This is a genomic window from Arthrobacter sp. YAF34 (genome assembly GCF_052113245.1).
Lineage (GTDB): Bacteria > Actinomycetota > Actinomycetes > Actinomycetales > Micrococcaceae > Arthrobacter.
Map to the genome: position 1 here is coordinate 168,196 of NZ_JBFRCV010000004.1, position 56,118 is coordinate 224,313.

The 56,118-nt window shown below is 68.4% G+C and carries 54 protein-coding genes and 1 tRNA gene (2 of these 55 cut by a window edge); 20 read left to right on the forward strand and 35 right to left on the reverse strand.

Annotation, left to right across the window (positions count from 1 at the left end; genetic code table 11):
* The 3 genes from AB4Y72_RS06760 to AB4Y72_RS06770 form a co-directional block, all read left to right on the forward strand.
* Positions 1–700, forward strand: the 3' portion of a protein-coding gene (locus AB4Y72_RS06760; protein ID WP_441425378.1) for an aldo/keto reductase. Its footprint begins 272 nt before the window's first position; the window shows 700 of its 972 coding nt (coding positions 273–972); the start codon falls outside the window, past its left edge; it ends in the stop codon at positions 698–700.
* Between the two features lie 292 nt (positions 701–992).
* Complete coding sequence (locus AB4Y72_RS06765) at positions 993–1,256, forward strand: GlsB/YeaQ/YmgE family stress response membrane protein (protein ID WP_441425379.1); 264 nt, start codon at positions 993–995, stop codon at positions 1,254–1,256.
* 185 nt (positions 1,257–1,441) lie between these two features.
* Positions 1,442–1,906, forward strand: coding sequence for a hypothetical protein (locus AB4Y72_RS06770; RefSeq protein WP_441425380.1), 465 nt, complete (start codon positions 1,442–1,444; stop codon positions 1,904–1,906).
* 37 nt (positions 1,907–1,943) lie between these two features.
* On the opposite strand, the gene AB4Y72_RS06775 is transcribed toward AB4Y72_RS06770, so the two are convergent.
* Positions 1,944–2,777 (reverse strand): putative protein N(5)-glutamine methyltransferase, encoded by an 834-nt coding sequence (locus AB4Y72_RS06775; protein ID WP_441425381.1) that lies wholly within the window; start codon positions 2,775–2,777, stop codon positions 1,944–1,946.
* 252 nt (positions 2,778–3,029) lie between these two features.
* Between AB4Y72_RS06775 and AB4Y72_RS06780 the strand changes: the two genes are divergently transcribed.
* Positions 3,030–4,160 (forward strand): lactonase family protein, encoded by a 1,131-nt coding sequence (locus AB4Y72_RS06780; protein WP_441425382.1) that lies wholly within the window; start codon positions 3,030–3,032, stop codon positions 4,158–4,160.
* Here the strand turns inward: AB4Y72_RS06780 and AB4Y72_RS06785 are convergent.
* The 4 genes from AB4Y72_RS06785 to AB4Y72_RS06800 form a co-directional block, all read right to left on the reverse strand.
* Positions 4,144–5,103, reverse strand: coding sequence for a serine/threonine-protein kinase (locus tag AB4Y72_RS06785; RefSeq protein WP_441425383.1), 960 nt, complete (start codon positions 5,101–5,103; stop codon positions 4,144–4,146). The two genes, AB4Y72_RS06780 and AB4Y72_RS06785, sit on opposite strands and share 17 nt — an antisense overlap.
* The gene (locus tag AB4Y72_RS06790) at positions 5,100–5,366 is read right to left on the reverse strand and encodes a hypothetical protein (protein WP_441425384.1); all 267 of its coding nucleotides are present in this window, start codon (positions 5,364–5,366) and stop codon (positions 5,100–5,102) included. The genes AB4Y72_RS06785 and AB4Y72_RS06790 overlap by 4 nt, the downstream gene beginning before the upstream one ends.
* 105 nt (positions 5,367–5,471) lie before the next feature.
* Positions 5,472–5,969 carry a MarR family winged helix-turn-helix transcriptional regulator gene (locus AB4Y72_RS06795; RefSeq protein WP_441425385.1) on the reverse strand — a complete coding sequence of 166 codons (498 nt, stop codon included), beginning with the start codon at positions 5,967–5,969 and terminating at the stop codon, positions 5,472–5,474.
* A 156-nt stretch (positions 5,970–6,125) separates the two neighbouring features.
* Positions 6,126–6,198 (reverse strand) — tRNA-Lys (locus AB4Y72_RS06800).
* 193 nt (positions 6,199–6,391) lie between these two features.
* Here AB4Y72_RS06800 and AB4Y72_RS06805 point away from each other — a divergent pair.
* The 3 genes from AB4Y72_RS06805 (at position 6,392) to AB4Y72_RS06815 (ending at position 9,041) form a co-directional block, all read left to right on the forward strand.
* Entirely contained in the window at positions 6,392–7,045 is a 654-nt protein-coding gene (locus tag AB4Y72_RS06805) for a hypothetical protein (protein ID WP_441425386.1), read from the forward strand.
* A gap of 360 nt (positions 7,046–7,405) precedes the next feature.
* Complete coding sequence (locus AB4Y72_RS06810; RefSeq protein WP_441425387.1) at positions 7,406–8,023, forward strand: DUF47 domain-containing protein; 618 nt, start codon at positions 7,406–7,408, stop codon at positions 8,021–8,023.
* A 7-nt stretch (positions 8,024–8,030) separates the two neighbouring features.
* The gene (locus AB4Y72_RS06815) at positions 8,031–9,041 is read left to right on the forward strand and encodes an anion permease (protein WP_441425513.1); all 1,011 of its coding nucleotides are present in this window, start codon (positions 8,031–8,033) and stop codon (positions 9,039–9,041) included.
* Between the two features lie 77 nt (positions 9,042–9,118).
* Here the strand turns inward: AB4Y72_RS06815 and pstB are convergent, their stop codons facing one another.
* From pstB to pstS, 4 genes are all read right to left on the reverse strand, one after another.
* Positions 9,119–9,898, reverse strand: coding sequence for a phosphate ABC transporter ATP-binding protein PstB (gene pstB, locus AB4Y72_RS06820; protein ID WP_441425388.1), 780 nt, complete (start codon positions 9,896–9,898; stop codon positions 9,119–9,121).
* Between the two features lie 47 nt (positions 9,899–9,945).
* Positions 9,946–11,055, reverse strand: a complete 1,110-nt coding sequence (gene pstA, locus AB4Y72_RS06825; RefSeq protein WP_441425389.1) for a phosphate ABC transporter permease PstA — start codon at positions 11,053–11,055, stop codon at positions 9,946–9,948.
* Complete coding sequence (gene pstC, locus AB4Y72_RS06830) at positions 11,056–11,988, reverse strand: phosphate ABC transporter permease subunit PstC (RefSeq protein ID WP_441425390.1); 933 nt, start codon at positions 11,986–11,988, stop codon at positions 11,056–11,058.
* 195 nt (positions 11,989–12,183) lie between these two features.
* A complete protein-coding gene (gene pstS / locus AB4Y72_RS06835) occupies positions 12,184–13,302 on the reverse strand; it encodes a phosphate ABC transporter substrate-binding protein PstS (protein ID WP_441425391.1) in 1,119 nt (372 codons plus the stop codon).
* A gap of 327 nt (positions 13,303–13,629) precedes the next feature.
* Here pstS and AB4Y72_RS06840 point away from each other — a divergent pair, with 327 nt between their 5' ends.
* The 6 genes from AB4Y72_RS06840 to AB4Y72_RS06865 all read left to right on the forward strand — a co-directional run bounded on the left by AB4Y72_RS06840 (position 13,630) and on the right by AB4Y72_RS06865 (position 21,073).
* Entirely contained in the window at positions 13,630–14,757 is a 1,128-nt protein-coding gene (locus AB4Y72_RS06840; protein ID WP_441425392.1) for an FUSC family protein, read from the forward strand.
* A 113-nt stretch (positions 14,758–14,870) separates the two neighbouring features.
* A complete protein-coding gene (radA, locus tag AB4Y72_RS06845) occupies positions 14,871–16,244 on the forward strand; it encodes a DNA repair protein RadA (RefSeq protein WP_441425393.1) in 1,374 nt (457 codons plus the stop codon).
* A gap of 148 nt (positions 16,245–16,392) precedes the next feature.
* Positions 16,393–16,707 carry an SHOCT domain-containing protein gene (locus tag AB4Y72_RS06850; RefSeq protein ID WP_441425394.1) on the forward strand — a complete coding sequence of 105 codons (315 nt, stop codon included), beginning with the start codon at positions 16,393–16,395 and terminating at the stop codon, positions 16,705–16,707.
* Positions 16,707–18,188: a multicopper oxidase family protein gene (locus AB4Y72_RS06855; RefSeq protein ID WP_441425395.1), complete on the forward strand. Its 1,482-nt coding sequence runs from the start codon at positions 16,707–16,709 to the stop codon at positions 18,186–18,188. The genes AB4Y72_RS06850 and AB4Y72_RS06855 overlap by 1 nt, the downstream gene beginning before the upstream one ends.
* A gap of 89 nt (positions 18,189–18,277) precedes the next feature.
* A complete protein-coding gene (locus AB4Y72_RS06860; RefSeq protein ID WP_441425514.1) occupies positions 18,278–20,416 on the forward strand; it encodes a copper-translocating P-type ATPase in 2,139 nt (712 codons plus the stop codon).
* Between the two features lie 21 nt (positions 20,417–20,437).
* Positions 20,438–21,073: a class I SAM-dependent methyltransferase gene (locus tag AB4Y72_RS06865; protein ID WP_441425396.1), complete on the forward strand. Its 636-nt coding sequence runs from the start codon at positions 20,438–20,440 to the stop codon at positions 21,071–21,073.
* 232 nt (positions 21,074–21,305) lie between these two features.
* On the opposite strand, the gene AB4Y72_RS06870 is transcribed toward AB4Y72_RS06865, so the two are convergent.
* The gene (locus AB4Y72_RS06870) at positions 21,306–22,538 is read right to left on the reverse strand and encodes a fatty acid desaturase family protein (protein ID WP_441425397.1); all 1,233 of its coding nucleotides are present in this window, start codon (positions 22,536–22,538) and stop codon (positions 21,306–21,308) included.
* A gap of 13 nt (positions 22,539–22,551) precedes the next feature.
* Positions 22,552–23,634, reverse strand: a complete 1,083-nt coding sequence (locus tag AB4Y72_RS06875) for a ferredoxin reductase (RefSeq protein WP_441425398.1) — start codon at positions 23,632–23,634, stop codon at positions 22,552–22,554.
* Between the two features lie 97 nt (positions 23,635–23,731).
* Between AB4Y72_RS06875 and AB4Y72_RS06880 the strand changes: the two genes are divergently transcribed.
* Positions 23,732–24,940 (forward strand): helix-turn-helix domain-containing protein, encoded by a 1,209-nt coding sequence (locus AB4Y72_RS06880; RefSeq protein ID WP_441425399.1) that lies wholly within the window; start codon positions 23,732–23,734, stop codon positions 24,938–24,940.
* A 76-nt stretch (positions 24,941–25,016) separates the two neighbouring features.
* Here the strand turns inward: AB4Y72_RS06880 and AB4Y72_RS06885 are convergent, their stop codons facing one another.
* Together AB4Y72_RS06885 and AB4Y72_RS06890 are read right to left on the reverse strand one after the other, a co-directional pair.
* Positions 25,017–26,375, reverse strand: coding sequence for a protein kinase domain-containing protein (locus tag AB4Y72_RS06885; protein WP_441425515.1), 1,359 nt, complete (start codon positions 26,373–26,375; stop codon positions 25,017–25,019).
* Positions 26,376–26,550: 175 nt separating this feature from the next.
* Complete coding sequence (locus tag AB4Y72_RS06890; RefSeq protein ID WP_441425400.1) at positions 26,551–28,164, reverse strand: peptide chain release factor 3; 1,614 nt, start codon at positions 28,162–28,164, stop codon at positions 26,551–26,553.
* 378 nt (positions 28,165–28,542) lie between these two features.
* On the opposite strand from AB4Y72_RS06890, the gene disA reads away from it, so the two are divergent.
* Positions 28,543–29,619 (forward strand): DNA integrity scanning diadenylate cyclase DisA, encoded by a 1,077-nt coding sequence (gene disA / locus AB4Y72_RS06895; RefSeq protein ID WP_441425401.1) that lies wholly within the window; start codon positions 28,543–28,545, stop codon positions 29,617–29,619.
* 143 nt (positions 29,620–29,762) lie between these two features.
* Here disA and AB4Y72_RS06900 read toward each other — a convergent pair whose 3' ends face one another.
* Complete coding sequence (locus tag AB4Y72_RS06900; protein WP_441425402.1) at positions 29,763–30,344, reverse strand: hypothetical protein; 582 nt, start codon at positions 30,342–30,344, stop codon at positions 29,763–29,765.
* A gap of 415 nt (positions 30,345–30,759) precedes the next feature.
* Between AB4Y72_RS06900 and AB4Y72_RS06905 the strand changes: the two genes are divergently transcribed.
* Complete coding sequence (locus AB4Y72_RS06905) at positions 30,760–31,596, forward strand: A/G-specific adenine glycosylase (protein WP_441425516.1); 837 nt, start codon at positions 30,760–30,762, stop codon at positions 31,594–31,596.
* A gap of 50 nt (positions 31,597–31,646) precedes the next feature.
* Here AB4Y72_RS06905 and dhaM read toward each other — a convergent pair whose 3' ends face one another.
* The 6 genes from dhaM to AB4Y72_RS06935 form a co-directional block, all read right to left on the reverse strand.
* Positions 31,647–32,318, reverse strand: a complete 672-nt coding sequence (gene dhaM / locus AB4Y72_RS06910) for a dihydroxyacetone kinase phosphoryl donor subunit DhaM (RefSeq protein ID WP_441425403.1) — start codon at positions 32,316–32,318, stop codon at positions 31,647–31,649.
* Positions 32,315–32,941 carry a dihydroxyacetone kinase subunit DhaL gene (gene dhaL / locus AB4Y72_RS06915; RefSeq protein ID WP_441425404.1) on the reverse strand — a complete coding sequence of 209 codons (627 nt, stop codon included), beginning with the start codon at positions 32,939–32,941 and terminating at the stop codon, positions 32,315–32,317. Before dhaL ends, dhaM begins: the two co-directional genes overlap by 4 nt.
* Before the next feature lie 2 nt (positions 32,942–32,943).
* Positions 32,944–33,945, reverse strand: coding sequence for a dihydroxyacetone kinase subunit DhaK (dhaK, locus tag AB4Y72_RS06920; protein WP_441425405.1), 1,002 nt, complete (start codon positions 33,943–33,945; stop codon positions 32,944–32,946).
* Between the two features lie 167 nt (positions 33,946–34,112).
* Entirely contained in the window at positions 34,113–34,403 is a 291-nt protein-coding gene (locus AB4Y72_RS06925) for a hypothetical protein (protein ID WP_441425406.1), read from the reverse strand.
* Between the two features lie 171 nt (positions 34,404–34,574).
* On the reverse strand, positions 34,575–35,102 hold the full coding sequence (locus AB4Y72_RS06930; RefSeq protein WP_441425407.1) for an amino-acid N-acetyltransferase: 528 nt from the start codon (positions 35,100–35,102) through the stop codon (positions 34,575–34,577).
* 127 nt (positions 35,103–35,229) lie between these two features.
* On the reverse strand, positions 35,230–37,350 hold the full coding sequence (locus tag AB4Y72_RS06935; protein WP_441425408.1) for a prolyl oligopeptidase family serine peptidase: 2,121 nt from the start codon (positions 37,348–37,350) through the stop codon (positions 35,230–35,232).
* Positions 37,351–37,496: 146 nt separating this feature from the next.
* Between AB4Y72_RS06935 and AB4Y72_RS06940 the strand changes: the two genes are divergently transcribed.
* The gene (locus tag AB4Y72_RS06940; protein ID WP_441425409.1) at positions 37,497–37,943 is read left to right on the forward strand and encodes a Rieske (2Fe-2S) protein; all 447 of its coding nucleotides are present in this window, start codon (positions 37,497–37,499) and stop codon (positions 37,941–37,943) included.
* 79 nt (positions 37,944–38,022) lie between these two features.
* Here the strand turns inward: AB4Y72_RS06940 and AB4Y72_RS06945 are convergent, their stop codons facing one another.
* The 4 genes from AB4Y72_RS06945 to lysS form a co-directional block, all read right to left on the reverse strand.
* Complete coding sequence (locus AB4Y72_RS06945) at positions 38,023–40,515, reverse strand: ATP-dependent Clp protease ATP-binding subunit (protein WP_441425410.1); 2,493 nt, start codon at positions 40,513–40,515, stop codon at positions 38,023–38,025.
* A gap of 380 nt (positions 40,516–40,895) precedes the next feature.
* Positions 40,896–41,222 carry a histone-like nucleoid-structuring protein Lsr2 gene (locus AB4Y72_RS06950; protein WP_441425411.1) on the reverse strand — a complete coding sequence of 109 codons (327 nt, stop codon included), beginning with the start codon at positions 41,220–41,222 and terminating at the stop codon, positions 40,896–40,898.
* Positions 41,223–41,378: 156 nt separating this feature from the next.
* A complete protein-coding gene (locus AB4Y72_RS06955) occupies positions 41,379–41,561 on the reverse strand; it encodes a hypothetical protein (protein WP_441425412.1) in 183 nt (60 codons plus the stop codon).
* 2 nt (positions 41,562–41,563) lie between these two features.
* Positions 41,564–43,096, reverse strand: coding sequence for a lysine--tRNA ligase (lysS, locus tag AB4Y72_RS06960; protein ID WP_441425413.1), 1,533 nt, complete (start codon positions 43,094–43,096; stop codon positions 41,564–41,566).
* Between the two features lie 100 nt (positions 43,097–43,196).
* Here lysS and AB4Y72_RS06965 point away from each other — a divergent pair, with 100 nt between their 5' ends.
* The 3 genes from AB4Y72_RS06965 (at position 43,197) to AB4Y72_RS06975 (ending at position 45,793) form a co-directional block, all read left to right on the forward strand.
* Positions 43,197–44,180, forward strand: coding sequence for an alpha/beta fold hydrolase (locus AB4Y72_RS06965; RefSeq protein WP_441425414.1), 984 nt, complete (start codon positions 43,197–43,199; stop codon positions 44,178–44,180).
* A gap of 57 nt (positions 44,181–44,237) precedes the next feature.
* The gene (locus AB4Y72_RS06970) at positions 44,238–44,864 is read left to right on the forward strand and encodes a thymidine kinase (RefSeq protein ID WP_441425415.1); all 627 of its coding nucleotides are present in this window, start codon (positions 44,238–44,240) and stop codon (positions 44,862–44,864) included.
* Between the two features lie 95 nt (positions 44,865–44,959).
* Positions 44,960–45,793, forward strand: a complete 834-nt coding sequence (locus AB4Y72_RS06975) for an alpha/beta fold hydrolase (protein WP_441425416.1) — start codon at positions 44,960–44,962, stop codon at positions 45,791–45,793.
* A gap of 22 nt (positions 45,794–45,815) precedes the next feature.
* Here the strand turns inward: AB4Y72_RS06975 and AB4Y72_RS06980 are convergent, their stop codons facing one another.
* The 11 genes from AB4Y72_RS06980 to ftsH form a co-directional block, all read right to left on the reverse strand.
* Positions 45,816–47,315 carry an MDR family MFS transporter gene (locus AB4Y72_RS06980; protein ID WP_441425417.1) on the reverse strand — a complete coding sequence of 500 codons (1,500 nt, stop codon included), beginning with the start codon at positions 47,313–47,315 and terminating at the stop codon, positions 45,816–45,818.
* Between the two features lie 116 nt (positions 47,316–47,431).
* Positions 47,432–48,334 (reverse strand): pantoate--beta-alanine ligase, encoded by a 903-nt coding sequence (panC, locus tag AB4Y72_RS06985; protein ID WP_441425418.1) that lies wholly within the window; start codon positions 48,332–48,334, stop codon positions 47,432–47,434.
* A 1-nt stretch (position 48,335) separates the two neighbouring features.
* Positions 48,336–49,256, reverse strand: coding sequence for a Rossmann-like and DUF2520 domain-containing protein (locus tag AB4Y72_RS06990; RefSeq protein ID WP_441425419.1), 921 nt, complete (start codon positions 49,254–49,256; stop codon positions 48,336–48,338).
* Positions 49,249–50,961 carry a PH domain-containing protein gene (locus tag AB4Y72_RS06995; RefSeq protein ID WP_441425420.1) on the reverse strand — a complete coding sequence of 571 codons (1,713 nt, stop codon included), beginning with the start codon at positions 50,959–50,961 and terminating at the stop codon, positions 49,249–49,251. Before AB4Y72_RS06995 ends, AB4Y72_RS06990 begins: the two co-directional genes overlap by 8 nt.
* An 18-nt stretch (positions 50,962–50,979) precedes the next feature.
* Entirely contained in the window at positions 50,980–51,492 is a 513-nt protein-coding gene (locus tag AB4Y72_RS07000) for a PH domain-containing protein (protein ID WP_441425421.1), read from the reverse strand.
* Positions 51,473–51,997: a DUF3180 domain-containing protein gene (locus AB4Y72_RS07005; RefSeq protein ID WP_441425422.1), complete on the reverse strand. Its 525-nt coding sequence runs from the start codon at positions 51,995–51,997 to the stop codon at positions 51,473–51,475. Before AB4Y72_RS07005 ends, AB4Y72_RS07000 begins: the two co-directional genes overlap by 20 nt.
* Positions 51,994–52,560 (reverse strand): 2-amino-4-hydroxy-6-hydroxymethyldihydropteridine diphosphokinase, encoded by a 567-nt coding sequence (gene folK, locus AB4Y72_RS07010; RefSeq protein ID WP_441425423.1) that lies wholly within the window; start codon positions 52,558–52,560, stop codon positions 51,994–51,996. Before folK ends, AB4Y72_RS07005 begins: the two co-directional genes overlap by 4 nt.
* Entirely contained in the window at positions 52,557–52,916 is a 360-nt protein-coding gene (gene folB / locus AB4Y72_RS07015) for a dihydroneopterin aldolase (protein ID WP_441425424.1), read from the reverse strand. Before folB ends, folK begins: the two co-directional genes overlap by 4 nt.
* Positions 52,917–52,929: 13 nt before the next feature.
* Positions 52,930–53,871, reverse strand: a complete 942-nt coding sequence (gene folP / locus AB4Y72_RS07020) for a dihydropteroate synthase (RefSeq protein ID WP_441425425.1) — start codon at positions 53,869–53,871, stop codon at positions 52,930–52,932.
* Positions 53,872–53,882: 11 nt separating this feature from the next.
* Positions 53,883–54,527 (reverse strand): GTP cyclohydrolase I FolE, encoded by a 645-nt coding sequence (gene folE / locus AB4Y72_RS07025; RefSeq protein WP_441425426.1) that lies wholly within the window; start codon positions 54,525–54,527, stop codon positions 53,883–53,885.
* Positions 54,528–54,536: 9 nt separating this feature from the next.
* On the reverse strand, positions 54,537–56,118 hold the 3' portion of the coding sequence (gene ftsH / locus AB4Y72_RS07030) for an ATP-dependent zinc metalloprotease FtsH (protein WP_441425427.1). The gene runs 485 nt beyond the window's last position; the window shows 1,582 of its 2,067 coding nt (coding positions 486–2,067); the start codon falls outside the window, past its right edge — the gene reads right to left on this strand; its stop codon occupies positions 54,537–54,539.

Below are 56,118 nucleotides of genomic sequence, written 5' to 3' on the forward strand. Positions count from 1 at the left end.
GGACCGGCCGAATGAGTCCAAGCTTTCCGCGCTGCATATCCGCCGGGCGCTCGATGCCAGCTTGAAACGCCTGCAGACGGACTATGTCGACCTCTACCAGTTCCATCACGTGGACCGGAACACGCCCTGGGAAGAAATCTGGCAGGCCATCGAGGTCGCCGTCGGGCAAGGCAAAATCCTCTATACCGGCAGCAGCAACTTCGCCGGCTGGCACATAGCCCGCGCCCAGGAAACGGCAAACCGCCGCCACTACAACGGGCTGATCAGCGAGCAATCCATCTACAACCTGCTGACCCGGGATCTGGAACGGGAAGTGATCCCCGCTGCCCAGCAGTATGGCCTGGGGATCCTGCCGTGGTCACCGCTGCACGGCGGCGTGCTGGGCGGCGTGCTGAAGCAGGAGCACGACGGCGTCCGCCGCACCACCGGCCGCGCCCTCGAGGCGCTCAAGGCGCACCAGAAGCAGATCCGCAGATATGAGGACTTCGCCGAGGAACTGGGGCACGAACCTGCCGACGTGGCGCTGGCGTGGCTGCTCCATCAGCCGGCCGTGTCCGCCGCGATCATCGGCCCGCGGACCCTTAAGCAGCTCCAAGGCGCCATCAGGGCCCACAAACTGAAACTCGACGCGGCCGCCCTCAAGCGTCTCGACGAGATTTTCCCCGGCCACCGCGCGGCCCCCGAAGACTACGCGTGGTAGGCGACCGCCGGCGTCGGGCATCCAAATGACCCGTTGCCGCCCGATTACTACAGTTGCCCCGTGGATAATTCAGCAGCGAACGATTGGCCAACCACCACTTGAACACTGCCCGCACACGGCGTGAACTCCCGCAGACCGGCCCGCCACACGCGGCTGTTTTGACACCCGGCCGGCGACACCCCGAGAGAGTCGGGTGGCCCTTTGATACTAAGCATGATTAGTATTAGGGCAGAAGGATGTAGCGCACCCGGCGATCCGGGTGCCTCCTCAATGAAGAAGAAGGAACGACAAAATGGGTTTTTTCGCATTTCTGATTCTGGGCCTCATCGCCGGCGCAATCGCTAAGGCAATCCTCCCGGGCCGTCAGGGCGGTGGCATCATCATCACTCTGATTCTGGGCGTCGTCGGCGCTCTGCTGGGCGGATTCATCGGCAGTGCACTGTTCGGTGTGGGCATCAACGAGTTCTTCTCGCTGTCGACCTGGCTCCTGGCCATCGGCGGTGCGATCATCGTCCTGCTCGTTTACGGCATGATCAGCAAGCGCTCAGCCCGCTAAAGCGGAATCTGACCGAAAGCCGGTCCCGGGATTTCCCGGGGCCGGTTTTTTCGCATATTTTTTCCCGGCCGCAGCGGCATCAGCGCACATTTCAGCCACGCGGCCACTTTCAGGAACGTCCACTCGTCACGTAAGTCTTTTCACGTAAGACTTTTCACGTACAACTCACGGAACAGGAGCACAGCATGAAAGGCAAACTTCTTTTCGGCGCAGGGCTGGCCGCGGGCTACGTCCTGGGCTCACGGTCCGGCCGCGCGGCCTACGAAAATTTCAGGTCCCGGACCGCCGATCTCTGGCGCAGCAAGCCGGTGCAGGACAAGCTCTCGGCGGCCGCCGATGCGGTGAAGGACAAGGCCCCCGAGGTCTCCGAGCAGCTGGGTGAAGCCGCCCGCCGGGCGGGAACAATCATGAGCTCCGCAGTTCACCGCGATAGCGGCATTGAGCACCGCGATAGCGGGTCGGCGCACCGCGATAGCGGCCCGGAGCCCAAGGCCGCGAATACCCCCGGCGGCGCCCCGAAGACGACGGTGGCCCCCGACGTCCGCTCCGACCCGGCGCTCACCGACCAGGACGGGCAGGACTGGTCGGACGAAGGCGGCGCCACCCCCGCCGGTCCCGCCACCAACGTCGAGGCGGACAAGCTGCCCTAGCCGCCGGGAGCGGCGCCGGGACTGTTGCCTGCCACCTTCATTCGGTGGACGCCCGGCGCACTCCGGCCACCACCGTAGCTCCCAGCTCCTCCGAACGCAGCACGCGGGCCGCCAGGCCATGCCGGCGTAAGATCCGGGCCGTCCCGGCGGCCTGCCGGCGGCTCGTCTCGATCAGCACGTGCCCGCCGGGGGCCAGCCAGTGCAGCGCCCCGGCGGCGACCCGGCGCTGCACTTCCAGCCCGTCCACACCGCCGTCGAGGCAGGCCCGCGGTTCATGCAGCCGCGCCTCCTGCGGCATGGTTTCGATGTCCGCTGACGGAACGTACGGGGCATTGACGGCCAGCACCCGCACCCGGCCGCGGAGTCCCGGCGGGAGCGGAGCGTAGAGGTCACCTTCGTGCACCTGTCCGCCCAGCGGCAGGACGTTGGTCCGCGCACACGCCACGGCGGCCGGGTCTATGTCCGCGCAATGCAGTTCGGCTGGGCCGGCGAGCGCGGCAAGCGCAGCCCCAACAGCACCGGACCCGCAGCACAGATCGACCACGACCGGCGACGGAAGGGCGGCAACAGGCGATTCCCGGCGCCACCCATCCAGGAGGGCTGCGGCCTGCCGGACGAGAAACTCTGTCCGGCGCCGCGGCACGAAGACGCCCGTGTCCACGGCGATCCGGAGCCCGCAGAATTCCGCCCAGCCCAGAACGTGTTCAAGCGGTAGGCCGGCGGCCCTGCGGCTGGTCATCGATTCAAGGGCCTCCGGCGTCTGGGCGGCGGAGATCAGCAGGCGGGCCTCGTCCTCGGCAAACACGCAGCCGGCTGCGCGGAGCCGGGCCGTGAGCGCCTCGTGCGGGGAATCGTGACGGATTGATGGCATAGGAGCGCCTTTCGGTCTGGGGTCAGACGCCCTCAGCGGGAGCTGGCGGCGTCAGTCAGGCCGGCAGCGCTGGGAGGGCACCTTGTCTGGACTTGCGTGAACGGGACCCACCTCCTTCTGCTGCGTGTGCTCGGAGTCCCCATGCTACCCAACGCGGACCGGTGCGCGGGGCTCAATCCTGCGGTAATTGTGCGGCCGGATTGCGGCGGCGGTTGACCGCTTCTCGGAGCGCCCGGCTGGCAGGATGGCACCATGGATTCCTTCTCTGCACACGAGCTCATCTGGACCGGCAGTTATACGGCGGACTCCGGCGGCAGCGGCATCGGGATCGGCGCGGTCGCCCCGGCGGCGGACGGTACCCTGCGCTGGCTGGGTGTCGCGGCCGAGGCCGATTCTCCATCCTTCGTGGCGGTCCATCCCTCGCTGGCCGCCGTCTATGCCGTTGCCGAGCAGGCACGGACGGTCAGGGCGTACCGTCGGGCCGGTGCGTTTGGCTTGGAGCCCGCCGGCCCGGCATGGCCGGCCGGCGACGCCGCCTGCCATGTCGCGGTCGATCCTTCCGGCCGCTTCCTGGTGGTGTGCTGCTGGGGCGATGGCCAGGTGCTGTTCTACGAACTCGACGCCGAGGGCCAGATCACGAGCCGGACCGCCGCCGCGGCGTCCCGCGATCCCTACGGCGACGCCCCCGGCGCTCAGGCTTCCGGCGGCGGGACTCCGGACCGCGAGGACCCAGACCGCGACCGCGCCAAGCGGCCCAGCCGGGCCCATGCCGCGCTCATGCTTTCGGACGAACGCGTGATGACCACAGACCTCGGGCACGACCTCCTGCGGATCTGGAACGTCCGGTCCGGGCCGGTGCCAGGGCTGGACCTGGACCACGAGGTGGTCATGCCCCGGGGCAGCGGACCGCGGCATCTGGTCCAGCACCCGGGCGGCAATGTCTTTGTGGTGACCGAGTATTCCGTTGAGGTGGCGGTGGCCATGGAATCGCCGGGCTCCGCGGACTTCCGGCTCGGCCACGTCGGGCCGGCCACCGCCGGCGGAGCTTTGCCGGGCGATGCGGCGGCCGAGATCGCGCTGGCGGGAGACGGCAGGCACGCCTACATCGGCGTCCGCGGCTCGAATCGGATCGGCGTGTTGCAGGTGGTGGACGGCGGTACGGCCCTGCGAGCGGTGGCCGATGTCCCCAGCGGAGGCAACTGGCCCCGGCACCACCTGGTCGGCAACGGATGGCTGCACGTGGCCCACGAACGATCCGGCGACGTCGTGACGTTCCCGTTGGACCCTGAGTCCGGGCTGCCCGGCGCCCCCGCGGGCAGGCTGGACGTGGCGTCCCCTACCGCGCTGGTGCCCGCGCGGGCCGGGCTCACGCGGCGGGGCTGAGCGTCTGGCGCCCGGGCGCCCGGGGTGCGCCCTTCCCGCTGCCGGCAAAGAGCCCGGCGGCGAAATCCCGCAGCGGCAGCGCGGGACGCTGGATCATCGCGGCGGCCCCGGCCGAGGCCTCTGCCGCAGAGGGCCGGTCAGCGGCCTCCATGGCAGTCATGGCCGTCAGCAGCGACACCCAGTGCGGGCCCAGCTCCTGCGGAATGACCGGCCCGCGCAAGGTGCGTGCCACGAGCGACTCCACGTGTGTCCCCGGAAAAGCCTTGGTTCCGGTCAGGCACTCCAGGAGAACCAGGCCCAAGGCGTAGACGTCCGTCGCCGGATCGGCCGGTCCCCCGTTGGCCTGCTGCGGGCTCATGTAGTGCACGGTACCCGAGGACATTCCCGGCTCGAGGGCCGTCCCCACGGGGACCGCGACGCCGAAATCCGCGATCCGCACCGGGGATCTGCGCAGCGCGCTAAGCAGGATGTTGGCGGGTTTGATGTCCTGGTGAACAAGTCCTCGCGCATGCACGTGGCCCAGCCCGGACAGTGCCGCCGCGGCCCAGCCGGCGACGTCCTGGGGATCGCCCGGGCCCGCGTGGATCCGCTCGGCCAGATTGCCGCCAAAGGCAAATTCCTCCACGAGGAAGGGGCGGCCCGCCCACGGGTGTCCGTCTGGAACCCGCCCCTTCCCTACGAAGGAGACCACCGCCGGGTGATTCAGGGCGGACAGTATGCCGGCTTCATCATGGATCCTGCGCGAATGCCTGCCGTCTGGCCCCTCGGCCACCTTGACGGCCACGGGCCGCTTCTCCGCGAGGTCAGTGCCGTGGAAGACCGTGGCGGTGGCACCTCGGCCCAGGAGTTCGTGGATCAGGAAGGACCCCTGTTCGCCCGTGGGGCGTTCTGCCTCGAGAACAGTGCCCGCGAACACCGGCCGTTCAGCCGCCGGAGCGGTCACCGGCTTTGCCAGTAGGCCGCAACAGGACCTGCGGCACGCTGATCGACCCCGTCCAGCTGGAACCCGCAGCGGCACCGCCACAGGGCAGGGAGGGTCAAGGACTGGTCGGCGGGTCCGAACGAGTAGGAGGACATTGCGGCCGGCTCCGGGGAGCGCCACTCCATGGCCGTTCCGCAGTGCCGCGGGACCTGGCTGTCGGGCATTTGCCATGCGGGGAGGGGACTGCCGCCGGAGCCCCCGGGAAGGGTTGCGGATTCAGTCACGACGCCTACTCTCGTTTTGATAGCGGGAAACAAGTAGTAAGCATACATATAACTAGTCCGGCTAACTAGTTAACCTAGCCAGTTTGTGAGGTGAGCGGGCCGGGGCTAGTGCCGCTCCTCGCTAATGGCCGCGCTCATCCGGCGCAGGAAGGTGATGACCACCCGGGCCTCTTCAACGCTCATGGACTCGGCCACGGCCATCATCTGCCGGTGCATGTGGCCCAGGGTGGCGCGGACCTCGGCATCGGTGGCGGCCGTCGGCACGATCACGAGCGAACGCCGGTCTGTCGGGTGCGGCTCCCGCCGGACATGCCCGCTGGCCACCAGCCGGTCGATCAGCGAGGTGGTGGAAGCGGTGGTGATTCCCAGGACGCGGCTGAGATCCTTCGGGCCCACCCGCTCACCGGTTGACTTGGCCCGCAGCAGGTAGCGCAAAGCCAGCAGGTCGGTCTCGCCCATTCCCATCGAGTCGCGGGTGGACCGCCTGGTCGCCACTTCCGAGGTCCTGTAGTCCCGGAGGGCCTGCAGGATGGCCGCCGGAGGGTCCAGCCGGTCATCGGGGCTATACCAGTACCCGGAGTCCGGGGCGCCATGGGATTCCATCCGCCAAGCCTAGCGGAACTGGTAACTAGCCTGTCGAACTATCCCAGCAGCCAAGGCGCAAGTGCCCCGCGGGCCGCCCCGGCCCCGGCCGGGACACAAAAAACCCCCGGCGTCCTGTTGCCAGGATGCCGGGGGTTTCCACTCTTACGAGAAGAGTGGGCCCTGTGGGGATCGAACCCACGACCCACGGATTAAAAGTCCGATGCTCTACCAACTGAGCTAAAGGCCCCGACTAAAAGCATCCGAACCGGCGGATAAATCCGTGGCAGCGGCGCATTTCAGCCCAGTCCATTTCTGGACGTTAATACTGTACCCCAGACCCGGGCCGGGTTTTTCACACTGCCCGGACCGGCGTCGGCCGCCACCGGCAGCAGCGCCGGCCGATCCTCGATTCCCCCGCGGCACTGGAGTAGCGTGGTGGCATGAGCGAGCAAGCAGGATCAAGCGTCCCCGGACCGCGGCATCACAAGCCGAAACCCTTCGCGCCGATCGACTTTGAGCCGTTCGCCGGCGGGGCCGATCCCGCCCGCGTCTCGGAAGCGGCCCACCTGGCCGCCCAGGCGCTTGTGCGCCGCGGGCGCGACAGCGACGACCCCAAAGTCACCAGGCGTCTAGTAAAGCTCGCCGACGAGCAGGGTTTGGAAGCGATCGCCGAAATGTGGGCGGAAAGCCCCGCCCGGTCCCTTCCCGGCGCCCTGTGGCGGCTGTACGCGCTGCGGGCCGCCACCATCCAGGATCCCGAGCGGATTTCCGTCTATTTCAAGGCGGGCAAGGACACGGCTCAGGTTTCGCATGTGGTGGCCGGCGCCGCTGAGCCTCCGGGTGCAGACGAGATGAAATCCATGGCGGACGCCATCCTCTCCGGGGCGTTCGACGGCGACTTCGACGTCGCGCTCGAACGATCCGCCGCGTTCTGCCGGGTGGTGGCCCTGGGCCAGGCCACCCTTGCCGACGGCGCCGAGCACACCAACGAGAACCATGCCAGCAAGCTCACCCGCAACTCCCACCTTCTGGTGAAGACTGCCGAGGACCTTGAACATGCCGCCAATGCGTGGCGTCTGGGCGAACTGGACTAAGCCCGCGCCGTGCGTGCCCAAGGGCCGCGCCGGGTCCTCCGGCCACGCACGGCGGGGGCGGACTGTCAATGTTGACTTGAATGAACGTACGTAGAAAACTAAAAGCGGTGCCGAACCGCGAAACCCCCGGGCTTCAACATTTAGCCGCCTAGAGCGGCCTACCGCCGAGAGGCGTATCCGGTTCGGCACCATTTTCTTGCCCTTTTGCCCCGCCGCCCTGCCCGAACAGTCACGTGCCGCGCGCGTACGCTCCCGGCCGGGTGCGGACGGTAAAGTGATGCGCATGCGCTGGTTATCGTCAAGTCACACGGCCGGCCGACTCCACCCGCGAAACTCTCCCCGGAAGACCGGTGACACCACGTGAAGCTGCGCCTGTTCCCGCAGGAATCCGCCGGGCTGACCCTCCTCGCCCAAATGGCGCGCCAAATTGTGCTGGCAACCGGAACGCTCTCGGAGATTCTCGGCGCGCCAGCCAGTGAGCATGCCCGGCTCGTGGAGGACATGCACAACCACGAGGCCAAATCGGCGGAGCTGCACTTTGCGCTCCTGACCCACATGCGGACCAGCTTCGTGAACCCGCTGCCCCGCGAGGACATGTATGCGCTGTCCCGGTACCTCAACGAGGCCATCGAGAAGCTCGATGCCGCCGCCGAGCTCGTGTCCCTCTACCAGCTGGAGCGGCTCCCCAAACGCGCCGCGGACCAACTCGAAATCATCAGCCGGCAGGCCGAACTGACGGTCGAGGCCATGCGGCAGCTGAACAATTTGGACGATCTTGAGGACTACTGGATCGAAATCCTGCGCCTGGCCAAACGTGCCGAACGCACCCACCGGGTCTGGGTCGCTGACATGCTGCGAGAAATGAAGTCAGCACAGTACGCGCGCAACCGCGACATCGCGAACCAGCTCGTGGAAGTCACCAAGGACATGCGCCGGATCGCCACCCAGGTAGGCAGCATCATCGTCAAGGAATCCTAGCGTGGTGATGTTCTTCTTTGCCCTGGTGCTGGTCTGCGCCGGGGCGTTCGCGTTCCTCAACGGCTTCAGGGACGCGTCCTCGTCGGTGGCCTTGGCCGTGCGGACACGGGCGCTGACGCCCACGGTGGCCGTGCTGCTGGCCAGCCTGTTCAACTTCATCGGGGCCGGGCTGAGTGCGTTACTGGCCCTGGCTGTCAGCCAGGCGTGGTTGTCCCTGCCGCCCGGCACGAACGGCCTCACCATCCTGTTGGCCGGGCTGCTCAGCGCCATCCTGTGGGGCCTCTACATGTGGTGGCGCGGGATCCCGACTTCCTCCACGCATGCACTGGTCGGCGGCCTCGCCGGCGCCGGGGTCGCGAGCGTCGCCGTCGGCGGCCATCCCGTCACCGGCGTTGACGCCTCGCTCCTGTCCCAAGTGGTGCTGCCGCTGCTGGTCTCCCCGGTAATCGCGTTTGCCGGGGCGTACCTGCTGGTCTGGCCGGCCAGCTGGGCCGCCCGCTATACGCCGCCCAACGTCGTCAACACCCGCTCCCGCCGGTCGCAGGCCATAGCTGCCAGCGCCGTCGCCTTCGGCCACGGGCTGCAGGACGGCCAGCGGACCAGCGCGGTGGTGATCCTCGCACTGCTGGCGGCCGGGCTCTCCAATGGCGGCTCCGTGCCTGCGTGGGTGGCGCTGCTGACAGCCGTCATGTTGGCCGCGGGGACCCTGGCGGGCGGCTGGCGGATTTCCTACACCATCGGCTACCGGCTGACCCGGATCGACCCCCTGCGCGGATTTGTGGCGCAGATGTACAGCGCGGTGATACTGCTGGTGGGCGCGATCGGGCTGCACTGGCCCGTCTCCACGACCCACACGGTCACGTCGGCCACCCTGGGCGCCGGCGCCAGCCAGAGCTTCCCGGGCACCAACCGCCGGCTGGTGATCCGCATCCTGGCACTCTGGGTCCTGACCCCGTTCGTCACCGCCGCCGCAGCGTTCGTGCTGCAGCTGGCGCTCACGCCCGTGGCGGGCCTGTAGGACGCGTCGATTGCTGCGCAGGTGCCCTTTTGAGGACTCAAAACGGCACCTGCGGAGTAGCCGATGAGCAGGTTGGCCTATCCGAAGCGGCCGGAGACGTAGTCCTCGGTGGCCTTCTGGGTCGGGTTGCTGAAGATGGTCGGGGTGTCGCCGAACTCGATCAGCTTGCCCGGCTTGCCGGTGCCGGCAATGTTGAAGAAGGCGGTCTTGTCCGACACGCGGGCCGCCTGCTGCATGTTGTGGGTCACGATCACCACGGTGTACTGGTCCTTGAGCTCGTTGATGAGGTCCTCAATGGCCAGAGTCGAGATCGGGTCCAGGGCGGAGCAGGGCTCGTCCATGAGGATCACCTGGGGCTCCACGGCGATGGCGCGGGCAATGCACAGGCGCTGCTGCTGCCCGCCGGACAGGCCGGAGCCGGGCTTGCCCAGACGGTCCTTGACCTCGTTCCAGAGGTTCGCCCCGCGGAGGGAACGCTCCACCAGGACATCGGCCTCACCCTTGGAGATTTTCTGGCTGTTAAGCTTCACACCGGCCAGCACGTTGTCCCGGATGGACATGGTGGGGAACGGGTTGGGCCGCTGGAACACCATTCCGATCTGGGAACGGACGGTGACCGGGTCAACGCCGGGACCGTAGAGGTCGTCACCGTCCAGCAGCACCTCCCCTTCAACCCTGGCGCCGGGAATGACCTCGTGCATGCGGTTGAGGGTGCGCAGGAAAGTGGATTTGCCGCAGCCCGAGGGGCCGATGAAGGCCGTGACCGACTTGGCCTCGATGTTGATGCTGACGTCTTCGACGGCCAGGAATTTGCTGTAGTAGACGTTCAGGTCCTTGACGTCGATGCGCTTAGACATGGTGTTCCTTCACTTGCTGGAGGTATGAACGGCAGGGGCGGCGGGGCCTAGCGGCCGGCCTTGGGGGCGAACATGCGGGCAATCAGGCGGGCGCCGAGATTGAGCAGCATCACCAGGATGATCAGCACCAGGGCCGCGCCCCAGGCCCGTTCGGAGGACGGATCCGGGTTGGACGGCGAGGTCGGGTTCAGGATCTGGGTGTAGATAAAGGTAGGCAGCGAGGCCATCCAGCCGCTGAACACGTTGGTGTTGATGGTGGTAGCAAAGCCGGCGGTAACCAGGATCGGCGCGGTTTCGCCGATCACCCGGGCGATCGCGAGGGTGATGCCGGAGGCGATGCCGGAGATCGCCGTCGGGAGGACCACCTTGAGGATGGTCCGCCACTTGCGGACGCCGAGGGCATAGGCCGCCTCCCGGAGTTCGTTGGGAACAATCTTGAGCATTTCCTCGCTGGAGCGGACCACTACGGGGATCATCAGCACGGAGAGTGCGACGGCGGCGACGGCACCGGTCTTGGTGCCCGGGCCGACGATCGCGAAGAAGGCGGCCGCGGCGAACAGGCCGGCGACAATCGAGGGGATGCCGGTCATGACATCCACGAAGAAGGTGATGGCCCGGGCCAGCGCACGGTCCTCGCCGTATTCCACGAGGTAGATCGCGGTCAGCAGTCCCACCGGGACCGAAATGAGGGTCGCGAGCACCGTGATCAGCAGGGTGCCCATGATCGCGTGGTAGATGCCGCCCAGAAGCGGGGCGCCTTCCTCGACAGTTTTGTTGTCGAAGGCGCCGGTGACGCCGTTCATGGAGGTGGTGAGGAAGCCCGGGTCCAGGAGCCCCGGCAGTCCGTTAACCAGCACGGTCCAGATCACCGATACCAGCGGCAGCAGGGCAACCAGGAAAGATCCGACGACGAGGCAGGTTGCCAGCTTGTCCTTGGCCTTGCGGGAGCCTTCCACCACGAAGCTCCAGCCCACCAGGCCGGCGGCGAAGAGGATGGCGGAGACCAGTCCCCAGCCGAAGGCGTTGAAGCCGATCAGCGCCAGGATCGCGGCACCGAGGATCAAGGCAACAGCCAGGACGATGTAGGGCGCGGCCTTGGGCAGCTGGCCCTTGGTGAGTGCGGAACGCTTGCGGACCGGGGTCAGGGTGGAGGTCATTTAGTTGGCTCCCGAGAATTCTTTGTGCCGGCTGATGATCCCGCGCGCGATCACATTCACGCCGAGGGTAATGACGAACAGCACCAGGCCTGCGGCGATCAGCGTGCTGACCTTGAGCCCGCTGGCCTCGGGGAAGTTCAGGGCAATTTCTGCGGCGATGGTCTGGTTGCCGGTCTGGATCAGGCTGGCCGTGAGGGCGCCGGAGGAAAGGACCAAGGCGACCGCCATGGTCTCTCCCAGGGCGCGGCCGAGTCCCAGCATCACGGCGCTGATGATTCCGGGCCGGCCGAAGGGCAGCACGGTCATCCTGATCATCTCCCAGCGGGTGGCACCGAGCGCCAGCGCGGCCTCTTCATGCAGCTTGGGGGTCTGCAGGAAGATCTCGCGGGTCAGGGATGTGATGATCGGCAGGACCATGACGGCGAGCACGATCCCCGCGGTGAGGATGGTCTTGCCGGTAGCCGAGGCAGGGCCCTGGAAGATCGGCAGCCAGCCCATGTTTTTGGCCAGCCAGTCGTAGGCCGGTGAGATTTCCTTGGCGAGGAACACAACGCCCCACGCGCCGTAAATCACGGAGGGGATGGCCGCGAGCAGGTCCACGACGTAGCCGAGGCCGGAGGCGAGCTTGCGCGGGGCGAAGTGCGAAATGAACAGCGCAACGCCGATGGCGATCGGCGTTGCAATCACGAGTGCAATCGCCGCGGCGATAAGGGTGCCGATGACGAGCGGCCAGATGTAGGTGAAGAATCCTTCGCCCCCCTGGATCTGGTCGGCCGGAGCCACCAGGGCCGGGATCGCCTGGATGACCAGGAACAGTGCCACGCCGAAGAGCACGACGAGGATCAGACACCCTGCCGCCAAGGTGGCTGCGGAAAAGACTTTGTCACCGGCGTGGCCTGCGCCCCGGGACTTGGTCAGGGAGGTGGTGGTCACTTCACGGTCCTTCGGTTTGGGTGGAATCCGGGCGCCGGCTGCGAACGCCTCCGCGGCCGGGATCCGGCAAATCTTGATGTTTCGAACAAAATGCATTGGTTCCCTGCCCCGGTTGGCGATCTGTGATCGCTTTCCCGGGACAGGGAACCTTGGTCAGGCCGGTGTTTCCACTATGCCTGGAGGTGCAGCGTATCCCTAGGCCTTGCCCTTGACGGATTCGAGGGCCGTCTTCACCTTGTCCTGGAGGGTCTTGGACAGCGGGGCCGACTTGGCGGAGTCGGCTGCGGCCTTCTGGCCGGCGTCGGAAGATGCGTAGGTGACAAATGCCTTCACCAGATCAGCGGTGGCCTTCGTGTCGTAGGTGGTGCAGACGATGTGGTAGGACACCAGGACGATCGGGTAGGCGCCGGCGACCGTGGTCTTGCGGTCCAGCTTGATGGCGAGGTCGCTGGCGTTGCGGCCTTCAACCGGCTTGCCCTGGTCGACTGCCTTGGCCGCGGCCTCGGGGGAGATCTTCGTGAAGGAGTCGCCGACCTTGATCTGCGCGGTGCCGAGCTTGCCGCTCACAGCGGAATCGTCAGCGTAGGTCACGGCACCGGAGGTGTCGGTGACGGTCTTGACCACGCCGGAGGTACCCTTGGCGTTCTCGCCCTTCAGGCTCGCGGGCCAGACGCCAGAAGCCTTGTCGGTCCAAACCTCGGGCGCAACAGCGGACAGGTAGTCCGTGAAGTTGCTGGTGGTGCCGGAGTCATCCGAGCGGTTCACCGGGGTGACCTTGAGGTCCGGCAGCTGAACGCCCGGGTTCAGGGCCGCGATGGCGGGATCGTTCCAGTTGGCGATCTGGCCGCGGAAGATCTTGGCAATGGTGGCAGCGTCGAGCTTCAGGTCCGTGATGCCCGGCAGATTGAACGCCACGGCGATCGGGGAGATGTAGACCGGGAGGTCGATGGCACCGTCGGGACCGCACTTGTCCTTGGAGCTGGCGATCTCCTCATCCTTCAGGTAGGCATCGGAGCCGGCGAACTGGGCCGAGCCGTCGAGGATCGCCTTGCGTCCGGCGCCGGAACCATCCGGGGAGTACTGCACAGTTGCACCCGGGTTCGCTGAAGCGAAGTTGGTCTTCCAGACATCCATGGCCGCGCCCTGCGCGGTGGAACCAACGCCGGTGAGGGTGCCGGTGACTGCGGGACCAGAGGCGGACGACGCGGCGGAGGGCGCGTTGGTTGCGTTGTCCGAACCGCAAGCGGTCAGCGCGAGTGCGCCGACGGCGATAACAGCGATAGCCGCGTTGCGGCCGAAGCGGAGTGCCTTCACTTAGATGTACCCCTTCCAGGGCTTTTGCATGCCGGGCCGGAGAAGACCCGCAGGGATGCGTACGGTTTGTACCTTTACCGAACGTAGGCGGCCCAGGTAAAGAGAAATGCGGTCCAAGGTGAACACCAGATTAACGACGCCGGACTATTGGCCTACAACAGCCCGGCGGTCATTGCGTTCTGCGCGTGACGGTCGTATCGGCGCCGTCGGGCGAAGGAGACCCATGGATGGAGGCCAGGGTGAAAGGCCCGCGGTGCAGGCCCGGCTGCACCTTACCGTGTCCCTGCTGTGAACGGAGAGTCCCGGGCAGCAAATAGACTGGAGAACATGGCCTCCGCGACTGGACTCTCCGCAAGCGCACGTTTCCTGCGCGGCCGGGTCCGGACCGGCATTGTCCGGAGCCGGAACTCCCTGGTCCCGGCCATTCAGATGACTGCCTGCGCCGTCGGGGCCTACGCGTTCGCCGAATACGTCCTGGGCCACACCGGGCCGTTGTTCGCGGCCACGTCGTCACTCATTGCCCTGGGCTTTTCCCGCGACCCCAGGTTGCGCCGCGTCATCGAGGTGGGCTTGGGCTGCACGCTCGGAATCGTGGTCGGAGACCTGTTGCTGCACTGGCTGGGCTCCGGAATCTGGCAGGCCGCCGTCGTTCTCCTGTTCTCCATCCTGCTGGCCCGTTTCCTGGACAGCGGAACCATTTTCACTACCCAGCTTGGCCTGCAGTCGGTGCTCGTGGTGCTCCTGCCCGCGCCGGTGGGCGGTCCCTTCACCCGCAGCATCGACGCCGTGGTGGGCCTGGCGTTCGCCCTCCTGATGACCATCCTGGTTCCCAAGGACCCCCGGCGAGAGCCCCGCAACGATGTCAAGAAACTGCTCCATGAATTGGCCGAAGTGCTGCGGGAATGCGCCTCGGCGCTCAGCTACAGCGACTCCACCCAGGCCTGGCACGCTCTCATCCGCGGGCGGAACTGCCAGCCCCTCGTCGACGCCATGCGTCAGTCCCTGCGCGCCTCCGGTGAGGTGGCCACTCTGGCCCCGGCCTACCGGCGGCACCGGGACGAGCTGGACCGGATGGATCAGTCGCTGGACTACATTGACCTCGCGCTGCGGAACAGCCGGGTCTTCGCCCGCCGCCTGACCAGCGCCATCAACCATGCCGCGCTCTCGGATGAGGCTACCCAGAACATCGCCGAGGTCCTGCGGGAGACCGCAGCCGCCGTAGATGAGCTGTCGCTGGGCCTGGCGGAGGTGCACGACGGCGCCCGCCGCGCGCACCTGCGGACAGCCCGGTCCGAGCTGCGGGAGATCGCCGGCCGCCTGCACCCCCGGATGCTGGACGTCCACCGGCTCGAGGGCGAAACGGTGGTCATGCTGTTCCGCCCGCTCATGGTGGACCTGCTCGAGGCCGCCGGCGTGGACTCAGATGAAGCCCGGGACATCCTTCCCCCGCTCTGAGTGCGGCCCGCACCCCCCCGCTCCCTCGCCCCCTTCCCCATCCACCTCCCCCTCCCCCTTCCTCTCCCCCACCGGTGGGGGTGCTTGTCACTGGCCCCCGATAGGGTGGACCAATGGCTACGAAGACTTCCCGGGGGCCGAAGGCACCGGGCTACAAATGCGCCGAATGCGGCTGGACAACGGCCAAGTGGGTGGGCCGCTGCGGCGAGTGCCAGGCGTGGGGCAGCGTTGAGGAGACCGGCACCGCCGTCGCCCGCACGACGGCGGCCACGACGGTCCTTGAACCGGCCCGCAGGATCGCCGACGTCGACGCCACCACCGCGGCGTTCCTGCCGACCGGCGTGGACGAACTCGACCGCGTGCTTGGCGGCGGCCTGGTGCCCGGTGCCGTCATCCTGCTCGCGGGCGAACCCGGCGTGGGCAAGTCCACGCTGCTGCTGGACGTCGCGGCCAAGTTCGCCCGCACCGCCCAGGATGTCCTGTACATCACCGGCGAGGAATCCGCCGCCCAGGTCAAGCTCCGCGCGGACCGGATCGACGCCGTGGCCGAATCGCTGTACCTCTCCGCCGAGACGGATCTCGGACAGGCGCTGGGGCAGGTGGAGAAGCTCGAACCCCGCCTGCTGATCGTGGACTCCGTCCAGACCCTGAGCAGCGCCGACGTCGAGGGCAGCGCAGGCGGCGTGTCCCAGGTGCGCGAGGTGGCGGCCTCCCTGATCGCCGCGGCCAAGCGCCGCAACATGACCACGCTGCTGGTGGGGCACGTGACCAAGGACGGCTCCATCGCCGGACCGCGCCTGCTCGAACACCTCGTGGATGTCGTCTGCCAGTTCGAAGGTGAACGCCACTCGCGGCTGCGGCTGCTGCGCGCCGTCAAGAACCGCTACGGTCCCACCGACGACGTCGGCTGCTTCGACCTGAACGAGGACGGCATCGAGGGCCTCGCCGATCCCAGCGGGTTGTTCGTCTCGCGGACCAAGGAACCCGTATCGGGAACCTGCATCACGGTCACGCTGGAGGGCCGCCGCCCGCTGCTGGCCGAGGTCCAGGCGCTGCTGGCCGAGAGCGCCAGCTCCCAGCCTCGCCGGGCCACCAGCGGGCTGGACAGCTCGCGGGTGGCAATGCTACTGGCGGTGCTGCAGCAGCGCGCCGGCTGCCTGCTGCACAAGGACGACTCCTACGTGGCAACGGTCGGCGGGGTCAAACTCAGCGAACCCGCCACGGACCTGGCCGTGGCCCTGGCCGTGGCCTCCGCGAAAGCCAGGAAGCCGCTCCCCCAGCGGTTGATCGCCTTCGGCGAGGTGGGCCTGGCGGGCGAAGTGCGCCCGGTGCCCGGCATCAACCAGCGCATCATGGAGGCGCACCGGCTCGGCTTCACCCATGCCGTGGTTCCGGCCAGCCCCAACGGGCACGGCCCGGTTCCTGCCGGCTTCTCGGTCCGGGAGGTCGGCCACCTGGCCGAGGCACTGGGCCTGCTGATCAGCTGAGAGGCGGCCGAAGCAGGGGACCCGCAGCGGCGGGCACAGAGGCGACTTAGGACCCTAACGCCGTCGTCGCGGCGGACGGACGATGGGACCGTGGGCGCAGGATCCGGCCGCAGGATGCGGCCGGGCCGACGCGGCGAAGGGATGCGTCATGATGTGGGATTACGGGTACCAGATCGGCTGGATGTGGCTCTGGGGCGTGTTCCTGCTGGCCGGGATTGTTGTTCTGGTCATCCTCGCCATCCGGCTCCTCACCGGCGGCATCCGCCATGACGGTCAGGGCATTCCCCCGAGCCCGGGGCCCCATGCCCCAGGGCAGTATCCGCCGCCCGGGCCGGCCCCTTCGCCGGGGTCTCCTCCCGGACGTTCTCCGGCGCGCCGGATCCTTGACGAACGCTTTGCCCGGGGAGAGCTCACCGTGGAGCAGTACCGGGAGAATCTGAAGGTGCTGGACGAGGAGTCCTAGTGCAGCCCATCAGCCGCCGCAGTGCCCTGCTTCTGGGCGGCCTTGGCCTGGCCGGAACCGCGGCGGGCGCAGCGGGCCTGGTTTGGACGCTGACGTCCCGCGGCGCACCGGTGACCGGAGCCGAGCTGACGCACCCGGCCGAACTGCGCAGCACCGGCGGGCGCCTCGCGCTGGAGCTGGAGGCGGCCCGGGGCCCCCTGCATCTTGCCGGCCGTGCGGCAACGGCCCTCGGCTACAACGGAGCCAGTCCGGGCCCCACGCTGCGCCTGCGCGGCGGGGACGTGCTCGGGATCCGGCTAACGAACCGCCTGGCCGAGCCCACCAACCTTCACGTGCACGGGCTCCATGTGTCCCCGCGGGGAAACGGGGACAACGTGTTTGTCCGGGTGGACCCCGGCGGAAGCTTCGACTACGAATACCGGCTGCCGGCGGACCACCCGCCCGGCGTTTACTGGTATCACCCCCACCACCACGGCATGGTCGCGGCTCAGGTCTTCGGGGGTCTCTTCGGGGCGATCGTCGTCGAGGACACCGACCCCATTCCGGTCGCCGCGGACCGGGTCCTGGTGGTATCTGATACGGATCTGGACGCCGCGGGAAACGTCCGGAACGTGGCGCCGGCAGAACGCCTGGCCGGCCGGGAAGGAACGATCGTCCTCGTCAACGGCCAAAGCAACCCCGTGCTGAGCGCCTATCCCGGGCAGCGGGAGCGCTGGCGTATGGTCAACGCCTGCGTTGCCCGCTACCTGCGGCTGCGCCTGGACGGGCAGGGCATGCAGCTGCTCGGCATGGACTCCGGGCACTTCCAGTCCCCGGCAGCCGTCGACGAGGTGCTCCTGGCGCCGGGGAACCGGGCTGATCTTCTCATCACGACGGCGGCCGGCCAGTCGGTCCTCCGGGCCGCGTACTACGACCGCGGCAGCATGCCCGGGATGATGGGCAACGGTTCCCCCGAGCGCGGGCCGGCGGACCAGCCCCAGGGCGTCTCCCTGGCGACGCTCCAGGTAGCGGGCAAACCCGCGGGCCGCCCCGCCGGACTGCCGCCCCGGCCGGCGCCTGCGGACCTGCGGCAGGTCTCCGTCGCCGCGCACCGGCAGTTCCTGCTGGCGGCCGGCATGGGGCAAGGCGGCATGGGCGGAGGCGGCGGCACCGGGATGGCGTCTTTCACCATCAACGGCCGGGAATTCGACCCGGGCAGAACCGACACCACCGTGACGACCGGCACCGTGGAGGAATGGACCGTGGTCAACACCAGCCCCATGGACCACCCGTTCCACCTGCACGTATGGCCGATGCAGGTCATTTCGGTCAACGGAGTTGCCCCCGCCTTCCCTGCCTGGCAAGACGTGGTCAATGTGCCCGCGAACGGACAGGTGAACGTCAGGATTGCCTTCAGGGACTTCACCGGGAGGGCCGCCTATCACTGCCACATCCTGGACCACGAGGACCTCGGGATGATGGGCGCCATCGAGGTCCGCTGAACCACGCGGCCCCTTGCGCGTTATACCCCCGGGGGGTATGTTGATTGAAGCAGTCGCCAATGACGGATCACCCTTCAGGAGCGCGCATCATGGAACACCGGCACCGCAGCCCGGGAGCCACCCAGAGCATCGGCCACCAAAGCCCGCACGGCGCGCCACCTGGCAGCTCCGCCGGGCACCTAGCCGCCGCTGCACGATCCGCGGACGACGACCATCTGGTGCACAGCCACGGCCAGCATGCCGGGCACAGCGTCGCGATGTTCCGGGAGAGGTTCTGGCTGACCCTGGCCCTGGCCGTGCCCGTGCTGTTCTTCAGCCCCATGTTCGCGGATCTGCTCGGCTACGAGGCTCCCGCCTTTCCCGGCTCGGCCTGGATCCCGCCGGTGTTCGGCACTGCGATCTACCTTTACGGCGGCCGGCCGTTCATCAAGGGCGGCCTGAACGAACTGAAAACGCGCAAACCCGGGATGATGCTGCTGATCGCCATGGCCATCAGCGTCGCCTTCATCGCCTCATGGGTAACAACCTTGGGTCTGGGCGGGTTCGACCTCGACTTCTGGTGGGAGCTGGCGCTGCTGGTTCCCATCATGCTGCTGGGACATTGGATCGAAATGCGGGCCCTCGGCTCGGCCCAAGGCGCACTGGATGCCCTGGCGGCGCTGCTGCCCGACGAGGCGGAACGTGTCACGGACACCGGCGTGGAGACTGTCAGCGTCGCCGAGCTCCGGGCCGGGGACACCATCCTGGTCCGGCCCGGCGGCCGGATGCCGGCAGACGGCACGGTCAGCGGCGGCCAGGCCGACTTCGACGAATCGATGATCACCGGCGAATCGAAGACCGTCCTGCGGACACCCGGCGACCCTGTGGTGGCCGGCACCATCGCCACGGACAACTCCGTGCGGGTCCGGGTGTCAGCCATCGGCGAGGACACCGCCCTGGCCGGCATCCAGCGGCTCGTGGCCGAGGCGCAGGCGTCCTCCTCCAGGGCCCAGGCCCTCGCCGACCGGGCCGCGGCATTCCTCTTCTACTTCGCCGCCGGCACCGGCGTCCTCACCTTCATCTTCTGGACGCTGATGGGCAGCGTCACCGACGCCGTCACCCGCACGGTGACCGTCCTCGTGATCGCCTGCCCCCACGCGCTGGGGCTCGCCATCCCGCTTGTGATCGCCATCTCCACCGAACGGGCTGCCCGGGCGGGCGTCCTGATCAAGAACCGGATGGCGCTGGAGCGCATGCGGACAGTCGACGTCGTCCTGTTCGACAAGACCGGAACCCTGACCAGGGGCGAGCCCGAACTCAAGGCGGTCGCCACGGCCGCAGGGACGGCCACAGCCTCCGGGCAAGACGCAGTTCTTGGACTCGCCGCCGCCGTCGAGGCGGACAGCGAACATCCGGTGGCCCGCTCGATTGTAGCCGCCGCCCGGGAGCGGGGGCTGGAGATCCCGGCGGCGGAGGGGTTCACCTCGCTGACCGGCCGCGGGGTTCGCGCCATGGTTGATGGCCGCACGGTCCAGGTAGGCGGTCCGGCGTTGCTCCGGGAGCTCGGATTGCAGGAACCGCCCGCTTTGGCCGCTGCCACCGGCGCCTGGCTCGACCGCGGCGCCGCAGTGCTGAACGTCGTGGACGGCGGCACCATCCTGGGCGCCGTGAGCCTCGAGGACGCCGTGCGGCCCGAATCCCGCCAGGCCGTCCGCGCCCTTCAGGCCCGCGGCATCAAGGTGGCCATGATCACCGGCGACGCCCGGCAGGTGGCCCGGGCGGTAGCGGAAGAGCTCAACATCGACGAGGTCTTCGCCGAGGTCCTCCCCGCCTACAAGGACAAGAAAGTCGCCGAACTGCAGGCCCGCGGGCTGAAAGTGGCCATGGTGGGCGACGGCGTCAACGACTCACCCGCGCTGGCACGGGCGGAGGTGGGAATCGCGATTGGCGGCGGCACGGATGTGGCGGTGGAATCCGCCGGCGTGGTCCTGGCCGGCAACGATCCCCGTGCCGTGCTGTCGATGCTTGACCTGTCCAAGGCGAGCTACCGGAAGATGTGGCAGAACCTCGTGTGGGCCACCGGGTACAACGTGGTGTCCGTGCCGCTGGCGGCCGGGGTCCTCGCCTTCGCGGGGATCGTCCTGTCCCCCGCCGCGGGCGCCGTGATGATGTCGGCGTCGACCATAATTGTTGCCTTGAACGCCCAGCTGCTGCGCCGGCTCAAGCTCAATCCGGCCACGGTCGGCTGAGCTCAAAACCTGGAGGCTGCCATGCCGGAAACCAACCGCCGCGAGTCGTCTTTCGGTAGGTCCTTTGCCCGCGTGGGTCCGCGGATGGACGCCCGCGGCGCAACCGAACACCGCCGGCGCCTCGTGGAACCGGCGTACGGTGCGGTCGTCGAAATCGGGGCGGGCTACGGTGCCACCTTCCCGTTCTACCCGGCCGCGGTGACGGGCGTGCTGGCCCTCGAACCTGATCCAACGCTCCGCGGGCTGGCCCTGGCCGCTGCCCGAACGGCGCCGGTTCCTGTCACGGTGCACGACGGTGTGGCGGAAACCCTGCCGGCCGCGGAGGCCTCGGTCGACGTCGTCGTCTCCAGTTTGGTGCTGTGCAGCGTGGCGGACCAGTCCGCCGCCCTGGCGGAAATGGTCCGGGTCCTGCGGCCCGGCGGCCTGCTGCTCTTCTATGAACACGTCCGCTCGGAACACCGCGTGCTTGGCGCGGCCGAAGACCTGGTCACACCGCTGTGGAGCCGGATGGCCGGCGGGTGCCACCCAAACCGGGACACCCCCGCCGCGATCGCCGCGGCGGGCCTGGCCGTGCGGGACCTGGAGCGCTTCGGCTTCTCGGCCCTTCGCGGCAACCCGCGGCTGGCGCACGTCCTTGGTGTGGCGAGCAAACCCTGACGCCCCCGGTACGGCGTTCCTGCCCGGTTGCTTCCGCGCCGGGGCCGGGGGCTGCCCGGGATTCCGGGGCAGCCGGTTTCCGTCGGGCCGAACCGGCGCAGGCAACTGGGAGGGAGCGTCGGCCCACAACCAGCACGAAGCCGCCATCCGCGCCGCCACACGCAGAAGGGGCGCCCGCCGCATTGGCAGGCACCCCTTCTTCAATATTTAGACCAGTCGCTGGGCCTCGGCGCTAGGCCTTCTTGGGCGGCAGGGCCAGCTTGAAGATCTTGGCCCACGTGGAGCCGACCTGCTTCAGCAGCGGGCCCGTGTTGTACGGCAGTCCGTAGCGCTTGCAGATCTCCTGGACCTTCGGCGCCACCTCGGCGTACCGGTTGGACGGCAGGTCCGGGAACAGGTGGTGCTCGATCTGGTGTGAGAGGTTGCCGGTCATGAGGTGCATGAACTTGGAGCCGGAGATGTTGGCCGAGCCGATCATCTGCCGCACGTACCAGTCGCCGCGGGTCTCGCCTTCGACCATTTCCTCGGTGAAGGTGTCAGCTCCTTCGGGGAAGTGGCCGCAGAAGATCACCGCGTGCGCCCACACGTTGCGGACGGCGTTGGCGGTCAGCGTGCCGTAGAGGGCCTGCTTGCCGGAACCGGTCAGCATTGCGACGGCGGGCGTGGCGGCGTAGTCCTTGGTGAACTGCTTCAGGGCCTTGCGGCCGAGGGCCTTCAGGTCCTTGGTCAGGGCCTCCTTGGACTTCCTGCCCTCCTGGTAGTCCACGAGCTCGAGGTCGTAGATCGCAATACCCCACTCGAAGACGGGCGCCAGCAGGGCGTTGTAGAGCGGGTTGCCCAGGTTGAAGGGCGTCCATTCCTGCTGAGGGTCCATGCGCAGCAGGTTGTATCCGACGTCGTTGTCCTTGCCGATCACATTCGTCCAGCGGTGGTGGAGATCGTTGTGGGTGTGCTGCCAGGAGCGCGCCGGGGTGACGAAGTCCCATTCCCACGTGGTGGAGTGGATGTCCGGGTCGCGCATCCAGTCCCACTGGCCGTGCAGGATGTTGTGCCCGAGTTCCATGTTTTCCAGGATCTTGGCGAAGCTCAGCAGCGTGGTGCCGGCAATCCAGGCGGGCTTGTTCTTGCTGACCAGGAGCGCGGCACGGCCGGAGATCTCCAGCGCGCGCTGGATCTTGATCATCCGGCGGATGTAGGCGGCGTCGGAGGACCCGCGCTTGGCCAGGATGTCGTCCTTGATCGCGTCGAGTTCGCGGCCCAGTTCGGCAACCTGCTCGTCGGAGAGGTGGGCGGCCGCGGGCGGACGCAGCAGCGGGCTGCCGGACTCGGCGAGGGCACCGGGCCGCCTCTTCGCGGCCGTGGTTGCCTTCGCCGGGGAGGCGCCGGCGGTTGAACTGTCGGTTGAACTGACTGCGACGGGGGTGTCGGCGCCGGAGAGATCCGGTTTACTGGAAATAGTCGTCATGCGGTGGTACTCCTCAGAGGTCGAGGTTAACGGGGCCGGCGGCTGCCGACACGCACGTCTGGACTAGTTGGCCCGGCTCGCCGTGCACTTCGCCGGTGCGAAGGTCCCGCACGTGGCCGGCGCGCAGCGGGATGAGGCAGCTGTGGCAGATACCCATGCGGCAGCCGCTGGGCATCAGGACACCGGCGTCCTCGCCGACGTCGAGCAGCGGGGTGTCGCCGTCGGCCTCGACCTCGCGGTCGGAAGCCTCGAAGGTGACCAGTCCGCCGTCGTGCCCGGCACCGGCGGCGAGGCTGGTGGTGAAGCGTTCGATCGTCAGGGTGGCTGCCTGTGCTGCCGCGGCCGGCGGGGAATCCCCGGCTTCGGCTTCCCACAGCGCTTCGGTGTCGTTGAGGAATTCCTCCGGGCCGCAGGCATAGGCGGCGCGCTGGCGCCAGTCCGGGCACAGCCGGTCCAGGTCCGCGGCAGATGTGAAGTCGAGCCGGCCGCGGTCTCCGGTAAACCAGTTCGTGACCCGGAAGTTGGGAAACTGGTCGGCGAGCTCGGCGAGTTCCTCACGGAAGATGGCGTCCGCGGCGGTGCGGGCAGTGTGAATGAGGACGACATCGGAGTCGGGGCGGTGCGGCACGAGGGTGCGGATCATCGACATGACCGGTGTGATGCCGCTGCCGGCGGTCAGCATGAGCAGCGGTCGGGGGTGCTCTGGCAGGACAAAGTCGCCCTGCGGAGGCGCCAGGAACAGGACGTCGCCGGGTTTGGTGCCGCGCACGAGGGCGCCGGAGACGGCGCCCATGTCGGTGACGGTGATTGCCGGGTCCTGCCCGGCGGGGGCGCTGAGGGAATAGGACCGCCAGTGCCGGACGCCGTCGAGCTCGACGCCGATTCGGGCCCACTGGCCGGCAAGGTGCGCTTGCCAGCCGCGGCCGGGACGGAAGAAAATGGTGGCGGAATCGGCCGTTTCTGGAACCACCCTGGTGACCACGCCGCGCAACTGGCGGGCGGAGAACACGGGATTGAACAGCGACAGAATATCTTCTGGAGCTAGGGGGGTGGTCAGTAGAGATGCGGCGCGCGCCAGCTTACGGAGCCGGATCATTCATCAAGCTTATGTCAGATTGCGCCATACTTCTTCACCCAAGGCATACGATCGACTCAAGAAAACTATCCCGCCGCAACAAGTCTTTGGATTCTCCATGAACATTTCCCCCGCCCGGGAGCCTGCCGGCCCCGCTCCAGCCTACGATCCCCCATGGCTGGCGCTGCCGCGGGAGGTCAGCGACATGCTGCGTCCCAGGATGCCCGGCATTGTGGAGGCGATCATCGAGGCCGTCCCGCAGCTTGTACCAGCGTACGCCAGGCCGATTGAGGGGCGCTTCGGCCGGGGCCTGCGGAGGGGTGTGGCAGCCGCCCTGGACCGGTTCCTGCAGCTGCCCGGGACCCGGCTGCCGGCGCTTTCCGAGGAAAGCCGGGAACTCGTGGCGGGGCTGGGCAGCGGCGAGTTCCGGCAGGGCCGGAGCATGGATGCCCTGCTGAGCGCCTACCGGATGGGCGCCCGGGTGACGTTCCGGGAGATGTCCAAGGTCTCGGTCGAGCACCACCTGGGCCAGGGCGTCGTGGTGGATCTGGGGGAATCGATCCTGGCCTACATCGACGAACTGTCGGCGGTCAGCGCCGAGGCCTACGCCTTTGAACAGTCCGAACGCGCCGGCGCCGTTGACCGGAGACGCACCGAACTGCTGGACCTGCTCCTGCTTGGCCAGGCCGACGAGGCAGCCCTGCGTCAGACTGCGGTGATGGCGGACTGGTCCCTGCCGCAGCGCATGGCGGTGGTGACGCTCCCGCTCGACCAGGCGGTCGGGCTGCGGCTGCGGCTCGGTCCCGGGACCCTGGTGATTGAGCGCGAGACCGACGTCGTTGCCCTGGTCCCGGCGCCGAAGTCCCGGTCCGCCCGGGAGGAGCTGGACCGCGCCCTGAAGGGGCGCGGGGCTTCCGTGGGGCCGTCCGGCAGCTGGGAACGGGTGCCGGATTCACTGCGGCTGGCCGTGCTGGCGGCCGCGGCGCTGCCTCCGCGCGAAGGCCCGGACGAACCTCCGATCTGGGCGGACGAGCATCTGGCGCAGGTGATTCTCGGAGCGGAACCCTCAGCCATCACCGAGCTGGCCAACCGCCGGCTGGCGCCGCTGGAAGGGCTGCGGCCGGCGCAGCGGGAGCGGCTGGCCGAAACACTGCTCTCCTGGCTGCGGCACTGGGGCCAGCGGGCCCCGGTGGCCGCCGAACTCGGAATCCACCCCCAGACCGTGGGTTACCGGGCGGCGCAGCTGCGCGAACTCTTCGGCGACGCCCTCGAGGACCCGACTGCGCGCTTCGAACTCGAACTGGCCCTGCACGCCGGCCGGAGGTAGGCCGGACCCGCGCCCGGCCGGCGATGGGCGCCGGTAGGCCGGACCCGCGCCCGGCGACGGGCGGCACTGCCGCAGGTCAGCCGGCGAGCGCTTGCCGGCTGTGGAGCCGAAGTTCCAAGTCATGCATCACGAGGGCCGCCAGGTCCTCGAGCGCGGAAGTGTCCGCCTCGCTGAACTCGCGGGGCTCGCGGTCCAGGATGCAGAAGGTACCCAGGTTATAGCCGTCCCGGGTGCGCAGCGGCACCCCGGCATAGAACTGCAGGCCGAACTCGCCGGCCACGAGCGGGTTGGTCAGGGTCCGGGGATCATGGGTGGCATCCCGGATAATCCAGGTCTCTCCCTGCATGACGGCGGAGGCGCACAGCCCGGGGTCACGGCCAATCTCCGTGACGTCCAGGCCGTGGTGGGCCTTGAACCAGATGCGGTCGTGGTCCACCACACTGACGATCGCCATGGGCACCGAGAACATGCGCGCGGCCAGCGCCGCGATGCGGTTGAACGCGCCGTCCTCCGGGGTGTCCAGAATTTTGTACCGCTGCACCGCCTCCATGCGGCCCTCTTCATCGGTCAGCAGCGGGGCCGCGTCCCGTCGGTGGCGTCCGGCACCGTTGATGACTTCCTGGCGCAGGGCCAAGGACACTTCCCGGGCCGGCGGCCGGGCTGCAGGGTTCCTGTCCAGCATGGACGTCAGCAGGGCCACCCACATGGGCGCAAGCCCTTCGGGAATGTCCGGGTCGCCGAGCAGCCGGGCCAGGGCGGACTGAATCGGGGCGCCTGGGTACGCCATTTTCCCGGTCAAGCCTTCGAGCAGGACCAGCCCCAGCGAATAGACGTCGCTGGCGGGGCCGGCCGGTTCGCCGGCGGCTTGTTCCGGGCTGAGGTAGGCCGGGGTGCCGGAGCTATCGTCCGGGTCGCCGTGGTGGCCTTCGCGGACGGTGATGGCGACGCCGAAGTCGCTGAGTTTGGCGCGGGGGCGCCGGTCCTCGGCGCTGTAGTCCACGAGCAGGATGTTAGCCGGCTTGATGTCCCGGTGGACGATGCCGTGGTGGTGGATGTGTGCCAGGCCGTCGGCGAGATCGTGTCCGATCAGCGCCATGTGGGCTGCCGACAGCGGACCCTCGGCCGCGCGGCGGCGGAGGTCGGGACCGCGGACGAGTTCCATCACGAGGTAGCTGAGCCGGCGGTTCGGGTCGTTCAGGTCCGCGCCGGCATCGAACAGCGTCACGAGGGCGTGGTGGGCCATACCTGCGAGGATCCGCACTTCGTCACTCTGCCTGCGGGTGCGTTCCTCGTCCACAGCCCCGTCCCGGAAGAGCTTGACGGCCACTTCGCGTCCCAGGACCTCGTCCGTGGCACGGTACACACTCGATTGGCTGCCCCGGCCAATGAGTTCCTCGATCCGGTAGCGCCCGCTAAGCAGGTACCCGGGGTCCATAGTTGTCAAAAGTTATACGTGGTCCCTCGAATGGGGCCCGCCGCTGGAATCGGGCGGATCAGTCCAAGCCGGAAAACTGAACCGGCGCCCGCGAAATAAGCAAGGTTACTTATGATAACGCGGAATCGGGATTCAGGAAGACCTGCGGGCGGTCTTCCTGCCGGACTTTGGAGCGCTATTTGGCGGGGTTGTGGGTACCGATCGGCACCAGGGTGAGGTCCGGATGGTTCTTTTCGATCCGGCGCAAGGCCCAGACGTCGTTGAAGAGGGCCAGGTATTCCCCATCGGACCGCAAGAGGACTTCGGCGCCGGGCACGTTGGCCAGCGCCGGCATGGCGTCCGCCGTCGAGATCCGGGCAAGGGAATACGGCAGGCGCTCCAGCCGCATGGGCGCGCTGAAGTCGTGGGCCATGCGGTCTTCGACCACCTCGAACTGCATCGGGCCGACGGCGGCCAGCACGGGCGCCTGATCCCCGCGGATGTCGGAGCGGAGCACTTGGATGACCCCCTCGTGCTCGAGTTGTTCGATGCCGCGGCGGAACTGCTTGAAGCGGCTCGGGTCCTTGGAGCGTGCCACCTGGAAGTGTTCCGGGGCGAACAGCGGGATCGCGGGGAACTCCACCGGCTGGTCCAGGAACAAGCTGTCGCCCACGCGGAGGGAGGAGGCGTTCACCAGGCCCACCACGTCGCCCGGGAAGGCCTCGTCGATCACCTCGCGTTCGCGGCCGAAGACCTGCTGGGCATACTTGGTGGCGAAGGACTTGCCGGTCCGCCCCTGGGTGACCACCATGCCGCGCTCGAACATGCCGGAGCAGACGCGAATGAAGGCGACGTGGTCGCGGTGCGCCTTGTTCATGCCGGCCTGGACCTTGAAGACGAACCCGGCGAACGGGGCATCGACAGGACGGGGATCGCCGTCGACGTCGGGCCGCGGGGCAGCGGGCGGGGCGAAATCGACGAGCGCGTCGAGGATTTCCTTCACTCCGAAGTTGAGCGCGGCCGAGCTGAAGAGGATCGGCGTCGCCTTGCCGGCGTGGAAGGCCTCGACGTCGAACGCGAGGTTGGATTCGATGACCAGCCCGGCTTCGTCCACCGCGTTGGACCAGTCGTCGCCCTGGCTGGCGGCGGCCTCCTCCGGGGTGAAGTACTCGGTGAGGGCAATGTTGGCGCCGGCATTGTTGCGCTTGAACTGCGCGAAGCGGTCATTGCGCAGGTCCCAGACGCCGCGGAAGTCGCCGGAGATCCCCACAGCCCAGGTCAGCGGCATGGGCTGCAGCCCCGTGCGCTCGGTGATCTCGTCCATGAGGGCCAGGGCATCCAGGCCCGGCCGGTCCCACTTGTTGATGACGGTAATGATGGGCAGGTTGCGCTGCTTGCAAACCTCGAAGAGCTTCATGGTCTGGGTTTCCAGGCCCTTGGCCGCGTCGACCAGCATGACGGCGCAGTCCACGGCCGCGAGCACGCGGTAGGTGTCCTCCGAGAAGTCCGCGTGGCCGGGGGTGTCCAGGAGGTTGATGACGGTGTCCCGGTAGGCGAACTGCAGGGCGGCGGAGCTGATGGAGATGCCGCGGTCCTTTTCCATCTGCATCCAGTCGGAGACCGTCTCCTTGCGGTTGGCCTTGCCGCTGGAGGCGCCGGCAGTGCCGATCACCTTCGCGTGCAGCGCCAGCGCTTCCGTCAGGGTCGATTTGCCGGCGTCGGGGTGCGAAATGACCGCGAAAGTCCGGCGCCGGGCCGCCTGCTTGTGAATCTCCTGGACTCGGGCGGGGCTGAGGACTTCTTGAGACACGATGCTACTTTCGCTGCGGCTGTGGACGGGTCACGGCGCGGAGACCCCGCGGTACACCCAAGGATTCAAGTTTATCGCAGGCCGCAAACCCGGAACGAAGCGGCAGCCACGGGCCGGTGACACGCCGCGCGAAGTACTGCGTCTGGTGCCGCCACAGGTACCGCCAAAAATGCGGTCCCGGACCGGCGCCGCCCCGGCCATTCCGGAGGCTCCGGGGGCACGGCGCAATGGAGCACTTTAGGGCTTGCCCGTGCGGAAGTTGCCCCGCTTTACCCCTATCATGGGGAGAGCGGGGAACTGAGTACTTTTGGTCCTGCCGGTAGACCCTGGAAACCGGCACATCTGCAGGCACGCGCCTGCACCTTTGAAGGGAAATCTATGGCTCGGAGCCCCGAAGATTCGCTCAAGGCGACTCTGGCCAGAGTGGCACCGGGCACAGCCCTCCGCGACGGACTGGAACGCATCCTCCGCGGACGGACCGGCGCGCTGATCGTGCTGGGCATCGACCGGACCATCGAATCCATCTGTTCCGGCGGCTTCGAGATCGGCATCGACTTCTCCCCCACCCGGCTCCGGGAACTGGCCAAGATGGACGGCGCCATCGTCTGCGACAAAGATGCCAGCAACATCCTCCGCGCGGCGGTCCAGCTCGTCCCGGACTCGAGCATCGAAACGCAGGAGTCCGGCACCCGGCACCGCACCGCCGAACGCGTGGCAATCCAGACGGGCGTCCCGGTCATTTCGGTCAGCCAGTCGATGCAGATCATCGCGCTGTACGTGAACGGGCTGCGTCACGTCCTGGAGGGCTCGGAGAAGGTCCTGGCGCGCGCCAACCAGGCCCTGGCAACCCTGGAGCGCTACCGCTCGCGTCTGGACCAGGTGACCAGCTCGCTCTCCGCCCTGGAAATCGAGGCCATGGTCACGGTCCGCGACGTCGCGGTCACACTTCAGCGCCAGGAGATGGTGCGCAGAATCTCCGAGGAGATCTCCCAGTACGTCCTGGAGCTCGGCGAGGACGGGCGCCTGCTTTCGCTGCAGCTGGACGAGCTCACCGTAGGCCGCGGCCCGGGCAGCGACGTCATCATCCGTGATTACTCGGGCCCGCACACCACCGCGGAGGACATCGACCTCGCGGTCAAGGCCCTCGTCAGCCTGGGCCCGACCGAGCTGATCGACCTCGGCAAGATCGCCGGGATCGTCGGCTTCGCCGGCGGCGAAGCCAACCTTGACGCCGTCGTGCAGCCTCGGGGCTACCGCCTGCTCTCGGGCCTCAAGGCCGTGCCGCGCGCCGTCGCGGACCGTCTGGTGGACCACTTTGGCGGCCTGCAGTTCCTGATGGCGGCCACGATCGATGACCTCATGACCGTGGACGGGATCGGCGACCAGCGCGCCAGGACCGTGCGGGAGGGTCTGAGCCGCATGGCCGAGGCCAGCCTGCTGGACCGCTTCCTCTAACCCCCGCCAACACCCGTCGGTTGCTCCCTACCGGCCCCTTCGCCTCGCAAGCTCGGCCAGGGAACCCTGCCGGCGTGGGCCCAGCGGCCCTTTTGGGCGTCCAAGAGGGCGTCTACGGAGCAGTCGACGCCGTATTAGAAGTGTCAGTTGAGCTGGAACACGGCCTTCGGGCTGGTCTTGTTCGCCAGCCGGGCCGTGAAGACGTAGTAGGCGCCGCCGGCTCCTGGCTTGGCCTCGACGGGTTCGCAGCCCTGCACCGTGCGGTTGCGCTGCCAGGGGAAGTTCGCGGTCTCGCTCTTGCCCGGGGCGATGGTCTTCACCAGGTCAGTGCTCGCCGCCTGGCAGTCCATGGAGGAGAAGATCCGGTCCGAGCCGCTGGTGATCATGAATTCCATCTGGGAGGTCCCGATGTTGACCTCGCACGGGACCTTGTTGTCATTGGTGACCTTGAGGCTGAGCAGCGGCTTCTCGCCCGCGGCATAGACCTGTTTGTCGGTGGAAGCGGAAACGGTCACCAGGTTCTGCTCGCAGCCGTCACCCGCTGCGGGCGAGGACGTGGCGGAAGGATCCGCGGCGGCGGCCGGGCTCGCCGACCCCGTCGGCTGGGCCGCCGGTTCGGTCCCATCCCCGGCCGGCTGGCTGCCGGACGGCTGCCCGCCGCGAAGGGCGCTGGAGACGGCGGCAATCCCGCCGAAGGCCGCGGCGATGAGGAGCAGCAGCACCACACCCGCAATGAGACGGCGACGGCGGTAGACCGGGCTGAGCGGGAGCCGTCCGGGTTTGCCTGCGGGTTGCCTTCCGCCGGGACCCTTCGGCCGTGAACCGCTCCTGCCTGAACTGCCTTGCCTAACCATTCTTCTAGCCTAGAGAACCGTGCGGGCTATGGCGTCCGACCACGCCGCTGGACCGTCAGCCGTCCGGATCTTCTACCGGATCTATTACGCTGAATGGATCGAAACTCTAGCCCGCGCCCCTTCCGCACCCGCATCGGCACCCGCTGCGGCACTGCCGGAACCCCGGGCCGCCCAGCCGCTTCCCGCCCCCGCTGAACTGGCCGCCCTGCATGCCGGCTTGGATGACTGGTTCGAGTCCAATGCGAGGGAACTTCCGTGGCGGGCCCCGGAGTGCACGCCCTGGGGCGTGCTGGTCAGCGAGGTCATGCTCCAGCAGACGCCGGTAGTCCGGGTCCTTCCGGTCTGGGAGGAGTGGCTGCGCCGCTGGCCGGCGTCCTCGGATTTGGCTAGCGAACCTGCCGGCGAAGCCGTCCGGTCCTGGGGCCGGCTTGGATATCCCCGGCGCGCCCTGCGCCTGCATGCCGCGGCCGTCGCCATCCGGGACGGCCACAACGGGGCGGTCCCCGCCGACTACACCGAACTGCTGGAGCTGCCGGGCGTTGGCAGCTACACGGCGGCGGCGGTTGCGGCCTTCGCGTTCGGGCGGCGCGAAACCGTGGTGGACACCAATATCCGCCGGGTCCACGCGCGCCTGGTTCTGGGCTCGGCGCTGCCCTCGCAGGCACTGACCTCCGCCGAAATGCGGCTGGCGGCGGCGCTGCTCCCGGCGGACCCCGGCGCGTCGGTGCGCTGGAATGCCTCTGTCATGGAACTCGGTGCAACAGTCTGCACGGCGCGGGCGCCCAAGTGCGGGCAATGCCCGGTCCGCGAGTCCTGCGCCTGGCTTGCCGCCGGGGAGCCGCCGCCGACATACACGCCCAAGGGGCAGGCGTGGCACGGCACAGACCGGCAGGTGCGCGGGGCGGTGCTGGCCGTCCTCCGGATAGCGCAGGATCCCGTGGCGCCGGAGCTGTTCTACCGGGCCCCGGCGGACCTGGGCTTCGAACCGCAGGGAATCGGGATCCCGCTCGCTGCCCTGCACCGGCTCAACGCGGCCCCCGAGCAGCTGGAACGGGCGCTGGCCGGACTGGTCGGAGACGGCCTCGCAGAGCTGCACCTCGGCGGCCTCCGGCTTCCGGCCTGAGGATCGCCGGACGGGCCAGGGCAAGCAGGGCGCCGGCGCCCACCGGCGGTCTACGGCTCTCCGAACCCCGAGCTGACCAGGCGCTCCAGGTAGCCGACAGCCTTGGCGGCGTCCGGGCCGCTGGCCTCCACGTGCAGGACGGTTCCCTTGCCGGCGGCAAGCATCATGAGTTCCGTCATGGAGGCCCCATCGGCGCCGTTGACGGTCACGTCGGCGTCCATGCCGGACAGTCCGCCGGCAATCTTGGCTGCCGGCCGGGCATGCATGCCGGCCTGGTTGACGAGCGGGAAGTCCCCCGTGGCGTCCGGCGGCTGCTGGTGCAGGTGTTCGGCCTCCGGCGGGTGGGCCGGCGGCCGGTAGACGGCTTCGGCCGCGTCCTTCACCGCCGCGGCGTCGGCTCCCGTTTGCGCGGCCACCGCGGCCGCCACAAGTCCTTCCACGAGGGGCGCGTCCGCGAGCAGAACCGACCCGGGATCGGCTGCGAACTCCGCCGCGGCCTCGGCCGTCATCACCGCTGATCCCAGGTCGGTGAGCACCACGACGCCGTCACCGGCGGCCTGCTCGAGCGCGGCCATGACCTTCTCCAGGCTCGTGCCGATCCGGCCGTCGTCGGTGCCGCCGGCAGGGAGGATCAGGACGTCGGGCGCCATCTGCGCGGCGAGTTCTGCGGCGCCGTCCGCAATTTTGGCGCTGTGCGAGATAACCACCAGCCGGACTGTCATTCGGCTGCTCCGGCGGCGGCCCGCAGGATCAGCGCACTGGAGACAGCTCCGGGGTCGCGGTGGCCGATGCTGCGCTCCCCCAGGTAGCTGGCACGGCCCTTGCGGGCGAGCATCGGGTCCGTTGACACGGCGCCGGCCTCCGCCGCCTCCGCCGCGGCCAGCAGCACCTTCCGGACGTCGCCGTCGCCTGCCGTGGCGGCGGCGGCCTCGATGGCGGGCGTCCATGCGTCCACCATCGTCTTGTCCCCGGACTCGGCCTTGCCGCGGGCGACGATTCCGTCGCGGGCGGCCTGCAGTGCGGTGGCCAGGGTGGCGGCGTCGACGTCGGAGGTCTCTCCCAGCGCGGTAGCGGCGCGGAGGAACGCGGTGCCGTACAGCGGGCCGGCCGCCCCGCCGACCTTTGACATCAGCGTCATGGCCGTGAGCTTCAGGGCCGCGCCCGGGGTTTCCGGCGGCGCTTCGGCGAGTTTATCCATGACGGCCTTGAAGCCGCGGTCCATGTTCTCGCCGTGGTCCGAGTCCCCGATGGGCCGGTCGAGCTCGATCAGCTCCACCCGGTGCTCGGCCATGGCTTGCGCGGACAGGGTCAGCCAGCGCACGGCCCAGCCGACATCAAGCCCCACGGTCAGACGCCCCAGCGGAGGGCGGGAGTGTGCACGGGAGCGTCCCAGAGCGACGTCATTTCGTCATCCAGGCGCAGGACGGTGATGGAGCAGCCCTGCATTTCGAGGGAGGTGATGTAGTTCCCCACGAGCGAGCGGGCCACGGTGACGCCCTGCTCCGCCAGTCGCTGCGCCGCCCGGCGGTACACGATGTACAGCTCGCTCGCCGGCGTGCCGCCCATGCCGTTGACGAACAGGAGCACCTTGTCCCCGGAAGCGAGGCCAAGGTCGCTGACCACCGGGTCCAAGAGGCGGTCGGTGATGCCGTCGGCGTTTTCCATCGGGATGCGGTGCCGCCCCGGTTCGCCGTGGATGCCGATGCCGATCTCGATCTCGTTCTCCTCGAGCTCAAAACTGGGCACGCCCGCGTGCGGAACGGTGCAGGCGGACAACGCCACGCCCATGCTGCGCACGTTCTGGTTGACTCGGTCACCGATCGCGGCGACGGCGTCCAGGTTGTCACCGCGTTCGGCGGCGGCACCGGCGATCTTCTCGACCAGGACTGTTCCGCCGACGCCCCGGCGGCCGGCCGTGTACAGCGAATCCTGCACGGCGACGTCGTCGTTGACCAGGACGGTGCGGATCTCGACGCCTTCGGCCTGCGCGAGTTCGCCGGCCGTCTCAAAGTTCAGGACGTCGCCGGTGTAGTTCTTCACGATGTGCACGACGCCGGCGCCGGAGTTCACGGCCAGCGTGGCCGGCAGGATCTGGTCCGGTGTGGGCGAGGTGAACACTGCGCCGGGAACGGCGGCGTCGAGCATGCCCATCCCGACGTAGCCGCCGTGCAGCGGCTCGTGTCCGCTGCCGCCGCCGGAGACGAGGCCGACTTTCCCTGCCACCGGCGCGTCCTTGCGCACGATGTACTTCGGGTCCGGAAAGACGGTCACGAGGTCGGCATGTGCGAGCCCGAACCCTTCCACTGACTCGTCGACCACGGCTTTGGGATCATTGATGAGCTTCTTCATGGCGGTGCTCCCTGGATGGTGTCCTGGCTGCTTGGTTAGACCCTACTACCGGGGCACGGCCGGCGGTAGGCTCCCGATTCCCTCGGTCTAACGCCCGGGGCCGCGGGATTGCGATGCAGCGATTTTGGGTCCCGCGGCTGCATCACGTTGTGGGTCCCGCGGATGCGTCACGCCTGAGGGTCGGCGCACGCCGGGAAATGCGGCCAGGCGTCGCCGCCCAGCCAAGAGAACGGCGGCGCCGCGAGCCGGCCCTTGAAGGCACGGGAAGTGGCCGGCGCTCCTGGTGCGGCGGCTCCCGGGTTGGCGGCCTGCGCCGCGGCCGGGGCACTCGTCTCTGGCGACGAACGGTTGGCGGTTTCAGGCACTGGGGCCCCGGGCGTCTCCGGCGCCGGGTTTGGCGACGGATTCGGGGCGCCGGCGGTGGTGCTGTGGAAAGCGGAAAAATCGGGAAAAATCACGTCGTTGTGCAATTTTTAGCCTCCGGAAGTACGGTGGCCCACCCCCTGAGCCGGGATCAGTTTATCCATCAATTTTATTGAATGGAAGCCCCGCGTTGACTCCTGGAAAAGCACCGCACAGTGGGTTCCGTGAAGCTCTGGAATCCGTGAACCGGAACTGCTTGGCGCGCCCTACAGCTCTCTGATCATCCGCGTGTTGCCCAGGGTGTTCGGCTTGACCCGGGCAAGGTCCAGGAACTCGGCCACGCCTTCGTCATGCGAGCGCAGGAGTTCGGAGTAGACCACCGGGTCGACGGCGGTCTGGTCAGCCATGACTTCAAAGCCGTGCTTCTTGAAGAAGTCCACCTCGAACGTCAGGCAGAAAACGCGCGATACCCCCAGATCCCGGGCGTCCTCGAGCAGGCGTTCCACGAGCGCATGGCCCACGCCCTTGCCGCGCCAGGCATCCGAGGCCGCCAGGGTGCGCACCTCGGCGAGATCCTCCCACATGACGTGCAGCGCCCCGCAGCCGATCACCTCGCCGTCGTCCGATTCCGCGATCCGGAATTCCTGCAGGCTTTCGTAGTAGGCCACGGTTTCCTTGGCCATGAGGATCCGCTGGTCGGCCAGCGGCGCCACGAGGGTCTTGATGGCGGCAACGTCGCCGGTGCGGGCAGGGCGGATGCGAATCGTCCCGGTCACGGTCTCAGTCTCAGTCACAGCCCAATCTTACGGGTGGCCCCGTCACCCCCGTCGCCCGGCCCCCGCCCAACTGACTCGCAGCAGGGGCCGTTTTGGGCGCTCATAACGGCCCCTGCTGCCAGTTAGTTGGGCAGAGGGGGGAGGCTCAGAGACCCAGTTCGTCAGGGACGGGAATGTCCTTGTCCAGCAGGTTCCTGGCCAGGAAGTGCTCCACCACCCCATACCAGACCTTGGCGTGCTGCGGCTGCAGAATCCAGTGGTTCTCGTCCGGGAAGTACAGGAAACGGTGGTCCGTCTCGCCGTTCGCGTCGGCTGCCAGCTGCGATTTGGCGAGCAGTTCATACCAGAGCCGCAGACCCTCGCCGATCGGCACACGGTAGTCCTTGTCTCCGTGGATGACCAGCATGGGAGTTCTGATGTTTTCCACGTGCAGATGCGGCGAGTTCTGCAGTGCCATCTCGGCCGTCATCTCTTTGAGCCAATACTGGGCCGCGTCCGTGGTGGGGCCGAACTGATCCAGGGCCCAGAGGCTGGCATGCGTGACGATTGCCTTGAAGCGGTCGGTGTGGCCGGCCACCCAGTTGGCCATGTAGCCGCCGAAGGAGCCGCCCATGGCCGCCGTGCGCGTCTCGTCGATGTCCGGTCGCTGGACTACCGCGTCGGTGATGGCCATGAGGTCAGTGAACGGCGCTTTGCCCCACTCCCCCCAGCCCCGCTGGATGTGGTCCTGGCCGTAGCCGGTGGAGAGGGCAGGGTCCGGCAGCAGCACGGCGTAACCGCGGGCCACCAGCAGCCAAGGGTTCCAGCGCCAGGTCCAGGCGTTCCAGGAACCCAGGGGGCCGCCGTGAATCCAGAGCAGCAGCGGCGCCGGGCTGCCGGCGGACGCCCCGTCCGGGAGGGCCAGGTACGCGGGCACCCGGGCGCCGTCGGCCGCCGTCGTCTCCACGCGCTCGAGCGTCCCCTTGTACTTCGGGCGCTCCGCCGGCGCGGGCAAGCGGACGGTTCCGCCGCCGTCGAGGTCGATCCGCACGGGTTCTGCGGGGAATTCGTAGGAACTGCGCAGAGCATAGGCGCTGCGCCCGTCCGGCGCGACCAGGACGTCGCTGTACGCGGCGGCGTCGTCCGTCAGACGGGTCACCCGGGCAGCCGCGCCGGGCTCCGGGGCCACTTCGATGCGGAAGACCGGCGATGCGCCGTCCTCGTCGGCGGTGACCAGCAGGGCCGATCCGTCCGGCAGCCACGCTGCCGGATGGGCCCAGCGGTCCCAGTCGTGGGCGAGCGGCGTCAACGCGCCCTCCCCCGCCGGGGCGGCGACGTCGAGGAGGTGCAGCAGGACCCGCGGGGCCTCAACCGGCGTGGTGTCGCTTTCGCTGAGAACCACCAGGCTCCGCCCGTCCGGACTGACCGGGCCCGGGAAGTAGCTCAGGCCGTCCGTGTCGAGCAGAACGGTCCGGGTGCCGGTGGCGACGTCGACGGCGACCAGCACGGAGCGCGAATCGGCATTCGCGAGGGGCTTGGCGAAGCTGCTGTAGATGGTCCTGCCGTCGGGGCTGATCACCGATTCGGCGTCCCTGAGCCGGGTGCCGGCGTCGGGAGTCAGGTTGCGGAGCTTCAGCGGCGGCGCGGCGTCGACGGTCGTCGGCTTACCGGGCTCCAGTTGCCCTCCGGATTCGACGGCGAACAGCCGCGGCTGCGCCGGCCCCAGGTCCGCGTCCCAGTAGCGGACGGGGTAGCCGGTGTGCAGGATGGCAGCGACCTTGTTGTCCTTGCGGGCCTGGCGGCGTTCTTCGTCGTTGTCCTCGTCCGTGGAGCCGGCCAGGACCGAGGCCGTGACCACCACGGTGTCAGCTTCCCTGGCGGCAAGGACCCCGCCGATTCCGCCGGCGCGGGACAGGGCCACCCGGGCTTCGCCGCCGCCGGACGGGAGCACCCAGAGTGCGCTGACGGGGTCAGCGTCGGGGCTCTCCGGATCGGGACGGGCCGAGGTGAAGTACAGGTCGCCGTTGGCGGCAAACACGGCGCCAGCCTCCCCCTTGGCGCTGCGCGTGATCCGGCGGGCCGGTTTGTCCCCGACCGGGTCCACTTCCCACAGCGCCGTGCAGTATTCGGTGCCCTTCGCGCCGAGCGTTGCCACGGTGGTGACCAGCCGCGCGCCGTCGGGGCTCAGCGCCAGGCCACTCATCCTCGGGATGGCGAGGTAGTGGTCCAGATCGTGGAAGGGGGTCTCGGGTTGTTCGCTCAGGGTCTCTGAGTCCTTGGCAGCCATGCACCGATTCAACACCCTATGTGGCGCCGATCACAGGACGTTCACTGAGAGTGAAACGGTACTTTCAGATTGCCCGGCGTTCTGCCCGGAGGCCCGGCCGGGCGGGATTGCAGCATACTTTCAGGGGAAGTTGGCATGATGGCTCCATGAACCCTGAAAAGTCACTGCCCCGACGCTCCATGCTGCTAGGTGCGGCCGCCACGGCCGGTGGCGCATTGGCCCTGTCCGCCTGCTCCGTCGCACCCTCGCAGAGCCCGGCCGCCCCGGCGCCCGCCAGCGCCTCCGCGCCGGCGGGCACCCCCGTCCGGATCGGCAAGCTCAGCGAGGTTAAGGTCGGCGACACGGCCACCGGAAACGCCAACGGAAAGACAATCGTCATTTTCCGGCCGGAGGACCGCAAGGCCCTGGCCTACGACGCGACCTGCACGCACGCCGGCTGCCCGGTGGCCCCGGCCGGCACGGAATTCACATGCCCGTGTCACGGCTCCACTTTCAAAGGATCCGACGGCAGCGTCATCACCGGGCCGGCCCGCAGCCCCCTCGCGCCCCTGACAGCAGCCATCGACGGGGACTGGATCACCGTCACCGCCTGAGAACCGCCGCCCGGACCCGCGCACGAAAAGGCCCCGCCCACTCCCTTTCGGGAGCGGACGGGGCCTTCGCATTGAGTTGCTAGACGCTCGGAGCGATCTCCGGGATGCGCGGCTTGGCGTTGCCGGCGAAGGTGAACTTCGCGTCGTCGCCCTCACCCTCAACATCCACCACCACGATGTCGCCGGAGTGCAGCTCGCCGAAGAGGATCTTCTCGGAAAGCTGGTCCTCAATCTCGCGCTGGATGGTCCGGCGCAGCGGCCGGGCACCCATGGCGGGGTCGTAGCCGCGGGTCGCCAGGAGGACCTTGGCCGCGGGCGTGAGCTCGATGCCCATGTCCTTGTCCTTGAGGCGCTTCTCCAGCCGGCCAACGAACATGTCCACGATCTCGATGATCTCGTCCTGGGTCAGCTGCGGGAAGACCACAACGTCGTCAACACGGTTCAGGAACTCGGGGCGGAAGTGCTGCTTGAGCTCCTCGGTGACGCGGGCACGCATCCGGTTGTAGCCGGTCTGCGTGTCCGTGCCGGACTGGAAGCCGGTGGCAACGCTCTTGGAGATGTCCCGGGTGCCGAGGTTGGTCGTCATGATGATCACGGTGTTCTTGAAGTCCACCACGCGGCCCTGGGAGTCCGTCAGGCGGCCGTCTTCCAGGATCTGCAGCAGCGAGTTGAAGAGATCGGCGTGCGCCTTCTCCACTTCGTCGAACAGGACCACGGAGAACGGACGACGGCGGACCTTTTCGGTCAGCTGGCCGCCCTCCTCATAGCCCACGTAGCCCGGAGGGGCACCGAAGAGCCGCGACACCGTGTGCTTCTCCGAGTACTCGGACATGTCCAGGGTGATCAGGGCATCCTCTTCGCCGAAGAGGAATTCGGCCAGGGCCTTGGCGAGCTCGGTCTTGCCGACACCGGTGGGGCCGGCGAAGATGAACGAACCGCCCGGACGCTTGGGGTCCTTCAGGCCTGCGCGGGTGCGGCGGATCGCCTGGGACAGGGACCGGATGGCCTCGTCCTGGCCAACGACGCGCTTGTGCAGCTCATCTTCCATCTTGAGCAGTCGCGAGGACTCTTCCTCGGTCAGCTTGAAGACCGGGATGCCGGTGGAGTTCGCCAGCACCTCGGCGATGAGATCCTCATCCACCTCGGAGATGTCGTCCATGCCGCCGGTCTTCCACTGGCGTTCCTTCTCGGCGCGCTCGGCAATGAGCTTCTGCTCCTTGTCGCGCAGCGACGCGGCACCTTCGAAGTCCTGCGCGTCAATCGCGGATTCCTTCTCCAGCTTCATGGCGGCGATTTTCTCGTCCATGACCTTGAGTTCCGGCGGGGCGGTCATCCGGCGGATGCGCAGCCGCGCGCCGGCCTCATCGATCAGGTCGATCGCCTTGTCCGGCAGGAAGCGGTCCGAGATGTAGCGCTCGGACAGGCTGGCCGCCGAGGCGAGGGCGCCGTCGGTGATGGTGACGCGGTGGTGCGCCTCGTACCGGTCACGGAGGCCCTTGAGGATCTCAATCGCGTGCGCGACGGAGGGCTCCTTGACCTGGATCGGCTGGAAGCGGCGCTCCAGCGCGGCATCCTTCTCGATGTGCTTGCGGTATTCGTCCAGCGTGGTGGCACCGATGGTCTGCAGCTCGCCGCGGGCCAGCATGGGCTTCAGGATCGAGGCCGCGTCGATGGCGCCCTCGGCGGCACCGGCACCCACCAAGGTGTGGATTTCATCGATGAACAAGATGATGTCGCCGCGGGTGCGGATTTCCTTGAGGACCTTCTTCAGGCGCTCTTCGAAGTCACCGCGGTAGCGGGAGCCGGCCACGAGGGACCCGAGGTCCAGCGTGTACAGCTGCTTGTCCTTGATGGTCTCCGGGACGTCGCCGCGGACAATCGCCTGGGCCAGGCCTTCGACGACGGCGGTCTTGCCGACCCCGGGCTCGCCAATCAGCACGGGGTTGTTCTTCGTGCGGCGGGAAAGGACCTGCATGACGCGTTCCATTTCCGATTCGCGCCCGATCACGGGGTCCAGCTTGTTCTCGCGGGCGGCCTGGGTCAGGTTGCGGCCAAACTGGTCCAGGACGACGGACCCGGCGGGGGTCCCCTCGGCCTGGCCGGGGCCGACACCGGCGCCCGTGCTTTCCTTGCCCTGGTAACCCGAGAGCAGCTGGATGACCTGCTGGCGGACCCGGTTAAGGTCGGCGCCAAGCTTCACCAGGACCTGGGCGGCCACGCCCTCACCCTCCCGGATGAGGCCGAGGAGGATGTGCTCGGTGCCGATGTAGTTGTGGCCCAGCTGCAGGGCCTCGCGCAGCGAGAGTTCCAGCACCTTCTTGGCGCGCGGGGTGAAGGGGATGTGTCCGGACGGGGCCTGCTGGCCCTGTCCGATGATCTCCTGCACCTGCTCGCGGACACCGTCGAGCGAAATGCCCAAGGATTCAAGGGCTTTGGCAGCAACACCTTCTCCCTCATGGATCAGACCCAAGAGGATGTGTTCGGTACCAATGTAATTGTGGTTCAGCATGCGTGCCTCTTCTTGGGCAAGCACAACTACGCGACGGGCACGGTCCGTAAATCGCTCAAACATTTCGCCACACTCCTAGCTACGACGTACTTTGATGCTACGTGGCCGGGTTCCAGATTTGGGGCTTGTTCGCCACAGGGGAAACCCGGGGGTTGCACACGCGGCCCCCGGTGCCGGCCCGATCCCCTTCCCCGCCGGGGAGGGAGCGGGGCGGGACCGGCCATTAACAGCCCGGCGCCGCCGCGGGGACGTGCTGCCCGGGCAGCGGGCTGCGGGTGCGGCGCACCATGCGCCCGGCGCAGCACCCAGGGCAGCATGAGCCGGCGATTCGCCGACGGCATGCCAATGCCCCCGCCACATAGCGGGGGCATTGGCAATTGAAGTTGAAACTTGATACCGGGTTTTCCTACTGCTGCTCCTGCTGCTTGACGCCATGCCCTGCGCTAGGAATTAGCCTTTTGGTAGGCTTCCTGAATTTCAGCCTGGATGCGTCCTCGGCTGTTTACCGCATAGCCGTTGTCCCGTGCCCACTGACGGATCTGGGCAGAGTCCTGATTCCGTCCGCTGGAAATTTTAGTGCGGGTAGCGCGGCCGCTTGATGTCTTGCGGGCGTGGGCCACAAAACGTTCCACAGCGGAGCGCAGTTCTGATGCATTGGTCGACGACAGGTCTATTTCGTAGCTCACGCCGTCAAGGCCAAACCGGACTGTTTCGTCCGCGGATCCCCCATCCAGATCATCAACGAGGATGATTTTAACTTTCTGTGCCATAAAAGACTCTCTTTCCAAAAGGACGAGCGTTTAGAAAAGCAGGATGTATCTGTTAAAAGTATCCTCCGCGTTACAGCAGGGAGTCAAAGCGTTAAACATCGGCCAAAGGAAACCCCTACGCAGTAATAGGCGACTATTACTTATTTCCGCTGGGAATTATCCCGCGGCTGGGCCGGAATCCTGCCCGGGGTTTTGCGCTTCCACCCGGGCGTCCGCCTCGGCCTGCGCGCGCGCTTCTGCCTGCCGCTCCGATTTGTCAGCATTGAATATGGATTTCATGGCAAACCAGAAAAGCAGGCCCACCACGATAGGCGGCAGCAATACGGCGATGTAGTCCATGCTCAGTGTCCTTCGGGCTTCAGCAACGGGAAGAGGATGGTTTCGCGGATGCCGGCGCCGGTGAAGAGCATGACGAGGCGGTCGATGCCCAGGCCGATCCCGCCCATGGGCGGGGCACCGTACTCGAGCGCGCGGAGGAAGTCTTCATCCAACTGCATGGCCTCCACGTCACCGGCGGCGGAACGGCGGGACTGCTCGGTGAGGCGTTCGCGCTGGATCACCGGGTCGATCAGTTCGGAGAACGCCGTGCCGCGTTCCATGCCGCCGATGATCAGGTCCCAGGCCTCGATCAGGCGGCCGTCCTCGCGGTGATGGCGGGCCAGCGGCTGGGCGGACGGCGGATAGTCGTAGACGAAGGTGGGGTTGAGCAGAGTGGGCTCCACCAGTTCGCCGAAGAGCTCGACGACGAGTTTCTCGGCGTCCCAGGCGGCATCCACCTTGACCTCGTGCTTGGCGGCCAGTTCCAGCAGTTCGGAGACCGTGGTGTCGGGGGTGATTTCCTGGCCGACAAATTCGGAGAGCCCCGGGTAAACCGCCATCCAGGCCCAGTCGCCGTCGAGGTTGATCTCACCCGCCTCCGTCTGCAGGACCCGGCCCACACCGGCGGCGTCGGCGGCGTCCAGGATGATCTCCTTGATCCGGTCCGCCATGACGAACTGGTCGGCCCAGGCCTCGTAGGACTCCAAGGTGGTGAACTCGGGGCTGTGGGTGGAGTCCACGCCCTCGTTGCGGAAGACCCGGCCCATGTCATAGACGCGGTCGATCCCGCCGACCACCGTGCGCTTGAGATAGAGCTCGGTGGCGATGCGCAGCGTCATCTTCTGATCGAAGGCGTTCATGTGCGTCTCGAAGGGACGGGCCGTGGCGCCGCCGTGAACCAGCTGCAGCATGGGGGTTTCCACCTCGACGTAGCCCTGGCGGTGCAGGGTTTCGCGGATGGAACGGGTGATCGCGGCGCGGGTGTAGACCATCTCGCGGGCTTCGTCGCGGACGATGAGGTCCACGTACCGCTGGCGGACGCGGGTTTCCTCGTTCAGCCCGGCGTGCAGCACGGGCAGCGGGCGCAGCGCCTTCGAGGCCATGGTCCAGGAGTCCGCCATGACGGACAGCTCGCCGCGGCGGGAGGAGATCACTTCGCCGGTGATGAAGACGTGGTCGCCGAGGTCCACGAGGGACTTCCAATCCGCGAGCGCCTCCTCGCCGATGTTGGCCAGGCTCAGCATGACCTGCAGCCGGACCGCCTTGCCGTCCAGGCCGCCCTCCTGGAGGGTGGCGAAGCAGAGCTTGCCCGTGTTGCGGATGAAGACGATGCGGCCGGTGACGCCGACGACGTCGCCCGTGGTTTCGTCGGGCTGCAGGTGGGCGTATTTCTCGCGGATTTCCGTGAGCGAGTTCGTACGCTCGACACCCACCGGATAAGCCTCGACGCCGCGTTCGATCAGCTTGGCGCGCTTCTCCATGCGGATGCGCGTCTGTTCGCTGGCGTCGTGCGGCTCGGAGGCGTTGTTCGGGGCGGGGGTGTTTTGGGAAGTCACAATCCCCAAGTTTACCGTCGTTTGCGAGGCGGCTGGTCCCGGGCCGGTTCGGCCCGGGCGGCATCCAGCCAGGCGGGGTGCGGGGAATAGACTCAGGTCTGTGGAGACGTGGACTGTGGGGACTGACGACGGCGAGGGGCACCTCGAGCTGCACACCATTCGTCCGGCGGTGCATGAACCTGGCCAACGGCCGGGCGGGACGGGATCCGGCGTCGTGGTCGTCCACGGGACGCTGGTCACCGATGCGCTCTACCTGCCCTTTGCCCGAAAAATCAGCCGGCTGCTGGGCCAGCCGGTTCACTGCTACAACCGGCGCGGGCGTGCCGGATCGTCGCCGCAACCCGCCGACTATTCCGCCGCCACCGAGGTGGCCGATCTGGCCGCTGTCCTGCGCGAGACCGGCGCCAGCGACGTCGTGGCGCACAGCTACGGCGGGTTTGTGGCCCTGCAGGCCGCCAGGGACGTGCCGATCCGCAGGATGGTGACCTACGACGCGGCCGTCAGCCTCTCCGGGAACCTCAGCCAGCGCTGGCGCCCTGAACTCGAGAGGTCCGTTGCCGCGGGCAAGCTCGACGAGGCCTGGGCCCATTTGGTGCAGGGCCTCGAGACGGCCGGCCCGGTTTCCCGGCTGCCCCTGGGCGCGCTGCGGATGCTGAGCATCCTGTCGGCCCGGACCAGGCTGGGTGCCGAAATGCGGGAACTGCTGCCCACGGCTGTTGCCGAGATGCGGGCCGTGCTGGACGCCGACGCCGAACTCACCGATTTTGCTGCCATCACCACCCCCACGCTCATGCTCAGCGGCGGCTGGAGCCCTGCCTACTTTGGCGAGACGGGCCGCCAACTCGCGGATGCCGTCCCCGCGCTCAACTTCGCGGTGGTTCCCGGGCAGCTCCACGAGGGCCCCATCCGCCCCGGATCCAGGCTTGCCGTCCGCACGGCACGGTTTCTCCTCGGCGGCCCCGACGCCGCGTCCCCGGCGCCTGGCCACGGCGTCGGCCTTGCTGCCGGCGGCGCCGCCCGGAGCCTGCCCGGCATCGCCGGGCGCGTCCCGGGGCGGCTGCGCAGGCCCGCGTCCCGCCCCTGACGGGCTCCGCGGCGGCCGACCGCTAGAATCGGGGGCGACCCTTTCGAAAGGACCCCCTTGGCCAAGCTCTATTTCCGCTACGGCGCCATGAACTCCGGCAAGTCCACGGGGCTGCTGCAGGCGGCGTTCAACTATGAGGAACGCGGGCAGCGGGTTCTGCTGGCCAAGCCGGATGTCGACACCAAGGGCGACGCCGACGTCGTATCCCGCCTCGGCATGACCCGGTCCGTGGATTTCCTGATCCCCGCCGGCGCGTCGGCCCGCAAACTTTTCACCGCCCAGGCCCACGGCGACGATCCCGACGCCCTGCTCCAGCACGTGGACACCCAGCCGGTGGCGTGCCTGTTGGTGGACGAGGCCCAGTTCCTGGAACCGGAGCAGGTGGACGATCTTTTCCGCATCGCCGTCCTGGACAATGTTCCCGTACTCGCCTACGGAATCCGCACCGACTTCCGGACCCGCGCCTTCCCGGGTTCCCTGCGGCTTCTGGAGATCGCGCATACCCTCGAAGAGCTCAAGACCATCTGCCGCTGCGGGCGCAAGGCGATCTTCAACACCCGCCGGGTCGGGGACCACGTGGTGTTCGACGGCGACCAGGTGGCGATCGACGGTCAGGACGTTTGGTACGAGTCGCTCTGCGGGACCTGTTACCTCGAGGTCTCCGGCGGCCGGCTGGGCAACTAGGCCAGCGTGCCGGCGCAGTGCGGGGACGCCGCTTCACCGCAGTGCGGCGCATGCCCGTTACTGCAGTGCGGCGCATGCTCGGCTAGGCTCGGAGCATGACCCGCGAGAACATCAGAACACCCGACGGCGGAACGATCGAGCTTTTCAGCACGGGCGCCGAGCTCGCCTCGGCGGGTTCGGGCATCGTCGTCGTCCCTGCCTCGATGGTGACGGCGGCCGACTACACCCGCTTCGCGCAGAAGCTCAGCGCTTCGCTGGGCCGGCCGGTGCACACCTTCAACCGGCGCGGCCGCGGCTCCTCCTCCCCCCAGCCGGAGGACTACACCCTGGATGTGGACATCCACGACCTCGACGCCGTCATGAAGCACACGTCCAGCACGGATGTCTTCGGCCACAGCTTCGGCGGGGCGGTGGCCCTGCACGCGGCCCGCACCCTGCCGGTGGAACGGCTGGCCGTGTACGACCCCGCCGTGTCCGTCAACCACAGTGTCACGGCGGACTGGACCCCCGAATACGAGAAGGCGACGGCTGCCGGCGACGACGACCGCGCCCTCGCCGTCCTGCTCAAGGGCCTGGAGACCGGCAGCGCGCTGTCCAGGATGCCGCTGTCCATGCTGACGCTGGCCAACAAGCTCTCGGCCAGCACCCCGATCGGCAAACAGTTGCGCGACCTCATGCAGACCGGCGTCCGCGAAATCAAGGCGATCATTGCCGCGGACATGCCGGCCGAACCGTTCCTGGAGCTGCCGCTGGAGACACTGATCATCGTGGGCGAAAAGAGTCCGGCCTACTTCGGCGTGGCCTGCGCCCAGATCCACGACGTGCTCTCCGGCTCCAGCTACACCATCCTGCCGGGGATGGGCCACGACGGCGTCAACAAGGCACCGGACAAGCTCATCGCCGAACTCAGCGCGTTCTACGCCGGCTGATCCTCCGCCCTGTTGCTTGCGGCTAGTGTGAGGCGGGCTGTACCGCGCCTGCGGTCTTGCGCATCATGGTGGACAGTACGACGGCGGCGAGGGCTATGACGGCCGCCGTCAGGAACGCCGCCTGCATGCCGGCCACCATGCCCGAGGATTCGGCCACGAACGCGTAGATCGAAACCAGCAGCGCCGTGCCGGCCGCGCCGGCCACCTGCTGCAGCGTGGACATGATCGCCGAGCCGTGGGAGTACAGGTGCGGCGGCAGCGGGTTCAGGCCGGTCGTGAAGGCAGGGGTGAACACGAGCGCCAGGCCCAGGCTCAGTGTCACGTGGAGGGCAATGATCCACCCCACCGGTGATCCTGCGTCCAGCATCGAAAACTGCCAGAGGGACAGCACCATCATGACCGAGCCTGTCACTGTCAGCGGCAGAGGCCCGACCTTGTCGAAGACGCGGCCGATGAAGGGTCCCAGCAGGCCCATGGCGAGGCCGCCCGGAAGCAGCACCAGGCCGGTCGCCAATGACTTCAGGCCGCGGATCTCCTGCAGGTACAGCGGCAGCAGGATCACCGCGCCGAACAAGGCGATCATGGCCACGACCAGCAGCAGCACGGACACCGTGAACATCCGGAACGTGAAGGCGCGCAGGTCCAGCAGGGGACCGTCGGTCTTCTGCAGCTTCAGCTGGCGCAGGACGAAGGCCGCCAGGGCCACCACACCGACGGCCAGCGCCAGCACGGCGGGGGTGCGGGAACCGGCCTGGCCGCCGCCGATCTGGCTCAGGCCGTACACCAGGCCGCCGAAGGCGGGGACCGTGAGCACCACTGACAGGCCGTCGAGCCGGGTTTTCTCGGTTTCGCCGATGTTGGTCAAATACTTCGCCCCGATGGCCAGCGCGGCAAGGGCGATCGGCAGCACGAACACGAACATGAACCGCCAGGAAAAGTTCTGGAGGATCAGGCCGGAAACCGTGGGGCCCAGTGCCGGCGCCACCGAAATGGCGATGCTCACATTGCCCATGACGGCGCCGCGGCGCTCCAGCGGCACGAGCGTGAGGATGGTGGTCATCAGCAGCGGGAGCATGATGGCGGTGCCGCCGGCCTGGACGATGCGGGCCAGCAGGAGGACTTCGAAGCCCGGCGCGAGGGCGGCCAGCAGTGTCCCGCCCGAGAAGAGCCCCATGGCCAGCAGGAACACGGCCCGGGTGGTCAGCCGCTGCAGGATGAACCCGGTGGTGGGAATCACGACGGCCATGGTGAGCATGAAGCCGGTGGAGAGCCACTGCACGGTGGGCGCGTCGATGTTCAGGTCCACCATCAGCCGCTGCAGCGCGACGTTCATGATGGTCTCGTTGAGGATCACCACGAACGTGGCCACCAGGAGCGTGACGATGATGGTCACGGACTCCCGGGACATCTTCGGCGGCGTGGTTGGCGCAGTCCTCGTTGCGGCAGGCTCAGCCGGCCCAGGGATGGCGGGCGCGCCCCGGGGCGGGCCGCCGTCGGCGTTGGACGAGACGTCTGTTGACATGGCAGTTCCCTCGGGGCGATGGGTGTGGGTCCGGCAAGCGTCGGCGCTGCTGCAGGTTCCAACATCTTAAGCCCCAGCCGCATTCCCGTCACCGGGAAAACCAATGCGGGTACGGGTCAGGAGTTCAGTGGCACATTGTCGATGAGGCGGACGGGTCCGACCTTTGCAGCGATGATCGCCAGCGCCTCGCCGCGAAACGGGGTGTGCCTGCAGTTCTCCGCGAGGGGCTCGAGGGTTCGCGGATCCACCACTTCGAAGTAGTCCAGTTCCACCAGCGGGTGGGACCGGACCAGCGCCTGCGCGGATTCGACGTCCAGCGGCTCATGCGCGCCGGCGCGGCCCTCGAGGAGCCGCAGCGCCCGGGAAAGGACCAGTGCGGCCTGCCGCTCGTCCTCGGAGAGGAAACGGTTGCGGCTGGACAGCGCCAGGCCATCGGCCGAGCGCACGATCGGCACAGGCACGATCTCGACGGGGAAATTCAGGTCCGCCACCATGCGCTGGACCAGCGCCAGCTGCTGCGCGTCTTTCTGGCCGAAGTAGGCGCGATAGGCCGGCTGGCCTCCGCCCGGCAGCCCGGTCCCCGGGATTCCGTAGTGGAGGAGTTTTGCCACCACCGTCAGGGCACCGTCGAAGTGTCCGGGCCGGGACGCGCCCTCCCACTTATCCCCCAGCGGGCCCGCGGTGATCCGCACGAGGGGCGCCCCGCCGGGGTAGACCTCCTCGACGCCGGGCGCGAAAGCCAGGTCCACACCCTCGGCGTCGAGCAGGGCGAGGTCGGCATCCAGGGTCCGGGGGTAGCGGTCCAGGTCCGCGGCCTCGCCAAACTGCAGGGGGTTGACGAAGATGCTGGCCACCACCACGTCGTTCTGGGCGACGGCGGTCCGGGCCAGCCGGGCATGTCCCTCGTGCAGGGCACCCATGGTGGGCACGAGCCCCTGGGACGTGCCGCCCTTCTGGGCCAGCAGCCGGGCGCTTGCGGCACGGAGCTGGGCAGCCGTGGTGACGAGTTCGATAGCCATGTCAGGGTCCTTCCGGGGCGGGCGTCCCGTTCTGGCCGGGGCCGCCGAGCGCCTGTTCGATGCCGTTGAGCTGTCCCGGCTTCAAGAGCCCGCGGCTACCTGCCCGGCGGGCTGTCGCCCGGGCCATGGCCAGGTACGCCTCAAGAATATCGCCGCCCGCGCCTGCGTCGTACTCGCGGAGGGCATCGGCGTGCGCGGCCACCGTCCCGGCGTCGCCGCGGGCCACGGGCCCGGTCAGGGCCGATTCGCCGGAGGCGAGCGCGTTCTCGAGCGTCGCGCGCAGCAGCGGACCCAGCATCCGGTCCGGGGCATCGACGCCGACCTCGCGGAGCAGTTGCGAGGCCTGGGCCACGAGCGTGACCAGGTGGTTCGAGCCGTGGGCGAGGGCAGCGTGGTAGAGGACACGGTCGGCCTCGGCGATCGCGACCGGTTCGGCGCCCATTTCGACGACAAGCGCCTGGGCGATCGGGAGCATCGCAGCGTCGGCCGTGACGCCGAAGGTGCAGTCCAGGAGCCTCGTGAGGTCCAGGCTCATGCCCGTGAACGTCATTGCCGGGTGCAGCGCGAGCGGCACGGCGCCGGCGGCACGGACGGGGTGCAGGATTCCGACGCCGAAGCGGCCCGAGGTGTGCGCCACGAGCTGGCCGGGCTGCCAGGCGCCGAGCTTGGCGAGCCCGTCCACGAGCGGGCCGAGGGCGTCATCCGGGACGGCGAGCAGCACCAGTTCGGCGCGCTCCACGATGTCCTGCACCTCCAGGATCGGGACACCGGGCAGGAGCGTCTCGGCGCGTTCGCGGCTGGCGTCCGAAACGGCGGACACCCCGACGACGGCGTGCTCGGCTCCGCGTAGTGCCGCCCCCAGGACGGCACCCACCTTCCCTGCTCCGACGATTCCGACGCCAAGGCGTCCTGGTTTAGCCATGGTTTGGCCCTTCCTGAGTGTGGTGTGCGGGTGATGGGGCCGGTTGGGCCGCCGGCTCCCTCCAGTGCTCGCTTGTCTGGCGTTTGCGGGCGGCGCGGGCCCGGGCGGACTGGGCGTCCAGCAGGTCCCGGGCTTCGTCGAGCCCGGCTTGGATGAGCCGCGGCGCGACCGGGCCCGCCGTGGTGTGCAGAACCAGGTCCGCCACCCGGAACCTCCGGGCGAGCGGTCCCTGCTGGAGCGCCATGGACTGGGTGCGCTGATGGGGCACCACCACGAGGCTCCGCCACCACCGGCCGGACCTCAGGAGCAGGGCCGTCTCCGTTGCCGCGAAGCCGTTGCGCCGCCAGCCCAGCGGCGCGAGGAACCGGGCCCGGCGCGGCGTGGTGACGAAGCCGCCGTCGGCGTCTTCCCGGTCACCGGCCTCCGGCGCTACAGTCCCGGGCGTCGCGGCCCCCGCGAGGCCGGTCATGCCTGCCGTGAAAACCCGCGCCGGGTTCGTGGTTCCGGGATCCGGGAGCACCAGCGAGAGGAGGTTCAGGACGTCGGCGAGGGATCCCACCGGAAGCAGCGTGGTCCGCGCCGATCCTTGACCGGCGTTTCCGGCCGCGCCGTACCCGGCCACGTTGACCTGGACCCGGTACCAGCCCAATATCCGCCACAGCGGCGGCTGGCTGACCTTCAACGCCTGGATCCGGCCCGGCGGCACGGTCTGCGCCCGGGTATCCAGCAGTCCGTACCGCAGCCGGAGGCCGTCCGGGGAGACGGCTGCGGTGAAGTTGTAGCCCTTGTTGAACGAGGACCAGTAGGCGGCGGCGAGGCCGATCGCTGCAGGGATCAGGAAGACCGTGAAGTTCCGGTTTTCGGTGACGGCGGAGAGCAGCACGGAAGCGATGCCGCCGGCGACGATGGCCACGCTTTGTTCGCTCAGGAGCAGCGAGCCCATCAGGCGCGACGGCGGCACGGTCAGCACCGTCTGCTCCGTCGGCTCCTTCTGTTCCGGGGCCTCCGCGGTGCCGGCCCGCGGCTGTCCCGGCGCCTGCGACAGCGACAGAGACGGCGACGGCGACCCGCCTGCGGCACCGGAGGCACCGGAGGCTCGGGCGAGAATGGCCGCGCGGAGCTGGCGAGCCTCGTCAGCGCGCAGGTAGGCGAGGTGCACGGCGGATTCGCCGGCGTCGGCGACCTCGAACCTGAGCTCCGCCAGACCGAAGATCCGCGCCAGGAAAGGCTGCACGACGTCGATCGCCTGTACCCGGTCCAGCCTGGCCTGCCGCTGTTGTTTGAACAGGAAACCGGTGTTGACCCGCACGTAGCCCTCCGCGAGCTGGTAGCGGGTGAAGTACCAGCTCAGGACATAGCCGAGCACGGTCAGGAGCAGCAGAGCGCCGCCGCCAGCCAGCAGCCACGGTGCCCGCCCGGCGAGGCCCTCGTCAAAGACCGGGCCGCCCTGGAGCATGCGCTCGAAGGTGTCTCTTCCGAAGAAGAAGAGCATCGCGGCCAGCGCCACCCAGCCGCGGACAAACGGCGACGCAGGATGCACACGCAGCCAGCCGGCGTCGGCGGTTCGATCCGAACCGCGTCCGTCCGAATCGGGTCCGTCCGAACCCGTCCCCTCGATACGGGTTCCGTCCGAACCGGCGCCCTCGTTGCCGCTGCCGGCCGCCTGTTCCCGGGCCGCCCCGGCGCCCTCCGGTGTCAGCGCCATGCCGTCACGGCTTTCCCGTCACAGCCCGGCAAGCCGGGCTTCGCCGCGCGCGGAAAGCTGCTCGCGGAGCCGGGCTCCCTCGCTGGCGGGCAGGCCCGGGATCTCGGCGTTGGTCCCGGCGGACGCGGTGTGAAGCTTCAGGGTGCACAGGCCCAGAGGCCGCTCGACGGGTCCCACCGCGATGTCAACGTACTGCATCCGCCCGTACGGGACCACGAGGGTGCGCTGGAAAAAGATGCCACGCCGGATCAGAAGATCGTCCTCCCGCTCGGCGTAGCCGATCGAGCGCACCTGCCGGGGAATGAGCGCGAGCCGCCACAGCGCCAGGAGCAGCCAGAGAGCGGGAATGGCAACCGCCAGCCAGAGCGGCGGCCACGTCCACACGCCGGTCAGGACCAGGGCCAGGGGAAGCGCCAGCAGGGCTACGGCGATCAGGTTTCCCAGGGCCCACTCCGCGAGGCGAACGGTGATGTACTTCGGTGACACCCTGAGCCAGTCGATGCCCGGAGGATCAATCGCCTCGGTACGCATATTCGCCTTCTGCGGTGGGCTTGTTGCGCTTTCCCTGCACCCCTTGCCCGGGTTCGGCGTCGCCATCCTCGGGCGGAATCCGGCAGAACCGCTCGACGATGAGCCCGACGATCACCATGATCAGCCCGCCGGCCGCCAACGCGAGGGCCTGCCAGGTGATGTCGTGGTTGCTGCGCAGATTCCACAGCCGCAGCTGCTCGATGATGATGCCCGCGTGCCAGCCCAGCAGGACCGTGCCGGTGTACGCGCAGGCCTGGGCGAGGACCAAAGTCCACGCCGCGAGGATGGGGTTGAGGATTTTCTTCTTGTTGCCGTTGCGCCAGCGCAGCACACGGATGCCCAGCACCAAGGTAAGCACCACGATCACGCCCATGGTCAACAGCCCCGTCAGCGGCAGCACCGGGGTGGCCAGGCTGTAGCGGCCGGCCAGCACGGTGGCGAGCCACCCGGCAGCTGCAAGGACCACGGCGATGGCCAGCAGGAGCAGCGGGTTGGTCAGCTTCACGGCCACTCCCCCTCGGGAACGCCGGACGCATGGGTGGCTGTGACGTCCCGGGCGGTGAGGCTCTGGAACCCGTCAAACGTCTCCAGGTCGGCGAAATCGGCGGCTTTCACGGCGAGGTCGCCCACGCGTTCGCCGTTGAGCTCCGCCGCCGGATCGATCAGCGACCACGGATAGAGCACGAACGCCCTTTCCGCGGCCCGGGGATGGGGCAGGGTGAGTTCGGGGTCCGAACTCACCACGTCCCCGTACGTGATGATGTCCACGTCCAGGGTGCGCGGCCCCCACCGGACGTCGCGCACCCGCAGGTGCTTCTGTTCCACGGCGTGGCAGTGTTGGAGCAGCTCACGCGGCGGCAGGGACGTCTCGACGGCGACCACCATGTTGAGGAAGTCCGGCTGGCCCGCCGGGCCGCCCACGGCCTTCGTCTGGACGATTGGCGAGATGGCCAGCAGGCGCACCTCGGGCGGGTCGACGATGTCTGCGACGGCGGCAGACAGGGTGTCGCTGCGCTCCCCCAGGTTGCTGCCGAGTCCAATCACGGCGCGGGTGTAGAGCGGGCTCATGTCCGCCTCCGGTGCACGCTGACGGAAACGTCGCCGAACTCTACCTCGATCGGGGCGCTGGGCTTGTGCACGGTGATGTCCACGGCGGCCACGGGGAATTTTTGCAGGATGTCCTCGGCGATCCGCACCGCCAGGGCCTCGATCAGGTTCAGCGGCTCGCCGGTGATCCAGTCCCGGATGCAGTCGGCCACGTGACCGTAATGCGCGGTGTCGAGGACGTCGTCGGAGGCTGCGGCCTTGCTGAAGTCCGTGTGCAGCACCGCATCAACAACGAACGGCTGGCCGTCGCGGCGTTCGAAGTCGAACACCCCGTGATGGCCGACGGCGGTGACGCCGCTCAGCGTGATCTGGTCCATGGCGGCGGCCGGATCAGTCGGTGCCGGCGGCGGGACCGGCGGTTGCCGGGCGGGGTGCCATGCGGGCGGCAACCTTGACGGCGTCGAGGCTCGCCCCGACGTCGTGCACGCGCACCGCCCAGGCGCCGCGGAAGGCGCTGATGGCGGTCACGGCGGCGGTGGCCGCGTCGCGTTCAACCGGCTGGGCAGCCTTGCCGGCGACGGTCAGGAGGCTGCCAAGGAAGCGTTTCCGGGAACCGGCGACCAGGACCTTGTGCCCCATCCCCTGCAGGACCTCCAGGCGCTGCAGGAGTTCCCAGTTCTGGGCGTCGTTCTTGGCGAATCCCAGTCCCGGGTCCACAATGATCTGCGCCGGGGCGACGCCGGCGGCGTAGAGCTTGTCCCGGACGCCGGCGAGTTCCGTCACAACGTCCTGGGCGACGTCACGGTAGTCGGTCAGGGCGTTCATGGTGCTGGCGTCGCCCCGGCGGTGCGTCAGGATGTACGGCACCTGGGCGCGGGCGGCCAGTTCCGCCATTTCCGGTTCCATGGTCAGGCCCGAGACATCGTTGATGATCGCGGCGCCGGCCTTGAGGGCGGCAGCCGCGGTCGCGGCGTGGGTGGTGTCGATGCTGATCAGGGCCCCGGCCTTGACCAGTGCCTCGATAACCGGCACCACCCGGCGCTGTTCCTCGTCAACGCTCACAGCGGTGGCGCCGGGCCGGGTGGATTCGCCGCCGACGTCGATGATGTCCGCGCCGGCGTAGAACATCCGCAGCCCCGCGGCGATCGCGGTATCCGGCGTCGCATGATCGCCGCCGTCGCTGAAGGAGTCGGGGGTGACGTTGAGGATTCCCATGACGAGAGTCCGGTCCGTGGGCAGGTCCTGGAACTTGGCCGCCGGGCGCGGTTTGCGCAGGACGGGCAGGGGCGAGGTTGCGGGGCCGGTACCGGGGGCCGCGGCTAGGGAGTCCATAGTCTGTGTTCTTACCTTCCGAGGATGAGGCTCATGGCTTCGGCGCGGGTGGCCGGGTCATGCAGTTGCCCGCGCACTGCGCTGGTGACGGTCTTGGCGCCGGGCTTGCGGATGCCCCGCATGGACATGCAGAGGTGTTCGCATTCGACGACGACAATCGCGCCGCGCGGTTTGAGGTGGGTGACGAGGGCCTCGACGATCTGGGTGGTCAGGCGTTCCTGGACCTGCGGACGCCGGGCAAACATGTCCACCACGCGGGCCAGCTTGCTCAGGCCCGTGACCTTGCCGTCATGGGAGGGGATGTAGCCGACGTGGGCCACCCCGTGGAACGGCACCAGGTGGTGCTCGCAGGTGGAGTAGAACGGGATGTCCTTGACCAGCACGAGTTCCTCGTGGTCAAGGTCGAACGTGGTGGCCAGGATCTCGGCGGGGTCGTGGTGCAGGCCGGCAAACATTTCCGAATAGGCCTTGGCCACCCGCTTCGGGGTGTCCAAGAGTCCGCTGCGGTCCGGGTCCTCGCCGATGGCCAGCAGAATTTCCCGCACGGCCGCCTCGATCCGGGGACGGTCTACCTTGGCTTTTGCATGCGGGTCTTCCCCGCCCCCCGCCAGGGCATCAGCGGGGGCGGGAACGTCGTCATCGAAGTTAGAAGTCACTGATGAAGCCTAGCCGGGAAGGCCGTCAGTCCCGATATCCGTAACACCGTCCTGGAAGGACTCCTGTCCGGGGACACCCTGGGCATGCGGCGGCAGGGCATCCAGGGGCTCTTCGAGCCGGGCGTGGGTGGCTTCCTCCTGCGCTTCCCGTTCCGCCTTCTCCCGGCGGGATTCCACCGGGCCGGCGGCCAGGATCGGGCGGGTCTCCTTGGAGAGCCAGACTTCGCGGAAATCGCGCTTGCGGATGTTGGTGAAGACCTGCGCGATTTCGGCCTGGTTCAGCGTTTCGCGTTCGAGCAGTTCCAGCGCCAGCTCGTCCAGCACGTCGCGGTTCTCGGTGAGGATGGCGTAGGCCTCGTCGTGAGCGCCCTCGATGAGGCGGCGCACCTCTTCGTCGACGATGTAGGCGATCTGGTCCGAGTAGTTGCGCTCGTGGCCGGCGTCGCGGCCCAGGAACGGCTCGCCGCCGCCCTGGCCGAGGCGCACCGCGCCGACCCGTTCGCTCATGCCGAACTCGGTGACCATCTTCCGGGCGATCCCGGTGGCCTTCTCGATGTCATTGGAAGCGCCGGTGGAGGGATCGTGGAAGACGAGTTCCTCGGCGACGCGCCCGCCCATGGCGTAAGCCATCTGGTCGAGGAGCTCGTTGCGGGTGATGGAGTACTTGTCGTTTTCCGGGACCACCATGGTGTAGCCCAGGGCGCGGCCGCGGGGCAGGATGGTGATCTTGGTGACCGGGGCGGAGTTCCGCAGCGCCGCAGCCACCAGGGCGTGGCCGCCCTCGTGGTAGGCGGTGACCTTGCGTTCGTGTTCCTTCATGACGCGGCTGCGTTTCTGCGGGCCGGCCATGACGCGGTCGATCGCTTCGTCGAGGGCGCGGTCATCGATCAGGTTCGCGTTGGAGCGGGCCGTCAGCAGGGCGGCCTCGTTCAGGACGTTGGCCAGGTCCGCGCCCGTGTAACCGGGGGTCTTCTTGGCAACAGCCTTGAGGTCGACGCCGGGAGCCATCGGCTTGCCCTTGGCGTGCACCTGAAGGATCTGGTCGCGGCCGATCAGATCGGGCGCTTCCACCGAGATCTGCCGGTCGAAGCGGCCCGGACGCAGCAGGGCCGGGTCCAGGACGTCGGGGCGGTTGGTGGCGGCAATCAGGATGACATTGGTCTTGACGTCGAAGCCGTCCATCTCGACCAGCAGCTGGTTGAGGGTCTGTTCACGCTCGTCGTTGCCGCCGCCGATTCCGGCGCCGCGGTGCCGGCCGACGGCGTCGATCTCATCGACGAAGATGATGGCCGGCGCGTTGGACTTGGCCTGTTCGAAGAGGTCGCGGACGCGGGAGGCGCCCACGCCGACGAACATTTCCACGAAGTCCGAACCGGAGATGGAGAAGAAGGGCACGCCGGCCTCGCCGGCGACGGCGCGGGCCAGAAGGGTCTTACCGGTGCCCGGAGGCCCGTAGAGCAACACGCCCTTGGGGATCTTGGCCCCGACGGCCTGGAACTTGGCCGGTTCCTGCAGGAATTCCTTGATCTCCTCGAGTTCCTCGACGGCCTCATCGGCGCCGGCGACATCGCTGAAGGTCACCTGGGGCATG

Excerpts from the sequence above, each read along its gene's own strand:
- AB4Y72_RS06765 (WP_441425379.1), top strand. The coding sequence starts at position 993 with ATGGGTTTTTTCGCATTTCTGATTCTGGGCCTCATCGCCGGCGCAATC.
- AB4Y72_RS06770 (WP_441425380.1), top strand. The coding sequence starts at position 1,442 with ATGAAAGGCAAACTTCTTTTCGGCGCAGGGCTGGCCGCGGGCTACGTC.
- AB4Y72_RS06775 (WP_441425381.1), bottom strand. The coding sequence starts at position 2,777 with ATGCCATCAATCCGTCACGATTCCCCGCACGAGGCGCTCACGGCCCGG.
- AB4Y72_RS06780 (WP_441425382.1), top strand. The coding sequence starts at position 3,030 with ATGGATTCCTTCTCTGCACACGAGCTCATCTGGACCGGCAGTTATACG.
- AB4Y72_RS06795 (WP_441425385.1), bottom strand. The coding sequence starts at position 5,969 with ATGGAATCCCATGGCGCCCCGGACTCCGGGTACTGGTATAGCCCCGAT.
- AB4Y72_RS06805 (WP_441425386.1), top strand. The coding sequence starts at position 6,392 with ATGAGCGAGCAAGCAGGATCAAGCGTCCCCGGACCGCGGCATCACAAG.
- AB4Y72_RS06815 (WP_441425513.1), top strand. The coding sequence starts at position 8,031 with ATGTTCTTCTTTGCCCTGGTGCTGGTCTGCGCCGGGGCGTTCGCGTTC.
- pstB (WP_441425388.1), bottom strand. The coding sequence starts at position 9,898 with ATGTCTAAGCGCATCGACGTCAAGGACCTGAACGTCTACTACAGCAAA.
- pstA (WP_441425389.1), bottom strand. The coding sequence starts at position 11,055 with ATGACCTCCACCCTGACCCCGGTCCGCAAGCGTTCCGCACTCACCAAG.
- AB4Y72_RS06840 (WP_441425392.1), top strand. The coding sequence starts at position 13,630 with ATGGCCTCCGCGACTGGACTCTCCGCAAGCGCACGTTTCCTGCGCGGC.
- radA (WP_441425393.1), top strand. The coding sequence starts at position 14,871 with ATGGCTACGAAGACTTCCCGGGGGCCGAAGGCACCGGGCTACAAATGC.
- AB4Y72_RS06850 (WP_441425394.1), top strand. The coding sequence starts at position 16,393 with ATGATGTGGGATTACGGGTACCAGATCGGCTGGATGTGGCTCTGGGGC.
- AB4Y72_RS06860 (WP_441425514.1), top strand. The coding sequence starts at position 18,278 with ATGGAACACCGGCACCGCAGCCCGGGAGCCACCCAGAGCATCGGCCAC.
- AB4Y72_RS06865 (WP_441425396.1), top strand. The coding sequence starts at position 20,438 with ATGCCGGAAACCAACCGCCGCGAGTCGTCTTTCGGTAGGTCCTTTGCC.
- AB4Y72_RS06870 (WP_441425397.1), bottom strand. The coding sequence starts at position 22,538 with ATGACGACTATTTCCAGTAAACCGGATCTCTCCGGCGCCGACACCCCC.
- AB4Y72_RS06875 (WP_441425398.1), bottom strand. The coding sequence starts at position 23,634 with ATGATCCGGCTCCGTAAGCTGGCGCGCGCCGCATCTCTACTGACCACC.
- AB4Y72_RS06880 (WP_441425399.1), top strand. The coding sequence starts at position 23,732 with ATGAACATTTCCCCCGCCCGGGAGCCTGCCGGCCCCGCTCCAGCCTAC.
- AB4Y72_RS06885 (WP_441425515.1), bottom strand. The coding sequence starts at position 26,375 with ATGGACCCCGGGTACCTGCTTAGCGGGCGCTACCGGATCGAGGAACTC.
- disA (WP_441425401.1), top strand. The coding sequence starts at position 28,543 with ATGGCTCGGAGCCCCGAAGATTCGCTCAAGGCGACTCTGGCCAGAGTG.
- dhaM (WP_441425403.1), bottom strand. The coding sequence starts at position 32,318 with ATGACAGTCCGGCTGGTGGTTATCTCGCACAGCGCCAAAATTGCGGAC.
- dhaK (WP_441425405.1), bottom strand. The coding sequence starts at position 33,945 with ATGAAGAAGCTCATCAATGATCCCAAAGCCGTGGTCGACGAGTCAGTG.
- AB4Y72_RS06935 (WP_441425408.1), bottom strand. The coding sequence starts at position 37,350 with ATGGCTGCCAAGGACTCAGAGACCCTGAGCGAACAACCCGAGACCCCC.
- AB4Y72_RS06940 (WP_441425409.1), top strand. The coding sequence starts at position 37,497 with ATGAACCCTGAAAAGTCACTGCCCCGACGCTCCATGCTGCTAGGTGCG.
- AB4Y72_RS06945 (WP_441425410.1), bottom strand. The coding sequence starts at position 40,515 with ATGTTTGAGCGATTTACGGACCGTGCCCGTCGCGTAGTTGTGCTTGCC.
- AB4Y72_RS06950 (WP_441425411.1), bottom strand. The coding sequence starts at position 41,222 with ATGGCACAGAAAGTTAAAATCATCCTCGTTGATGATCTGGATGGGGGA.
- AB4Y72_RS06955 (WP_441425412.1), bottom strand. The coding sequence starts at position 41,561 with ATGGACTACATCGCCGTATTGCTGCCGCCTATCGTGGTGGGCCTGCTT.
- AB4Y72_RS06975 (WP_441425416.1), top strand. The coding sequence starts at position 44,960 with ATGACCCGCGAGAACATCAGAACACCCGACGGCGGAACGATCGAGCTT.
- AB4Y72_RS06980 (WP_441425417.1), bottom strand. The coding sequence starts at position 47,315 with ATGTCAACAGACGTCTCGTCCAACGCCGACGGCGGCCCGCCCCGGGGC.
- panC (WP_441425418.1), bottom strand. The coding sequence starts at position 48,334 with ATGGCTATCGAACTCGTCACCACGGCTGCCCAGCTCCGTGCCGCAAGC.
- AB4Y72_RS06990 (WP_441425419.1), bottom strand. The coding sequence starts at position 49,256 with ATGGCTAAACCAGGACGCCTTGGCGTCGGAATCGTCGGAGCAGGGAAG.
- AB4Y72_RS06995 (WP_441425420.1), bottom strand. The coding sequence starts at position 50,961 with ATGGCGCTGACACCGGAGGGCGCCGGGGCGGCCCGGGAACAGGCGGCC.
- AB4Y72_RS07000 (WP_441425421.1), bottom strand. The coding sequence starts at position 51,492 with ATGCGTACCGAGGCGATTGATCCTCCGGGCATCGACTGGCTCAGGGTG.
- folK (WP_441425423.1), bottom strand. The coding sequence starts at position 52,560 with ATGAGCCCGCTCTACACCCGCGCCGTGATTGGACTCGGCAGCAACCTG.
- folB (WP_441425424.1), bottom strand. The coding sequence starts at position 52,916 with ATGGACCAGATCACGCTGAGCGGCGTCACCGCCGTCGGCCATCACGGG.
- folP (WP_441425425.1), bottom strand. The coding sequence starts at position 53,871 with ATGGACTCCCTAGCCGCGGCCCCCGGTACCGGCCCCGCAACCTCGCCC.